Below are 57671 nucleotides of genomic sequence, written 5' to 3' on the forward strand. Positions count from 1 at the left end.
CCGGGGTCGGCGGCGACGGCGGCATGAAACAGGCAGCCGTGAGAGGTTTCCGTTTCCATCCACTGCCCGACACGCGCCAAGATCGCCTCCAGCGCGTCGGCGGGTGCCTGCGGTAGATCGTCGAAGACCAGCGCGAGGTACCGCTGTTGGCGATTTTCCAATGCCGCCAGCACCATTTCAGCGCGGGAAGGGGTGTATTTATAAAGGGTCCGCAGGCTTACCCCGGCGGCATCGCGCAGGTCTTCGACGCTGGGTTCGGCGAAGCCGCGGGCGGCAAAGGCACGCTCAAGCCCGGCGGCGATTTTGCTTTGGGTATCTGTCATGCTTGACGATGTAGAGGGCTCCCTCTACCTACGCAAGTAGAGTAATCATTCTACACCCGAAGGAGCCGAAGCGATGCCCCTACCAGAAACGATGAAAGCCATGCTGCTGACCGGCCACGGCGGCTTGGACAAGCTGGAGTGGCGCGAAGACGTTGCGGTGCCAAAGCCCGCAGCCGGAGAGGTTTTGGTCCGCGTCGGCGCGGCGGCGGTGAACAACACGGATGTGAACACGCGCACGGGCTGGTATTCGAAAGCGGTGCGAGGCGACACCGGGTCGGCGGCGAGCGAGGGCTACGACGGCGCGTCAGACGCCGATGGCGGATGGTCCGGCGCCTTGAGCTTTCCGCGCATCCAAGGCGCCGATTGCTGCGGAGAGATCGTGGCCGTCGGCGAGGGCGTCGATCAAGGGCGGATTGGCGAGCGGGTTCTGATCCGTCCCATGTATAGCCCTGCAGGGGCGGGGCCGGATGATCTGGTCACCTTCGGATCGGAACGGGATGGCGGTTTTGCTGAATATGCCACCGCCGAGGCCAGCAATGCGCTGCGGATCGACAGCACCCTCACGGACGTTGAGCTCGCTTCTTTTCCCTGCGCCTTTTCGACTGCCGAAGGGATGATCCAGCGCGCGGCTTTGGGGGCGGAGCGTGTGTTGATCACCGGCGCCTCTGGCGGCGTCGGCTCGGCTGCGGTGCAACTGGCCAAACGGCGCGGGGCACATGTGACGGCGGTGACCAGTCCCGGCAAGATGGAGGCGCTGAATGCGCTCGGCGCGGATGAGACGCTCGACCGGGAGGCGGCGCTGCCGGAGGATGCCTTTGATGTGGTGCTCGACCTTGTTGGCGGGGCGCGCTGGCCCAAGCTGCTTGATGCGCTGGTGACGCGCGGGCGCTATGTGACCTCGGGCGCGATTGCCGGGCCGATCGTCGAGTTGGACCTGCGCACGCTCTACCTCAAGGACCTGACCTTGATGGGCAGCACGCGGCAGGCGCCTAGCGTTTTTGCCGATCTGGTGGGGTATATCGAACGCGGAGAAATTCGCCCTGTCGTCGCGGAAAGCTATGCGCTGCAAGACCTTAAACAGGCGCAAGAAGCCTTTCTTGAGAAATCCCACATGGGAAAGATCGGCATCACGGTGGCCGGTTGAACGCGAAAATGGGCCGCTTGCCCCAGGGGCAAGCGGCTCTTCCTCGCCAATAAGTAAATTAGATTGATTTAATCGTTGACTCACCCCCTCCCATTTGGGATTTGTCCTTCGAAACGCCGCATGAACCGGAGGGGAGGCCAGTTTGCAGCAGCTACAGACATTCGCCGACCGGACTGCGCGCGGCTCGAACCAGAGCGGGATGCGGGCCTATAACGAACGGCTCGTCCTGTCGCTTATCCGGCGCAGCGGCCCTACGTCCAAGGCTGAGATTGCCCGGCTCACCGGCCTGTCGGCGCAGACTGTATCCGTCATTATGCGCGCCCTCGAAGCGGATGGACTGCTGAAAAAAGGCGCGCGGGTGCGGGGCCGGGTGGGGCAGCCTTCGGTGCCGATCAGCCTGAACGCGGAGGGGGCCTTCTTTCTGGGGCTAAAGGTTGGCCGGCGCAGTGTCGCGTTGATCCTGACCGACTTCGAAGGCCAGGTGACGCGCCGCAGCAGCGAGGTCTATGCCCATCCCACCCCCGCTGCGGTCATGGAATTTGCGCGGCGCGCTTTTCAAGATACGCTCGCCTCTTTGACCGCCGACCAGCAGGCGCGGGTGGCGGGGCTGGGCGTCGCCCTGCCGTTTGGCATGTGGGAATGGGAGGTTGCGGGCGGCGATCTGAGCGCGTGGCAGGACTTTGATATCGAAACCGCTTTGGCGGAGGTGGTCGATCTGCCGATCTCCATTTGCAATGACACTTCCGCCGCCTGCGGGGCCGAACTGGTTTTTGGCGCGCAGGACAAGCCGCGCGATTTCCTGTATTTCTACATCGGCTATTTCGTGGGTGGTGGGCTGGTGCTGGATAGCAAACTCTACACCGGCAAAAGCGGCAATGCGGGGGCGCTCGGCTCCATGCCGCTGATTGGGGACGCGCCTCGGCAACTGGTCGATGTGGCATCTTTGGCGGTCTTGGAAGCGGCGTTGCAGGAGGCCGGAGAGACCCGCCGCGCCCCATGGAGCAATCTGGCGGCTTGGGAACTTCCCGCCGACATTCTGGAGCCATGGCTCGACAGCACCGCCGAGGCGCTGGCGCAGGCGATCCGTGCCGCAACATGCCTGATTGATTTTGATACGGTGATGATCGATGGATCATTTCCTGAGACAATTCGCGCGGATGTGGTGGCACGCACCCGCCGCCACCTTGCCGCCCAGCCCCTGCCGGGCGTTACCCTTCCCGAGTTGCGCGAAGGGACCGTCGGCAGCGACGCCCGCGCGCTTGGCGCGGCAAGCCTGCCGCTTTCGGACCGTTTCCTCGTCGACCGCGACGCATTTTTGAAAGGCTGACAGATGATCCTTTGCTGCGGAGAAGCCCTGATCGATATGATCCCAACCCCAACCACCGCAGGCCCCGACGGCTTTGTGCCCCATGCGGGCGGGGCGGTCTTTAACACGGCCATCGCCTTGGGGCGGCTCGGGGCGCAGGTGGGGATGCTGTCGGGCCTGTCGTCTGACATGTTCGGGCGGCAGTTGGTCGATGGGCTGAAGGCCAGCCATGTGGATGTTTCGCATCTGGTGGTGTCCGACCGTCCGACGACGCTGGCCTTTGTTCGGCTGGTCGGCGGCCATGCAACCTATGATTTCTATGACGAAAACTCGGCCGGGCGCATGATCACGCCGGGGGATATGCCTGCGCTCTCGGCTGAGGTCTCGGCGCTGTATTTCGGCGGGATCAGTTTGGCTTGCGAGCCGGGCGCGGATGCCTATGCAGACCTGCTGGCGCGCAACGCCGAAGGCCGTGCGGTGATGATCGACCCCAATATCCGCCCCGGTTTCATCAAGGATATCGAGCGTTACCGTCAAAGGCTCGACCGGATGCTGGCGCTGTCGGACATCGTGAAAGTCTCGGATGAGGATCTGAACTGGATCAACCCCGCGCCCCTGTCGCTGCGCGATAAGGTGGCCGAGTTGTTGGCCAAGGGGCCATCGGTTGTGATCCTGACACGTGGGGGCGAGGGGGCAACGGGCTATCTGGCCAATGGTGAAGAGGTGCAAGTCCCTGCCGTGAAAGCCGAAATCGTCGATACGGTCGGCGCGGGCGATACGTTCAATGCAGGCGTTTTGGCAAAGATGTCTGAGCTGGGGCAGCTCCATAAATCCGCGCTCGCCACCCTTTCGCCCGAGGTGTTGACCGAGGCGCTGGCCTATGGCGCGCGCGTCGCCGCCGTAACCGTTTCGCGCGCCGGGGCGAACCCACCTTGGGTAGAGGAAATATGAAATGTTGAAGAACCGCCTATCTTTTTCGCTCAGATATGTTAGCGCTACCAGTGGCCGCCCGGAGGAGGGCGTAGGAGGGATGGCGATGGCTTTGAGCAATCGAAAACATGGTGCCGCCGCGCATCAACGCAGGCAGGAGGGCTGACCCCATGGTATCGCGCGTAATCCCCGTTGATCCTTTCGACCTCGTCATTTTCGGCGCGACCGGCGACCTTGCTCGGCGCAAGATCCTGCCCGGTCTGTTCCACCGTTTCACCGTCGGCCAGATGCCCGAAGGCGCACGGATCGTCGGTGCGGCCCGCTCCGAGCTTGATGCTGATGCCTTTCGCAAGATGATCCGCGACAGCCTTGTGGAGTTTGCCCCGAAGCTGGCGCAAGAGAGCGCCGCCTTGGAGCAGTTCCTTGCCATGGTGCACTACATGCGCGTGGATGCGGCGGGCGATGCGGGCTGGTCGGGGCTGAAAGACCTGATGCGCGATGATGTCGTGCGGGCCTTTTACCTCTCGGTCTCGCCATCGCTCTTCGGGACGATCGGCGGCAAGCTGCATGACCATGGCATTGCCACATCCGACAGCCGCATCGTTGTCGAAAAGCCCTTTGGTCATGATCTGGAAACCGCGCAGGCGCTGAACGCCGATCTGCGCGCCAATTTCGATGAGAGCCAGATTTACCGCATCGACCATTACCTCGGCAAAGAGACGGTGCAGAACCTCATGGCGCTGCGTTTCGCCAATGCCCTGTGGGAGCCTCTGTGGAATTCCACCCATATCGACCATGTTCAGATTACCGTGTCCGAGAGCCTCGGCGTCGAAGGGCGGGGGGAGTATTACGATAAATCCGGTGCCATGCGCGACATGGTGCAGAACCACCTGATGCAGCTTCTGTGTCTGACGGCGATGGAGCCGCCCTCGCGTTTTGACCCCAATGCGGTGCGCGATGAGAAGGTGAAGGTGATCGAGGCGTTGGAGCCGGTCGTTCAGAAGGACATCGCCCGCGGCCAATACCGCGCCGCGCAGGGCGAGGGCAGCTACTGCGATCATGCGGGCGACCCCGACAGCCGCACCGAAAGCTTCGTCGCCATGAAGGTCAAGATCGCCAATTGGCGATGGGCGGGCACGCCGTTTTACCTGCGCACGGGCAAGAAACTGCGCGGGCGTAGCTCCGAGATCGCGGTGATCTTCCGCGACCCGCCGCATATGATCTTCCCGGCGATGGAGGGCCATAAGGGCAACGCGCTGATCATCCGCCTGCAGCCGGATGAGGGCATCACCCTGCGCAACACGATCAAAGACCCCGGCCCCGGCGGCATGCGTCTGGCCGAAGTGTCGCTGGATATGACCTTTGCCGACGCTTTGGGCGAACAGGCCACTCCGCAAGACGCCTATGAACGGCTAATCATGGACGTGATCCGTGGCGATCAGACCCTGTTCATGCGCGGGGACGAGGTCGAAGCCGCCTGGGCTTGGGCCGATCCGATCATTCACGGCTGGGAAGAGACCCGGCAACCCCCGTACCCCTATGACCCCGGCAGCTCAGGCCCCGAAGAGGCGCTGATGCTGATGCACCGCGACGGCCGCCGCTGGCGCGAGATCACACGAAAGGACGACCAATGACCCTGCATTCCACGATTGACCGCGTCACCGACCGTATCATCGCCCGCAGCGAGGCGACCCGGCGCCCCTACCTCGACCGAATGGAAGCCGCCCGCGCCAAGGGACCGGCCCGCGCGCATCTGTCTTGTAGTGGGCAGGCCCATGCCTATGCCGCCTCTGGCGCAGACAAGGACCGGCTGGCGACCACCAGTGCAGGCAACCTCGGGATCGTGACCACCTATAACGACATGCTCTCGGCGCATCAGCCGTTTGAGCGTTACCCCGAACTGATCCGCGACGCGGTACGTGCAGCAGGCGGCACCGCACAGGTCGCGGGCGGTGTGCCGGCGATGTGCGACGGGGTGACCCAAGGCGAGGCGGGGATGGAACTGTCGCTTTTCTCCCGCGACGTGATCGCCCTGGCGGCGTCGGTGGCACTCAGCCACAACACATTCGACGCGGCTGTCTTCCTTGGGGTCTGCGACAAGATCGTGCCGGGGCTGGTCATTGCGGCGCAGGCCTTTGGCCATCTGCCAGCCGTCTTCTTGCCCGCCGGGCCGATGGAAAGCGGCCTTTCGAATGATGAGAAGGCCAAGGTGCGCCAGCAGTTCGCCGCGGGCGAAGTCGGGCGCGACGCCCTGATGGCCGCCGAGATGGCCGCCTATCACGGGCCGGGCACCTGCACATTCTACGGCACCGCCAACACCAATCAGATGTTGATGGAGTTCATGGGGCTGCACCTGCCGGGGGCCAGTTTCGTGCCACCGAACGGATTGCTGCGCGATGCGCTGACCCAAGAGGGCGCGAAACGGGCGCTGGCGCTGAGCGCTCTGGGCAATGATTATACCCCCGTCGCCTCGGTTCTGGATGAAAAGGCCTTTGTGAATGGCATCGTCGGGCTCAACGCCACGGGCGGGTCGACCAATCTGCTGATCCACCTGATCGCCATGGCGCGGGCCGGGGGGATCATTCTGGATTGGGAGGATTTCTCGGACATCTCCGACATCACGCCGCTGCTGGCGCGGGTCTATCCCAACGGTCTGGCTGATGTGAACCATTTTCACGCCGCCGGGGGCTTGGGCTATATGATCGGTGAATTGCTGAAGTCCGGCCATCTGCACCCCGACACCCATACCGTCGCCGGGCAGGGGTTGGAGCATTACACCGCCGAGCCAAAGCTAAAGACCGATGGCTTGGTTTGGGAAAAGGGCGCGGGCGAAAGCCTGAACGAGAAGATCCTCCGCCCCGCCAGCGACCCCTTCCAGCCCACCGGCGGGCTGCGCCGCATGGCCGGATCGCTTGGCACCGCTTGCATGAAAGTCTCTGCCGTCGCGCCCGAACACCACATCATCGAAGCCCCCGCGCGGGTCTTTGCGGATCAGAATGAGGTGAAGGCAGCGTTTAAGGCGGGCGAGTTGACCGACGATGTGATCGTTGTCGTCCGTTTCCAAGGGCCAAAGGCCAATGGCATGCCTGAGTTGCACAGCCTGACGCCGCTACTGTCGATCCTTCAGGGGCGCGGTCAGAAGGTCGCGCTGGTCACCGATGGGCGCATGTCGGGGGCGTCGGGCAAGGTGCCCGCAGCGATCCACGTCAGCCCCGAGGCGGTCGACGGCGGCCCCATTGCGCGGGTGCAGGATGGCGATATGTTGCGGGTTGACGCAGTTGCAGGGACGCTTGACGTGCTGGCCGAAGGGTTTGATGACCGTCCCAACGTCACCGCTGATCTTTCTGCTTACCATGCCGGGACGGGGCGCGAGTTGTTCGCTATGTTCCGCGACACAGTCGGTTCTGCTACCACCGGCGCAACCATTTTTGGAGGCTGATTCATGACCCTTACCGCAAAAGACGCCAGCCGTCGCACCCGCGACATCTGCGCGCTCGCCCCGATCGTGCCTGTTCTGGTGATCGAAGACGTCGCACATGCCCGGCCATTGGCTGAGGCGCTGGTTGCCGGGGGGCTGCCCGCGTTGGAAGTGACCCTGCGCACGCCTGCCGCACTCGACGCGATTGCGGCCATGGCCGAAGTCACGGGCGGCCATGTGGGGGCGGGCACGTTGATCACCCCCGAAGACGTGCGCGCGGCGAAACGGGCGGGGGCGACTTTTGGCGTCTCGCCCGGTGCCACCGAGGCGTTGATCGCGGCCTGCGAGGAAGAAGACTTGCCGCTGCTGCCCGGCGCTGCCACTGCGAGCGAAGCGATGCGCCTGTTGGAACGTGGCTATGACATGCTCAAGTTTTTCCCCGCCGAAGCCTCTGGCGGGGCACCCGCACTCAAAGCCATCGGCGCACCGCTGCCGCAGATCACCTTCTGCCCGACCGGCGGCGTCAGCCCAGAGAATGTGGAAAGCTACCTGAGCCTGCCCAATGTGCTTTGCGCGGGCGGCAGTTGGGTGGCCCCGAAAAAGCTGATCGACGCGCAGGATTGGGCAGGGATCGAAGCGCTGGCACGTGCAGCAGCGCAATCGGGAAAGGCGGGCTAATCCCCTAAAGGCTGGTGGCAGTTTGGCATTTGCGACGGCCATGGGAAGCCTGCTGCCATTAGTACCCTTGCTGGCCGAGCGAACTTATCTCTATATTGACTTTAGTTTACGCGCGCAGCGTTACGTCAAGGGGGGGTTAAGATGGGGCAGCGAAAAATCCGCAATATGGAGGAGTTTGCCGCTGTAAGTGGCATTTCCCGGCCCACGCTGTCGAAATACTTTAACGATCCCGACAGCGTGCGGCGCTCGACCCGCGAGAAGATTGAAGCGGCGCTGAGCCAGCATGACTATCGTCCCAATGTCTATGCGGTGAACCAAAACCGCCGCAAAACCCGCAACATTGGCGTTGTCGTGCCCAACCTCGCCGACCCGTTCTTTTCCGAGATTGGCCGCGAGGTGGAACTGGCCTGTCTTGCGGCGGGGTATAGTCCGATCTTGCTCAGCTCGCACGGTAACCCGGCGCAGGAGCGGGCCAATCTCGACTCGCTTCGGGCGCTGAAACCTGCGGGCGTGCTTTTGGCGCCCTTCGGCAAAGCCTCGGACCGGGAGGCGATCGCGCGCTTTTGCCGGGACGTGCCCGTCGTGACCTTTGACGCCAACGTCGAAGGGGTCTGTGAAGCTTTCGTGGGTACCGACAATTTTCAAAGCGTCGAGTTGATTGTCGAATATCTGTGCCGCAGCGGTGAGCCGCCATGCTTTTTCGAAATGAAGACACCCAGCAACCCGAACGCCAACAAGCGCCGCCAAGCTTATCTTGAGGCGATGGAGCGGCACGGCTTTGCCCCGCATATCCATCAGGTGCCGGGCGAGGGGTGGAACTTTGAAGAGATCGGCGCGACCGAGGGCGGGCGGCTGATTTCGGCAGGGGTATTCGAGACGGATACGGTGCTCTGCTCGAATGACCGTCTGGCCATCGGGATGCTGTCAGCGGCCTATGAGTTGGGGCTGCGGGTGGGCCATGGTAAGGACTGCGTCATGCGGATCGCGGGGCAGGATGACCACCCGTTTTCGCGATATACCTGCCCGCCGCTGACCACCATCGCGCAGGATTACGGCGCCATCGCGAATCGCGCGGCCAGCACGCTGTTCCGTATTATCGAAAGCGAAACCCGCCTTACCGAGCGCGAAGAGACGCTGTTTGACGGCAAATTAGTGATGCGCGCCTCGGCCTAAGCTATTGAGTTCGCAAGTTGCTCAGAAAATAGTTATCGCGCGTAAAATTTAATTTGACTGCGCGTTATGTAGACCGTTAGTCTCGTTCCATCATCTATAGAGGGAGGAACTATTGATGTTCTCGAATAAATCATTGCACGCTGCGACGGCCCTGTCCCTGATCATGGGCGGCGGCGCTTTTGCTGAGACGATCACCATCGCCACCGTGAACAACGGCGACATGATCCGCATGCAAGGCTACACCGACAAATTTACCGAAGAGACCGGCCACGAAGTGGAGTGGGTCACGTTGGAAGAGAACGTGCTGCGCCAGCGCGTCACCACCGACATCTCGACCAAGGGCGGTTCTTTCGACATCATGACCATCGGCATGTACGAGACGCCGATCTGGGGCGCGAACGGCTGGCTGGTGCCGCTGGACAACCTCAGCGAAGAATATGACGCGGACGATATCCTGCCCGCGATGGCCGGTGGTCTGAGCCACGAAGGCACGCTCTACGCCGCACCTTTCTATGGCGAAAGCTCCATGATCATGTACCGCACTGATCTGATGGAAAAAGCCGGCATGGAAATGCCGAAAGACCCGACATGGGAATTCATCCGCGAAGCCGCCGCCGCCATGACCGATCGTGAGAACGACATCAACGGCATCTGCCTGCGCGGCAAGGCCGGTTGGGGCGAAGGCGGCGCGCTGATCACGGCGATGTCCAACTCCTTTGGCGCACGCTGGTTTGATGAGGACTGGAACGCCCAGTTCGACACCGAGGCTTGGGCCAACACCATCAACTTCTACAAAGACCTGATGGATGAAAGCGGCCCGGCGGGCTATGCCTCCAACGGCTTCAACGAGAACCTCTCGCTGTTCCAGCAGGGCAAATGCGGCATGTGGATCGACGCCACCGTGGCGGCGTCCTTCGTGACCAACCCCGATGATTCCACCGTGGCCGACAAGGTTGGTTTTGCGCTGGCACCTGACACGGGTCTCGGCAAACGCTCCAACTGGCTCTGGGCATGGGCGCTGGCAATCCCGGCGGGCACTCAGAAAGAAGATGCCGCGAAAGAGTTCATCGAATGGGCCACCTCGAAAGACTACATCGAGATGGTTGCCGAGAACGAAGGTTGGGCCAACGTTCCTCCCGGCGCGCGTAAGTCGCTCTATGAGAACCCCGAGTACCAGAAAGTGCCCTTCGCACAGATGACGCTCGACTCGATCCTGTCGGCTGATCCTGAGAACTCCACCGTCGATCCGACGCCTTACGTCGGTGTTCAGTTCGCCGCGATCCCAGAGTTTGCAGGCATCGCGACCGACGTGAGCCAAGAGTTCTCTGCCGCCTATGCCGGTCAGCAGACCGTCGAAGAGGCACTTGAGAAGGCACAGGACCTGACCAACGACGCAATGGAAGCTGCTGGCTACCGCTAAGCCGCCGCTTCTCCGGCACAAAGGGCGGCGGACACCGCCGCCCTTTTCCGCCCCACCACCTGATATGATACCCTTCACCTAAACGCGGCATCCGCCGCCTGCAGAGGAGATGTGCCCGATGGCTACCCAACATTCCCGATCAGCGGCACGCCTGATGATGGCCCCTGCGGTGGTCTTGCTCCTAGGATGGATGCTCATCCCGCTGACCATGACGCTCTATTTTTCCTTCAAGAAATACCTGCCGATGCGCGGCGGTGATCTGGGCTGGGTGGGGTTTGACAACTACGTGCGTTTCGTCACCTCGAGCGCCTTCTGGCCCTCGGTGATGACCACGCTGATCATCGTCGGCGGAGTGCTGGCGATCACGGTGGGCTTGGGCATCTTGCTCGCCATCCTTCTGAACCAGCCGATGTGGGGGCAGGGCTTTGTCCGCATCCTCGTCATCGCGCCCTTCTTTGTTATGCCCACCGTTTCGGCGCTGGTGTGGAAGAACATGTTCATGGACCCGAACTATGGTCTTTTCGCGCATCTGTGGGAGTTTTTCGGCGCGACCCCGGTGCAATGGATGAGCCAAGCCTCGCTGTCGTCAATCGTAATCATCGTGTCATGGCAGTGGCTGCCCTTTGCGACGCTGATCCTTCTGACCGCGATCCAGTCGCTTGACCGCGAGCAGCTTGACGCCGCCGAGATGGACGGCGCCCCCGCCACCAAACGTTTCGCCTATATCACCCTGCCGCATCTGGGCCGCGCGATCACCGTGGTGATCTTGATCCAGACGATCTTTCTGCTGTCGATCTTTGCGGAGATTTTCGTGACCACGGGCGGTGCCTTTGGGACCAAAACACTGACCTATCTCATCTTCCAGCGGGTGCTGGAAAGCCAGAACATCGGCCTCGGATCGGCAGGCGGTGTCTATGCAATCATTCTCGCCAATATCGTTGCCATCTTCCTGATGCGCATCGTCGGCAAGAACCTGGACGCCTGAGGAGGAGACATCATGGCACGCGCAGTCACCAGACAACGCAAGATCGTCAACACGGCCCTCGCATGGGGCATCGGTTTCCTGATCTTCTTCCCCATCCTTTGGACCATCCTCACCAGCTTCAAGACCGAGGCACAGGCCATCGCCGATCCGCCGATCTTCCTCGGCTTTGATTGGACGCTGGCCAACTACGAGGCGGTTCTGGAGCGGTCCAACTACGGGCGGTTCTTGTGGAACTCGATCATCATCGCCGGGGGCTCGACCGTCCTTGGCATCCTGATCGCAGTGCCCGCCGCATGGTCGATGGCCTTTGTGCCCGGCAAACGGACCAAGGACATCCTGCTCTGGATGCTCTCGACCAAGATGCTGCCCGCGGTCGGGGTGCTCTACCCGATCTATCTGCTTTGCATCCAGTTCGGGGTGCTCGACAGCAAGATCGCTTTGGTCATCATCCTGATGCTCATCAACTTGCCGATCATCGTCTGGATGCTTTACACCTACTTCCGCGAAATCCCCGGCGAGATCTTGGAAGCGGCACGGATGGATGGGGCAAGCCTGCGTGAAGAGGTGCTCTATGTCCTCACGCCCATGGCGATCCCCGGCATTGCCTCCACCTTGCTGCTGAACTTCATCCTCGCATGGAACGAAGCCTTCTGGACACTCAACCTCACCGCGGCCAAAGCGGCACCGCTCACGGCCTTCATCGCGAGCTATTCCAGCCCCGAAGGCCTTTTCTACGCCAAGCTCAGCGCGGCCTCCACCATGGCCATCGCGCCAATCCTCATCCTCGGCTGGTTCAGCCAGAAACAACTCGTCAGCGGCCTGACTTTCGGCGCAGTCAAGTAAGCAAGGGACAGTCACATGGGACAAATTAAACTCAATCAGGTTTCCAAAAGCTTCGGCGATGTGGAAGTCATTCCGCCCCTTGATCTGACCATCGAAGATGGCGAGTTCACGGTCTTCGTCGGCCCCTCGGGCTGCGGGAAATCCACACTGCTGCGGCTGATCGCGGGGCTAGAGGATATCACCTCGGGCCATATCGACATCGACGGCACGGATGCGACCCATGTGCCGCCCGCGAAACGCGGTCTGGCGATGGTCTTCCAATCCTACGCGCTTTATCCGCATATGTCGGTGCGCAAGAACATCGCCTTTCCGATGAAGATGGCGGGCGTTCCGGCGGAGGAACAGCAGCGCCGGATCGAAGCGGCTGCCAAAGCGCTGAACCTCACCGACTACCTTGACCGCCGTCCGGGCCAACTGTCTGGTGGTCAGCGCCAGCGGGTCGCTATTGGCCGTGCCATCGTGCGGGAGCCTTCGGCGTTCCTGTTCGATGAGCCGCTGTCGAACCTCGACGCCGCGCTGCGGGTGGGGATGCGTCTCGAAATCAGCGAGCTTCACAAGCGGCTGGCCACGACGATGATCTACGTCACCCATGATCAGGTCGAAGCGATGACCATGGCCGACAAGATCGTCGTGCTGCGTGCGGGCTATATCGAACAGGTCGGCACCCCGCTTGAGCTTTACTACAAGCCGCGCAACGAATTCGTCGCGGGGTTCATCGGGTCGCCCAAGATGAACCTGATCAAGGGGGCCGAAGCCGAAGCCCGCGGCGCGCCGACGATCGGCATCCGCCCCGAGCATTTCGACGTCTCCACCACCGAGGGCGCTTGGGAAGGCACCATCGGCGTGGCCGAGCATCTGGGCTCTGACACCTTCTTGCACATCCACGGTGTCGCGGGCTGTGACCCGATGACCGTGCGTGTAGATGGGGAGTTGTCGGTCAAACATGGCGACCGAATTTTCCTCACCCCGCAGGCGGACAAGCTGCACCGGTTCGATGCGCAGGGCCTTCGGGTCGAGTGATGCAAGCGACAGGAATGACAGGCCGACCCTCGCACCCTCTCCCCGGTGCGCGGCCCTACAAGGATGTGGATCATGGATAAACTGGTAGACCTCTCGAACGCGACGCTTGGCGATCTTGATATCGCGCGGCCCACCTATGACCGCAGCGCCCTGACCCCCGGTATTGTGCATATCGGCGTCGGCAATTTCCACCGCGCGCATCAGGCGTGGTATCTGCACCGTTTGATGCAGAACGGCCATGCGCATGACTGGGCGATCCTGGGTGCGGGGGTGCGCCCCTATGATGCGGCCATGCGTGAGAAGCTCTTGGCGCAGGACTGCTTGACGACGCTGATCGAGCTTGACCCCGCGCAGACCTCGGCCGAGGTTGTGGGCTCTATGATCGACTACCTGCCGATCGAGGAAGGCAACGGCGCTCTGATCCGCGCCATGGCCGATCCGGCCATCCGCATCGTCGGGCTGACGGTAACCGAAAGCGGCTACTACATCGACCCCGTCAGCAAGGGTTTTGACGCGGCTCACGCCGATATCGTCCATGACGCGGCGAACCCTGACACACCGCGCACCGCCTTTGGGGCCATGGTCGCGGCCCTGCGGCTGCGCCGCGATGCGGGGCGGGGGCCGTTCACGGGGCTCAGCTGTGACAACCTGCAAGGCAATGGCGATATCCTGCGCCAAGCGGTCGTTTCGCTGACGCGCATGTCCGACCCGGCGCTAGCCGATTGGATCGAGGCAAACGCCAGTTTCCCTAACTCCATGGTCGATTGCATCGCCCCGGCTACTGGCCCTGCCGAGATCGCGCAGGCGCGGGAGTTCGGCGTGAACGACGCCGCCCCGGTGACGCATGAAGCCTTTCGCCAATGGGTGATCGAAGACGACTTCTGTGCAGGCCGCCCGGATTGGGATCAGGTGGGGGCGACCTTCTCGGATGAGGTGCACGCCTATGAGAAAATGAAGATCCGCATCCTCAACGCGGGCCATCAGGTCTTGGCGAACGTCGGTGAGGTGCTGGGGATCGAGACGATTTCGGCCACCATGGCGCATCCGGCGATCCGCGCGATGTTCCACCGCGTGCAGGCTGAAGAGATCACTCAGACGGTCGCCCCGGTGCCCGGCATGACGCCGCTGGCCTATCTTGAGCTGATCGAACAGCGTTTCTCGAACCCGCGCATCGTCGACACCACGCGCCGCGTCGCCTTTGATGGCTCGGCGCGGCACACCGGGTTTGTTCTGCCGATCTTGCGGGATCAACTGGCGGCGGGGCGCTCAGTCTCTGGCTTGGCCTTGGTCGAGGCGCTTTGGGCGCGGATGTGTGCGGGCACGCGGGAAGATGGTAGCGAGATCGTGGCGAATGATCCGATCTGGGAGGCTTTGAAAGCCGTGGCGCAGGCCGCCCGGACGCGGCCCGAGGCATGGTTGGCGCAAGAGCGCCTCTACGGTGATCTGGCGCAGGCAGAAGCGTTCCGCGACGCTTTTGTTGCTTGGCTCTCGCTCATTTGGGATGAGGGGGCCGTCGCGGCGATGAATGCCTATACGCAGGTCGATCAAAGCAACGGTCGCGCCAGCAAAGCAGGGTGACCCCCGATTAGCCCTGGTCGGGTTTCAAGAACCCGACCAGCAGCGCCGACAGGGCCACCATGATCGCCGCCGCCCCCAGCATCAGGGGCAGGCCGCCGATCTGATAGCTAAGACCCGACATCAACGTGCCCAAGAGCCGCCCGGCGGCATTGGCCATGTAGTAGAACCCCACATCCATCGTCACCCGCTCGGCCTTGGTGAAGGACAGGATGAGGTAGGAGTGCAGGGACGAGTTCACCGCAAAGACCGCGCCAAAGGCCAACAGGCCGATCACAAGGGTCACGGTGAGCCATGTCTGCGGTCCGTCGCTGAACAGGGCGGCCAGCGTCAGCGCCGCAGGCACGGCGGCGAGCGACCATGCCCATCCCTTCGCGGCTGAGATCAGGTCTTCCGCCGGGCGGGATTTGGCGCGGAGCAAGCGTGGGGCGTAGATCTGCACCAGCCCGTAGAGGATCACCCAGACCGCCATGAAGGTGCCGATCATGAAAAAGGCCGCGCGGTTGCTTTCCTCCGTGCCGTCCGAGAGGACCGCGTAGAAGTAGATCGGGATGCCCACCACGAACCACACGTCCCGCGCGCCGAACAGAAACACCCGCGCCGCGCTCAGCCAGTTCACGTTGGGGGATTTAGAGAAGACTTCGGAGAACTTCGCCCCCTTGCGGCCCTTAGGCAGGCCGGGCGGCATGGCGGTCAGCACGGCGAGCAGGATCAGCGCAAGGATCGCGGCCATGCCGAGCACCGCCCAAACGAAGCCGAGCGTCGCCAGCAACGCCGCGCCGAACAGAAAGCCCAAGCCTTTGACCATGTTCTTGGAGCCGGTCAGCAGCGCGACCCAGCGGAACAACCCGCCATCCTCAGCCGGCGCCAGCAGCTTGACGGCGGATTTCGACGACATCTTGGCCAGATCCTTGGCCACGCCGCTGGCCCCCTGCACCAGCATGACGAACACGACCGAGGCGCCAACCGCCCACGTAGGATCAAGCTGCGCCAGCGCCAGCAGCGCCACGATCTGCAACCCCAGCCCCGCATAGAGCGTCGAGGCCAGCCCGAACCGCGCCGCGATCCAGCCCGCGCAGAGGTTGGTGACAACGCCCGCGATCTCATACAGCACAAAGAGATAGGCCAGTTGCACGGGCGAGAAGCCCAGCCGGTGGAAATGCAGCAACACCAACATGCGCAACGCGCCATCGGTCAGCATGAAGGCCCAATAGGCCGCCGTGACCGCGATATAGGCCGAGAGCCCCTCAGGGCGGGTCGCGCTCTTGCTCACAGGCTTGCCCCGACCATCAACGCCACATCGACCAAACGGTGCGCATAGCCCATCTCATTGTCGTACCACGCATAGATTTTCACCTGCGTCCCGTTCACCACCATGGTGGAGGGCGCGTCGATGATGCTTGAGCGCGTGTCGTTGGTGTAATCGGTCGAGACCAGCGGGCGTTCCTCATAGCCGAGGATGTCTTTCAAATCGCCTTCGGCAGCGGATTTGAACAGGGCGTTTACCTCTTCGACGGTCGTTTCGCGCTCTACCTCAAACACGCAATCGGTCAGCGAAGCGTTGAGCAGTGGCACCCGCACCGCATGGCCGTTCAACCGGCCTTTGAGTTCGGGGTAGATCAGGGTGATCGCCGTGGCGCTGCCGGTGGTCGTCGGGATCAGGGAGTTCAGGGCCGAACGCGCGCGGCGCAGGTCTTTGGCGGGGCGGTCGACAATGGTCTGCGTGTTGGTGACATCATGGATCGTGGTGATGGAGCCATGTTTGATCTGCAGCGCCTCATGGATCACCTTCACCACTGGGGCGAGGCAATTGGTCGTGCAGCTTGCCGCTGTGACGATGCGGTGACGGGCGGGGTCATAGACGCCTTCGTTGACGCCATAGACGATATTTGCCGCATCGCCGTCTTTCACCGGGGCCGAGATCACCACCTTCTTCACCCCTGCATCGAAATAGGGGGCGAGCTTGGCCTCGGTCTTGAAGACCCCAGTGCAGTCGATCACCACATCCACCGTATCGAGCGGCAGCGCGCTGAGGTCGCGGGTGCCGATGAAGGGCAGGCGGGTGCCGTTGATCGTCACGCTGTCGGCATCATGGGCGAAATCTGCCTGCCAACGCCCATGCACCGTGTCGAACTCCAGCAAATGGGCGTGCATCTCTGGGTCGCCTACCGCGTCGTTGATCCATGCGATATCTGCGCCCTGATCCAAAAGGGGTTTCAAGGCGAGCTTGCCGATACGGCCAAGGCCGTTGATGGCGTAGGTGGCGTAGGTGGTCATGCGGAGAATCCTTCTTTGTCGGTTTGGCCCGCGTCATCGAGCGCTTTTTGCAGCGAAATACGGTCGAGCGAGGTCAGCGGTAGGCTGGTAAAGCCCAACATTCGGTTGCGCAGGGTGCCATAGGCCTGCTGGAAGGCGAGGCTCTTTTCGGCGTCAGAGCCTTCGACCTTGACCGGATCGGGCAGGCCCCAATGCGCGGTGATCGGTTGGCCCGGCCATGTGGGGCATTCTTCGTTGGCTACTTGGTTGCAAACGGTAAAAACGAAATCAAAACCGGGGGCGTCTTCGCTCTGAAACTCGGATATGTGTTTCGACCGAAGCTGCGTCACGTCATGGCCCTTCTGCTTGAGCACCTCTACCGCGAAGGGGTTCAATGCGGATTGCGGCCGCGTGCCTGCGGAGTAGACGTTGAAACGGTCCCCCGCGAGGTCGCGCAGGATGCTTTCGGCAAAGATCGACCGGGCGGAGTTGCCGGTGCAGATGAACAGGACGTTGAACTTGTCGTCGGTCATGAGAGCGTTTCCATCTGAAGAGGTGAGGGGGAGGCAAATCTCGGGCCGGCCACGGCAGCAGTCGTTCAGCAGGTAGCCGATGGTGTCACGGGCGGCCGCAAGATCGATCGCATAGCGCAGCGAGGTGCCTTGCCGTTCCTGGGTCACTAGCCCGGCCTGCATCAGCGCGCCGATATAGCTCGAGAGGGTGTTGGGCTTGAGACCAAGCGCCTGTGCCAGTTCGGTCGCTGGCACCCGGTCTGGGTAGCGGCGCATAAGAAGCCGAAAAAGCGCGAGGCGCTGCGGATGGCCGAGTGTGGCAAGGCGATTGGGGATTATTTGTTCCATAATTCGTGAATTACAGAATTACTTGTCAGATTGCCAATGAAAATTTTGTAACAGCGCAATCTTGCAGGCGTATGAAGGCGATGCTTGGCTTTCACGATTCACTCGCGACTATAAATTTTACTAGGTTTACAGGCGCACTTAGGTTCAATCAGTCAAGAACTGCCGGAAATTTAATCAAACTATAACAAATGCTTGGGGATCGAGCGCACGAATCTTGTTATCGGGGTTTGCGGCTGCATTGAATGGTAGCCAAACAAGAGATGCGCGCTCAGATTGACGCGATCTTTTGACAGGGCCTGCCATTTGGCTCTGTTCCGGCCCCTGCTTCGGGACGCCGCGCCCTTGTCCGCTGAGTTGGACGTTTTTGTTGTTGTAGGGGGCGCATAGGTTTTCGGGCAGGGGCCGCTTTATGCCCTGTACGGCCTCGAGCGTGGGGGCGAATGTTCCGATCTTTGGTCGGGCGGTCCTTTGCCTTGTCCCTTGGTCATAGGGGCAAAAATGCAACGTCTTTGCCTATTTCCCTCATCCCGGGAAATCATTCGCGGCGGCGATGTTCCCTCAGGGGTTGAGGCGTTCTATCAAGGTGCTCAGTTTTTAAACAAATGAGCATTTGAACGCCGCCCTATGGTGACCCCGCTTTCCGACCGCTACCTCCTCCTGAAAGAGCAACGACCAGACATCAAGCCGACCGAGATGCTGCAGGTCTTGGCGCAGGAGATGGGGCTGAACAACCTGTCATATCTGGGGTTTCACAAGACCAACCCTGGCAACAGCGATCCGGTCATTCACACGACCTATGACCCCGCTTGGCTGACGCGCTACCAAGAGGAAAGCTATCATTTGATCGACCCGGTGGTCGACCAATCCCTTGAGGGCACCTTGCCCGTGGATTGGAGCGAATTGCCCAAGGTCGACCGGACCACCCGCAATTTTTTCGGGGAGGCGATGGAGTTTGGCGTGCGTCAAAACGGTGTTTCGATCCCTATTCGGGACCACCTGCACGGAAAGGCGGTGCTGACGCTGAACTCTGACCTGCGCATTCATGAATGGCGCAAATACAAGCGTGGCATCATCGCCGATGCGATCTATCTGGGCTGTTTGATCCAAAGTGACATCGTGGCGAATCTTGCCAGCGCCCCGCCGGGGCCGCGGTTAAGTACCCGCGAGAAGGAAGTGCTAAAATGGGCCGCCGTGGGCAAAACCGCGTGGGAAACGGGGCAGATCATGACGGTGGCGGCGAGCACGGTGAACCACCACCTCTATAATGCCTGCGCAAAGCTGCAGGTGACCAACAAGACCCATGCGGTGGCTAAGGCAATCCGGGCGCAAATCATCACGATCTGACCGACCGCGTGGGCAGGGCTTGGCGGTGGCTTCGCCGCGCGGTAAGCCGCCGTCAAGCATAGGAGAACGACATGGAACTGCGCGACAAACGTATTTTGGTTACCGGCGGCAGCGACGGGATCGGGCGGCACATCTGCCTGAAACTGGCAGAGACAGGCGCGCGGCTGGCCATTCTGGGCCGCGATGAGACGCGGTTGCAGGCGGTGGCCGAAGCCTGCACAGCCGCAGGCGCAGCAGAGGCCGTGGGGCTGACCTGCGATCTGCAAGACCCATCGGCGATCGACCATACCGCGGCGCAGGTATTGGCGCGCTTTGGCGGGCTCGATATCCTGATCAACAACGCCGGGATTTGGCACAAGGCTGGGCCGCTCGACACAATCGCGCCTGAGATGCTGCAGGCCACGGTGCAGACCAATCTGACCGGTCTGATGCAGATGACACAGGCCACTCTGCCCGCGCTGCGCGACAATGACGAGGCGATCATCCTCAATGTCGTGTCAAAATCCGGTGTCGTGGCGCAGGCGGGGCAGTCGGTTTATACGGCCACGAAATACGGCGTGCGCGGCTTTACCGAGGTGCTGAAGGCGGATGAGGAAAACACCGGCGTGCGGGTTGGCGGGCTGTATCAGTCGGGGACCAATACCGCCATGTTCGCCAAGGCCGGAGAGGATGTGCCGAACCACATTTTCACCGAACCGGATGATCTGGCCGATGTGGTAGTCTTTGTCCTCTCACGTCCGCCGAAACTGTGGATCCACGACATCCGCATCGAACTTTAACCGCGAAGGGCGCGCTTAGTCGGTGCCTTGCAGCGCGCCTTGGGCCGCTTGCGGGGCGGGCTCTGCCTCGGCCCCGATGCCGAATTCGACATGGAAGGTCGATCCGACACCTGCCTCGCTTTCGTAAAACAGATCACCCGCCATCTGCCGCGCCAGTTGGCGGGAGATATGCAGGCCGAGGCCAGAGCCTTGGGTCGATTTCTGACCGTCGTCGTCAAGTTGTCCGAAGCGGCCAAAGACCCGCTCCTCCATCCCCTCAGGGATGCCGCGCCCATGATCGCGGATAGAGATCCGCACCCGGCCTTGGTGCGCCGTCAGCCGGCCCTCCACGGTGTCGCCAACATGGGAGAATTTCACTGCGTTCGAGATCAGATTGTCGACCACCTGCCGGATCGCAAAGGCATCGCCCAAGACCACGGCAGGCTGCGTGATCTTGCCGATATCCAGCCTGATGCCGCGCTCATGCGCGTACATGCGGTTTTCTTCGATGCTTTCGCGCAGCAGGGCGGGCAGGTCGACGGGCAGCCACTCAAGAGCCAGCGCCTGTACCTCAAGCTTTTGCACCAGCAGGATATTATCAACCAGACGGGACAGGCGGACCCCATTGCGATGGGCAATGTCGAGCGAGGAACGCAGCGGGCCTTTGACCTCGCCCAGTTTGCCACTGAGCGCCAATGCCAAGCCGCCCTTCAGTGAGGTCAGCGGCGTGCGCAACTCATGGCTGACGACCGAGATGAATTCATCCTTGGCCCGGTTGGCCTCATCGGCCTCTTTCAGCGCTTGCTCAAGGGCCGTGGTGGTGGCGATCTGGTCGGTGACATCGACGAAGGTGACGCTCCAACCGATGGCGGGGCCGGCGGGGGAGAGCGGGTTTTCGATGGGGTGAATGCGCGGCTCATAGAGGCGTTCATCGCAGGTGATATGGGCAGAGGCGGTCTGCGCCGTTTGCGCCTTTATCCCCGCGATCAGATCATTGCCCAAGGTCGGATCCGTCAAAAGCCCGCTGCGCTTGGCCGCGGCGTTCGAGCGAATGACGCGCCGCCGCGCGTCCAATAGGATGAGTGGTTCGCTCATCGTGTCGAACAGGGTCGATTGCCCGACAGAGGGCATGTCCATTGTTTTGTTGGTCACCAGCAGCCATGAAAAGGCGAAGATGCCCAAGGTGAACATGAAGGCCGTCGGATCAAGGCCAAGGACCGTGAAGCCGAACAGCGCATAGGCCGCGTTCGCGCCCAGTGGGATCAGGGTGATCACCACCAGCATCGTCAGCAGCGGCCAAGCGGCCCGTTTCGCCCGCAAAAATGCGCGCCCTAGCCAAATGAGCGTCGCCATCACAAAGCAATAGAGCACCGCAAGGACAAGGAAATATACCGCGCCATGCTCAAAGGTGATTTGATCCTCGCCGGGCTGAATCGCGGTCTCGACGGTATAGATCAGGTGGTGCCAGCCGTTCGTCGCGGCGAGGACAACGGCCATCAGCGGCACAGCGATCAGGGCCAAAAGGCTGGCCCGGCCACGCGCATGGTTCGAGGGGCCGACATACTCGAAAATAAAGAACGACCACGCGACGGGAACCAGAGCATGACCCAGCCACGCCAATTGCGCCTGTTGCATCTGGCAGGCGTAGCCGGGCGTTGCGGCTTCGGCTCCGACCATCATCAGGGTCCAGATCATCCCGGCGAAGGTTAGTGCATAGTAAACCTTGCCATGGAACTCTTGAAACTTGAGCGTCCATAGGGCGACAGCCGCAGCGATCACGCTGACGGCAAGCACGGCCCAATAGACCGGGTCAAGCATTAGCCCTTGAAAACACGTTAGCATTGCGGAGTTACCTATGAACCAAATTGAATATGCGCAGATCAGCATTGGAATGCGGCGCAAGTTTGGCGTTCTAGTGGCGTATTAAGGCAGGGCGGCGCAACCCTTGGATGTGAAGGGCGTCATTTAGTAGCGTCACTGTCACCCATGGGGCGATGCGATCTGATCTCTTAACAGGGGCGAAGAGGCGTTCAGAATGGGCCACGCGGTGGGGTAAGCGTGCAGCGGCGGGCCGCAGAAACCGTCACATGTGCCGAAGGAAGGGCTTCCCCGGCGGCTCAGCACGTATCAGGGTTTTACTATATGAAATTACCGCCAAAAAGAACCCACTCGAACACGGTTTCGACGCATTCCTCGCGCAACACTGGCTGCATTATCTTGAGGTTTAAAAAATGCTGACAGTGGCTCATTCTATGCACTCTGACCACGATATGACGCTGGTCTTGCTTGCCGCGCTTTTGTGCGCATTCGGCAGCTGGGTGATCGCAAATCTCTACCGACACGGGCTCAAGCAGACACCGCGTCAGGCGTTGTTGTGGTATTTTCTGACCGCCGTGACCTCTGGCATCGCCATTTGGTGCACGCATTTCATCGCCATGTTGGCCTATCAGCCCGATGCGCCGGTAAGCTTCGACTTCGGCCTTACCTTCGCCTCGTTGGTGATCGCAATTACCGGATCTACGGTGGGCATTCTCATTGCGGGGATGTTTCGCAGGTGGGTCACGACCGTGATCGGTGGGGTGATCTTGGGGCTGTCGATCTCGGCCATGCATTACACCGGGATGATCGCCTATCGGATTGAGGGGATCATTCACTGGGATAAGAGCTATCTTGTCGCCTCGGTTCTGCTGGCCATGGTGCTGTCGACCGTGGCTTTGTTCTTTGGCGCGCAGGGCGACAAATACGCTCGGTCGAAAATGACGGCGAGCTTTGCCTTGGCGATCGTCGGTCTGCACTTTACCGGGATGGCTGCATTTCATGTGACACCGACAACCTTGATCGGCGGCCATAGCAACCCTGATGAGTACAGACTGCTGGCGCTGGTCATCGCGGGGACGGCTGCGATGATCGTGATGGGCGGGCTGTTCACCTATTTCATCGAAAACCGCACACGGTTGGAGAACATCGTCGAATTGCGCCAAGCCCGGGATGAGGCCCGCGATGCCAGCCGCGCCAAGTCAGAGTTCATGAGTGTTCTGAGCCACGAGTTGCGCACGCCGCTAACGATCATCAACGGCTACGCCAGCTTTCTGACGGGGCTCAAGGGCCATACCATCGCCAAGCTGAAGCCGAACGAGCAAATCTCGAAGGTGCATTTTGAAGAACTGGGGGACCAGACAGAGCGTTATGGCGGCCGTATCAAATCTGCGGGCGACCATTTGTTAACCATCATCAATGAACTCCTCGACTATACCAGTATCGAGCTTAACTCGATCAAGCTTAACAAAACCTCTTTTCAGGCTGGCGAACTGCTGGCCGAGTTGGAGGAGCAGTTTCAGGGCCTGGCCAAGGAAAAGCAGGCGGTGCTGGAGATCGAATGTGATGACTTCGACGTTTTCGCCGACCGTGGGCGCTGCAAACAGATCCTGATCAACCTTTTAGGCAACGCGCTGAAGTTTTCATCGGCCTCAAGCATTCGCATGCGAGCCACTAGGGTCGGCGATACCTGCCGACTTGAGGTCGAAGACAACGGCTGCGGGATGCCGGAAGAGGATTTGCAGCGGATCTTCCAAGCCTTCATCCAAGCGGAAACGGCTGCCAAAAGCGCCGATGGCGGCACGGGGCTTGGCCTTGCGATTAGCAAGAAGCTCGCCGCGGCGCATGAGGGGGATATTCAAGTGGAAAGTGCTGTCGGCGTCGGGACGAAATTCACCGTGGACCTGCCCAATTGCGCTTCGGAGATTAGAGTGGAGAATGCGCTCGCCGCGGCGTAGCGGGGGCTATGGCAGGGCAGGCGCGATTTGACGTGGTTGCGCTTGCTTTATACGCGGAAAGCCCAAGGCTCTCCGGGTGCGCTATGGTTTGAATCGCACTGTCGAGGTCTTAATCGCTAATGGCAGCCCCCTTTGTTCGCCGGGGCAACGGAAGCCGGGCGCAACTTTCCCCGCGCATGCGTTGCCCACATATTTCTGAAGCTGCTTGCGGTCCCCCACATCAACGCAGTTTGGTGCAACTTAACTTAAATTAGTATCTCTTTGCTTTTATGTTCTAAATTGAAGGGCTACGATCAATAGTGAAGATGGTAAGTACCGGGGGAGCGGGCCTGTGAGCGGTGGTGAATCGGCGAATGCGCGCGTGCCGAGATCTGCGATTTTTGCAGCGTCGCCCCACGGCTATCTCGTTTTAGATACTGATCTTATGATCATCGACGTGAATGACCGGTATCTTTGCATCACCGGGTCAAAAGCCGATGATCTTATTGGGAAATTGCTGTTCGATGCATTTCCGGATGATCCTTCTGACGCAACGGCGGATGGCACCAACAATCTGCGCAAGTCGCTTGAGATTGTCACCGCCACTGGCAAGCCGCATCGGATGGCCGTTCAGAAATACAATATCCCCATTCGCGACAGCGTCGACGGGGCCTTTGAAGAGAAGTATTGGCAGCCGTTCAACGTGCCTGTTTTCCTAGACGGCCAGCTGATCGCGCTTATTCACCATGTCGAAGATGTTACCTCGGAATTCATTGGTCGCCGCGACCAAGCGATACGGCTCAATCTGGCAAAACAGGTGTCGGGTGTCGGCTATGGAGAACTGGACCTTCAGACCGGCACCGCGAATGTATCGCATGAGTTGGCCGATCTTTTCGGCTATCCCGATACTGAGGGAACCTTTCCGATCACCAAGCTTTTTGAGCGTATCCATCCCGATGATCTGGAGTATGTGAAGAAGAGCCTAGAAGGGGTCACGGCCAATGATGCTACGGTAAACGCCGACTATCGGATCGTCTTGCCCCAAGGGGATATTCAATGGCTGAACACACGCGGCGAAGTGCTTTTTGAGCATGGCAAACCCGCGCGGTTCATCGGTGCGTCCCTCGATCTGACCCATTCCAAAAAGCGCGAAGAGGTCTTGCAGAAAACACTGACCGAGAGGGACAAACTTCTTGAGCAGAAAGAAACGCTGCTGGGGGATGTAAACCACCGGATCAAGAACAGCCTGCATCTGGTGTCGAGCATCCTGCGCCTTGAAGCCGCATCGGTGGAAGACGACCACGTCAAACACAGCCTCCAGCAGGCCTCTTTGCGGGTGCATGCCGTAAGCTCGGTTCATGAACTTATCTATAAATCGCAAAACGTTACCCATTTGGATGTCGGTGAATACATCCCGCAACTCGTCGACTTTCTTTCAACCAGCACAGAGACCGACAGCAGGCGGATTGAGAATGTTGTCGACGCGCAGGCGGTCGTTCTTTCGACGGATCTGGCGATCAACCTTGCGCTGCTGACTAATGAGCTTGTGACCAACGCGCATAAACATGCCTTCATCGCGCGGGAACAGGGCAGGGTTGATGTTCGTTTGTATCAAGAGGGCGCCCTTTTGACGTTGACGGTATCGGACGATGGGATCGGCAGCGCGAAAGGTTTAGAGAGGGTCGGTCTCGGTTCGAAGATAGTGGCGGGCATTGTTAGCCAGCTTGGAGCGACGATGGAGAAAAGGGCGACAGAGCATGGGTATTGCGTCGAGATTGAGATCCCCATGCCTGCCGGGTAATGCCCGGTGAATATCCTGATTGTCGAAGATGAATTTCTGATTGCCTTGGATCTTCAGATGCAGATCGAACAGCTTCAGCATTCCGTTCTTGGCCCGGTCAAGGATTTCGCGGGTTGCCGGGAGGTGGTGGCGCAGTCTCGTCCGGACTTGGCGTTCATGGACCTTCGACTGGCGAATGGAGAATCCGGCGAGGACCTCGCGCAGTGGCTGCTGAACGAATACACTATTCGCTGCATCTTCATGAGCGGCAATCTGGACGAACCGACCCAAACACGGCTGAGAGGCTTGAGCCGATTGCCATGCTCGGCAAGCCCACTTTCCCGCATCTGATCGCAGCAGCGATCGACGATCTCGCGCGCGGGTAAGTGGGCGCAGGTATACGTGGCGGAAATTGGCGCTCCCTGAAGGATTCGAACCCTCGACCTGCCGATTAGAAGTCGGCTGCTCTATCCAGCTGAGCTAAGGGAGCACTCGGCCGCTTATAGGGGCAAGCCTTGCCCTGCATCAAGAGGAACCCGACGCGGGCCGGGTGGGTTGAGCCGTCATTGACATATAACCCAACGGAGGAAGCCATGTATCTGCGCAATATCCTACTCGGGGCCGCTTTGGCCGCAACGGGCGCCGTAGCGGCGCAGGCCGAAGGCCATATGCAAACGGCAGCATCCGCTCAGGTGGCGGGCAATTCGGATGATATCTCAGGCACTGTTACCCTGAACACGACCGCCTCGGGCCGGACCCTGGTCAAGATCGACGTGGCGGGCGTGCCCGCGGGCACCCATGGCGTGCACTTGCATGAAACCGGCGATTGTTCTGCGGATGATTTCAAATCTGCAGGGGGCCATATCGCGGGGGACCACAAGCATGGTGTGCTCGTCGAAGGCGGGCCGCATCCGGGTGACATGCCCAATATGGAAGTGGGAGAAGATGGCGTGCTTCAGGCCGAAGTCTTTCTCGATCTACTCGATATCGAGACCATGATCAAAGATGAGGACGGCGCGGCTTTCATTATTCACAGCGGTGCGGACGACTACGAATCGCAGCCCTCCGGCGATGCGGGCTCGCGCATTGCCTGCGGGGCCTTTGAGGCTTCGTAAAGGGAACTGAGACTTGGCACCCCGGTCTCGTGTAATCGGGGGTGGGGTGTCGAATCGGCGTGGTTGCCGCTGATCCGCGCGGGAAGACATGAAGCGGACGGCATGTCAGTGGGGTGCTGGAAAGAACCGGACTCTCGCACTCAGACTACCGCGCAGCGACGGGCGTAAGTCGAGAGACCAGCGCCCATGCGAGGGGTGTCATATCTAGCGGAGTGAGGGTTAAATAGTGCTGCTGGAGAGAATTGAACTCTCGCACTCAGACTGCCGCGCAGCGGCGGGCGTAAGTCGAGAGACCAGCGCCTAAGCTAGGCAAGGCATATCTAGCGGAATGACAAGTAAATGGTGCTGCTGGAGAGAATTGAACTCTCGACCTCTCCCTTACCAAGGGAGTGCTCTACCTCTGAGCTACAGCAGCGCCGTGGGCGGGTGATTAGCCGCAATCGAAAGGGGGTGCAACCCCTGATCTGGACCCTTCTTGCACCCTGCGCTAGATAGGCGGCATGGCAAAGCAAAACGCCCCGGAAAAGAACGCGAAAACACCCTCTGCGCGGGAGGCGCGGCTGAAGGCTGCGCTCAAGGCGAATATGGCCCGGCGCAAGGCGCAGGCCCGTGCGCGGGCCGAGGATGTGGCGCAGGATACAGGCAATGGCCCCAACGGGTCGGAAAAGGACAGCTGAACGATGGATTCCATTCTGGTCAAAGGCGGCGGTGCGCTGAACGGGCAAATTCCCATCGCGGGGGCCAAGAACGCCTGTCTGGCGTTGATGCCCGCAACATTGCTGAGCGAAGAGCCACTGACGTTGACCAACGCGCCGCGGCTGAGCGACATCCGCACCATGACTGAACTGCTGCGCTCTCTGGGGGCGGAAGTCACCTCAATGCAAGACGGCAAGGTCATCACGATGGCCAGCCATGGGCCGATCAATACCCGTGCGGAATATGACATCGTGCGCAAAATGCGCGCCTCTAACCTCGTGCTTGGGCCGTTGTTGGCGCGGGAAGGCCATGCCGAAGTCTCGCTGCCCGGCGGCTGCGCGATTGGCGCGCGTCCGATGGATATCCATACCGATGGGCTGGCCAAGATGGGCGCGGAAATCGATCTGCGCGATGGCTATCTCTACGCCAAGGCCGAAGGCGGCAAGCTTAAGGGCGCCGTGATCGATTTCCCCTTTGCCTCTGTCGGGGCGACCGAGAATATCCTGATGGCCGCGACGCTGGCCAAGGGGACCACCGTTATCAACAACGCCGCGCGGGAGCCTGAGATCGTCGATCTGGCAGACTGCCTGCGGGCCATGGGCGCGCAGATTGAGGGTGACGGCACACCGAGCATCACCATTCAGGGCGTCGACAGCCTGCATGGCGCGACCCACAAGGTGGTAACCGACCGAATCGAGCTTGGCACCTATATGTTGGCGCCCGCCTTTTGCGGCGGCGAGGTCGAACTGCTGGGTGGGCGGATCGACTTGCTGCAAGCCTTCTGTGAAAAGCTCGACGCGGCAGGGATTGAAGTGACTGAGACCGAAGCAGGCCTCAAGGTCGCGCGGCGCAACGGGCGCATCTCGGCGGTGGATGTCACGACAGAGCCTTTCCCCGGCTTCCCGACAGACCTTCAGGCGCAAATGATGGCGCTACTCTGCACGGCGGAAGGGACCTCCGTGTTGGAGGAAAAGATTTTCGAAAACCGCTTCATGCATGCGCCAGAACTGATCCGCATGGGCGCGCGGATTGACGTGCACGGCGGCACGGCCAAGGTCACCGGGGTTGAAAAGCTCAAAGGTGCGCCGGTTATGGCGACCGATCTGCGGGCGTCGATCTCACTCATCCTGGCCGGGTTGGCCGCCACCGGAGAGACCACGGTCAGCCGGGTCTATCACCTTGATCGCGGCTATGAGCATGTGGTGTCCAAGCTGCGCGGCGTGGGTGCGGATATCGAAAGGATCAGCAGCAAATGACCGAAGATGCACGTTTCGAAGACGGCCGCGAAGCGCCGTTGAACCTCGGCGCATTGGATGCCGAGGATCTCACGGTGATCGCCTCGCTGACCCAAGACGCGGTCTTTCCCGCCTCTGAAATGCGCTGGCACCGCACCGGGGCGCGCTTTGCCTTGCTGCTGAACCGCTTGCGGCACGAAGACACGGGTGCTGCACGGCATGCGCCTGAACGTGTGCAATCAATACTGATGTTCAACAATGTGCAGCGTGTGGCGAGCCAAGGCGTGCCCAAGGGCGATGCCGATACGATCCTATCGCTGCTCGACATCACCTTTGAGGAAAGCGACGCACCTTCAGGCCATGTCACCCTGACATTGGCCGGGGATGGCGCGATCCGATTGGAAGTCGAAGCGCTTGAAGGGACACTTAAGGACGTGACCCGTCCCTATGTCGCCCCCTCCAAAAAACGGCCCGTTCACCCCGAGTGACATCCCGTCACGGTGGCAAGGATCGCGAGATGCCTGAACTCAAACAGAATAGATTTACCCGGGGGCGCGTTGCGGCCCTCATGACCGAAGCCACCGGCTGGGCGCTTTTGCTGCTTGGGGTGGCGCTGGCGGTGCGGCATCTGTTGGGCACGGTCACATTACCGGGGCTTTTGGCTCCTGCGGCGGCGATTGCGGGCGGGCTGTTTGCCATTCTGGCAGCCCATGTCGCCCGCGCCGTTTTTGACAACGCCCAAGATACCCGCGCCATGCGTTTGGCGCAGCGCTCCGCCCCCAGTGCCGCTGTCAAGACATCGGGCCTGCGGGCCGAACCCAGCCTGCGCCGTCCTTCCGCGCCTTGATACCTTTGGGCCAGCCCGCTGCGGTGGCCCCCTTTCCGAAAGCCTGCACCCATGCCCGTCACCCTTGATGCCTCCGCCCCCGATTTCGAAGCGGCCTTTGACAAACTGCTGAATGCCAAGCGCGAGGACAGCCCCGATGTCGATGCCGTGGTGGCGGATATCATCGCCGATGTGCGCGCGCGTGGTGACGCCGCCGTGATCGAACTATCGCAAAAATTCGACCGCGTGACCCTCACGCCTGCTACCCTGCGCATCACTGCCGCAGAAGTCGACGCCGCCGTGGCCGAAGTCTCTCCCGAAGACCGCAGGGCACTGGAACTCGCCGCCGACCGCATCCGCGCCTACCACGCACGGCAGCTGCCCGACGACGCCGAGTGGACGGATCCCGATGGCGCCACGCTGGGTTGGCGCTGGACACCGGTTTCCGCCGCCGGCCTCTATGTGCCGGGCGGGCTGGCGAGCTATCCGTCTTCTGTCCTGATGAACGCCATCCCCGCCAAGGTCGCAGGCGTCGAGCGCCTTGCCATGGTCGTGCCCACGCCCGATGGCGTGTTGAACCCGCTTGTGTTGCTCGCCGCTCGCATCGCCGGGGTGGATGAGATTTACCGCATCGGCGGCGCGCAGGCCGTGGCGGCGCTGGCTTACGGCACCGATACGATCCCCCCGGTGGACAAGATCACCGGCCCCGGCAACGCCTTTGTCGCCGCCGCCAAACGGCGTGTCTTTGGCAAGGTCGGCATCGACATGATCGCCGGCCCCTCGGAAATCCTCGTCATCGCCGATGGGGGCAACGACCCCGATTTCATCGCCCTTGATCTGCTGAGCCAAGCCGAGCACGATGAGAGCGCCCAGAGCATCCTCATCACCACGGATGCAGGCTTTGCCCGTGCCGTGGAAGAAGCCGTCGAAAAGCGTCTTCTGACCTTGGAGCGTCGCGCAATCGCGGGTGCCAGCTGGCGTGACAACGGGGCGATCATCACCGTGCCGGACCTCGACGCCGCCGCAGCCCTAAGCAACCGTATCGCGCCCGAACACCTCGAGCTGTGCGTGGCGGACCCAAAGGCGCTGTCGGAAAAGATCACCCATGCGGGCGCGATCTTCCTTGGCCAATGGACGCCGGAGGCGATTGGCGATTACGTCGGCGGGCCGAACCACGTTCTGCCCACGGCGCGGTCGGCGCGCTTCTCTTCGGGGCTGTCGGTGTTGGATTTCATGAAGCGCACCACATTGGCTCAGATGTCGCCCGAAGCCCTTAAAGCCATCGGCCCGGCGGCAGAGCGGTTGGCCCAGTCAGAGAGCCTTGAGGCGCATGGCCTCTCGGTCACCGCGCGCCTGCGCAAGCTGAACGACTAGGGCAGGGGGGGCAGGGGGCGCAGAGACCGCCTGCGCAGGAGGCAGGGCGCTGCCCGCTATGCCCGCCGGGCGCGACATTTGCCACCGGGCATGCGCTCGCGCATTGCCCCCTTCCCACCGCTGCGCTATCCACGAAAGGGTATCGCCAGCAAAAAGGATGCGCCATGACCCGCATCATCCATATCGCGCTTGATGACGCGAACATGCCGCCCCCCACGCCTGAGATCGATCAGGAGCGTAAGGTGGCCATGTTCGACCTGCTGGAAGAGAACAGCTTTGTCCTGCCCGAACGAGAGAAGGGCCCGGTGCCCGAAGGGCCCTATCATCTATCCCTGTCCATACGTGACAAGCGGCTGGTCTTTGATGTGGAGACAGAAGCGGCTGAAAAAGCAGCAGAATTCCACCTTTCCCTCGGCCCGTTCCGGCAGGTGGTGAAGGATTACTTCCAAATCTGCGAAAGCTATTTCGAGGCGGTCAAAAAGCTGCCCCCCAGCCAGATCGAGACGATCGACATGGCCCGGCGCGGCATCCACAACGAAGGCTCCCGCGTGCTGCAAGAGCGCCTGTCGGGCAAGGCCGAGATCGACACCGACACCGCGCGGCGGCTCTTTACCCTGATCTGCGTTTTGCATTTCGGCGGATAAATGAAGCAGCTGCTGCCTCAGTCCGTTCTCTTTTGCTGCGACCATAACGCCGTCCGTTCGCCCATGGCCGAAGGCTTGATGAAGAAATTCTACGGCACCGGCACCTATGTGCAGTCCGTGGGCGTCAAGAACGACATGGAGATCGACGGCTTTTCCATCGCCGTGTGCAGTGAATTGGATGTGGAGTTGGACCGGCATCGCAGCCGCAGTTTCGATGAGATGGAGGAATGGGGCGACGATCTGGGGTCATTCGACCTTGTGATCGCGCTCAGCCCCGCGAGCCAGCGCCGGGCGCTGGAACTGACGCGGTTTTACCATCTCGACGTGGAATATTGGCCGATCCTTGATCCCACGGGACTGGGCGAGAGCCGCGAGGCCAAACTCACCCAGTTTCGCGCCGCCCGCGATCAGATCGTCGGACGGCTGATTGACCGGTTCGGACCGCCGCTGAACGAAAGCTGAGCGATCAGGTGTTGGAGCAGGCCGCCGCGGCGCTCTGGCCATAGGCTTTCCACGTGCTCCAGAAGGCGTTGTCGCTTTTGTTGTCGGACTGACGCATTTCCTGCAAACGGTGCGGGTCGCGGAAAATCTTGGCGCCTTGGCGCTGATCCGAGCGCGACAATGTCTGATCCGCCACTGCCTGCACGCAGCCACAACGCGCATGGCTGGAGCCGCGGCGCCCATCGGCCAAGCAGGCCTTTTGAATTGGTCCCGTGGCGAAAAGCACCGGCGTCGGGGAGAAACGTCCTACGGCGGCATCGCTGGAATAACGTGATCCGCCACAACCCGCCAAGACGACGAGCGCCATCAAACTTGCAACTGTCCGCATTGATTTGCCCTATTGTTTTGGACCATGGGGTTTTCCCCTTGTCGGCCCGGTCTGCTCTGCCCATCACTATGCCGCAAAATGGGGCTTCGCGCAATTCTCCTTTGGGGGCAAAGCACCTTGGCCTGCGATAAAGCGCCGCGAAGGGCGCGAAGCGGGCTCTGGCACGCTCAAGGCCAATTGACGCAGGCGCGGCACTGCGCCATATCCCCTTGCATGACACCGCTTGAAAACATCCGCAATTTCTCCATCGTGGCGCATATCGACCACGGCAAATCCACGCTGGCCGACCGGTTGATCCAACTCACCGGTACGGTCGCCGAACGCGACATGCAAAGCCAGCTTCTGGACAACATGGATATCGAGCGGGAGCGGGGCATCACCATCAAGGCCAACACCGTCCGCATCGAATACCCTGCCAAGGACGGCAAAACCTATGTGCTGAACCTGATCGACACGCCCGGACACGTCGACTTCGCCTATGAGGTCGCGCGCTCCATGCATGCGGTCGAAGGTTCGCTGCTGGTCGTCGACGCCACCCAGGGCGTCGAGGCGCAGACGCTGGCCAATGTTTATACCGCCATCGATGCGGATCATGAGATTGTGCCGGTGCTGAATAAGGTCGACTTGCCCGCCTCTGACCCCGACCGCGTGCGCGAACAGATCGAGGACGTGATCGGCATCGACGCCTCCGAGGCCTGTCTGATCTCAGCCAAAACCGGCGTCGGCATCCCCGACGTGCTGGAAGCGATCGTCAATAAACTGCCCGCGCCCAAGGGCGGCGACCCCGATGCGCCGCTCAAAGCGATGCTGGTGGACAGTAAATATGACCAATACCTCGGCGTCATCTGTATCGTCCGGATCATCGACGGCACCCTGAAAAAGGGCGACCGCATTCGCATGATGAAGACCGGCGGCACCTATGACGTGGACGATGTGGGCGTTTACCGGCCCAAGATGACCGGCGTCGAAAGCCTCGGCCCCGGCGAGATCGGTTATCTCAACGCCTCGATCAAACAGGTCCGCGACACCCGCGTCGGCGATACGATCACCCATGAAAAGCGCAAGTGTGAAACCCCGCTGCCGGGCTTTAAGCCCTCGGTGCCGGTGGTTTTCTGCGGTCTCTTCCCGGTCGACGCCAATGATTTCGAAGACATGCGCGATGCGATCGAAAAGCTTGCCCTGAACGATGCCTCCTTCACCTATGAGATGGAAACCTCTGCCGCGCTTGGCTTTGGCTTCCGCTGCGGCTTCCTTGGCCTGCTGCACCTCGAAGTGATCCGCGACCGGCTTGAGCGTGAGTATGACATCGACCTGATCACCACCGCCCCTTCGGTGATCTATCACGTCCACATGAAGGACGGCACGATGCAGGAGCTGCACAACCCCGCCGACATGCCCGACATGACGTTGGTGGGCCACATGCAAGAGCCGCGGATCAAAGCGACGATCCTCGTGCCCGATGAATACCTCGGCGACGTGCTGAAGCTCTGCCAAGACCGCCGCGGCATTCAGGAAGACCTGACCTATGCCGGTTCGCGGGCGATGGTCGTCTATGACCTGCCGCTGAACGAGGTGGTGTTTGATTTCTACGACCGGCTGAAGTCGGTCACCAAGGGCTACGCCAGCTTCGACTACCAGATGATCGGCTACCGGCAGGACAATCTGGTCAAGATGCAGATCCTCGTGAACGACGAGCCGGTCGATGCGCTCTCGACCATGGTGCACCGCGACCGCGCCGAGATGCGCGGCCGGGCGATGGTGGAAAAGCTCAAAGACCTGATCCCGCGCCACATGTTCAAGATCCCGATCCAAGCGGCCATTGGCGGCAAGGTCATCGCGCGCGAGACGCTATCCGCGATGCGCAAGGACGTGACGGCGAAGTGCTATGGTGGTGACGCCACGCGGAAGAAGAAGCTGCTGGAGAAGCAGAAGGCCGGTAAGAAGAAGATGCGGCAGTTCGGGAAGGTCGACATCCCGCAGGAGGCGTTTATTTCCGCACTGAAAATGGACAGCTAAGAGCTGGCTATTTTCAGTGCGCGCGGGAGGCAGCGTATTGCGCAGCAATGCGCGTTCCCGCTCGGTTGTGTTTGGGGGCCGTTGGCCGATCCTGGGCCTGAGCCCGGCAAAGGCTTTCATGAAGCGTTTGAAATATAGTTGGGCGGTGCCCACGAATTGCGCCTTGGCGCTCGGGTGCCGTAGCCGATTGCTGACCTATCGGCACAGTCGTCGTACGAATGTGGTCTCTTTCAATGTATTCGAAAGGTGCATTTCACTGCGTGCAGAGCCATCGCAGCTATCCCCCCTAGTGCTTTGATCCGCAATACCTTACGTTTCACTGGATCAGAAGCAAATTGGTTCAATATGAGAAAGTCGTTTACTGAGGTTCAGAAGATTGGCTTGGCTGTTGCCGTTTTGTTGTCAGTCTCGACTGCTCATCTAGCAGGATTCGTGTATGCTGGCCCGCGTGATTTAGTCTTATTTCTCGATTCAACGTTCCTGTTTTTGTTTGCGACTACCTTCACAATTAGTGTTTTCACTTCCTCCTTTCTTTCGACGGTACTATCTTGGGGCCTCGTAGCTATTGTTTCGGAAATGGCCGCTCAGTTTTCTAGGCGGTCAAAGAAGCGAAAACAAAAGTTTAGGACTCTCGCGCGAAATGCTTCTAGCGCGCGTATCACGGTGTTTGCTGCGCTATTTATTTTCGTCTTTAGCGAAGTGTACTATGGAAGTTCCTTCTTCCTTTTCGGATCAAGGAGTTTTGCTTGGGTTCTCTTGGGGCTAATGTTTGCGGCCATTACCGGCTTCGTGCTGCAGCAACGTCAAACCGTTTCTACAAAGCGCTGGCTCTTACGGCTCCCTTTTTCGGAATTTGTGAGGTCGTTGCTCAGGTCCGAAAATAGATATACATCCGTAGGTCTTGGTCTGATGGTGATCGGATGGGCGGTTCTCGCTATCAGCTTTATGCTCGGACAAGAAAAGCTGTATTCGAGGTTAATTAACTCGAGGGCACATATTGAAAGTACCGATCGTAGCCTGTTTTATATTCTGTTTTCGTCAGGCGATGGTTTCTTGGTCTTTAATGCCAACCAAGGAAAATGTCATTCGGATGCAATGTATGCTTTTCTACCTTTGCCAAATGTTCAGCGGGTCAATCTGATCGCTGAGCGTCCTGAGGTCCACTATTGTCGGTAAGTTATACGAGATTTGGAGCGCCAAACCTGATCTGGGTTCGGGCACGGTGGCAGCCGCTGACCTCTCATCCTCGCTCCAAACCAATGTACACCGCCACCACCATATGCGACCTTCCTCCCCAACCACCCCGCCACAGGACCCCCACCCATGACCACCCCCTGCATCCTCTGCGTCGCCATCACCGGCTCCGTGCCCACCAAAGCCGCGAACCCCGCCGTGCCGATCTCGATCTCCGAACAGGTCGAATCCACCCACGAAGCCTATGAAGCAGGGGCCAGCATCTGCCACGCCCATGTGCGCAACGACGACGAGACCCCGTCCTCCGACCCCGATAAATTTGCGCAGCTGATGGAGGGCGTGCAAAAGCATTGCCCCGGCATGATCATCCAGTTCTCCACCGGCGGGCGCTCGGGCGCGGGGCGGGAGCGGGGCGGGATGCTCTCGCTTAGGCCCGACATGGCCTCGCTCTCGGTCGGGTCCAACAACTTCCCGACGCGGGTTTATGAGAACCCGCCGGAACTGGTCGAATGGCTGGCCTCGGAGATGCGGACCTATGAGGTGAAGCCCGAGATCGAAGCTTTTGACCTCAGCCACATCCACAAGGCCGCCGAAATGAACCGCGACGGGCGCATTCCCGACCAGCTTTATGTGCAATTCGTCATGGGCGTGAAAAACGCCATGCCGGTGGACCGTGAGACCTTTGATTTCTACATCCAGACGCTCAACCGCTTCGCGCCCGATGCGCAGTGGTGTGCCGCCGGGATCGGGCCGAACCAGATTGTGCTGAACGAATGGGCCATCGCCGCGGGCGGTCATACGCGGGCGGGGTTGGAGGACAACGTGCGGCTGGACCGCGACAGGCTGGCGCCCTCCAACGCCGCGCTGATCCAGCGGGCGGCTGATTTATGTGCGAAATACGACCGCCCTGTCGCCACGCCTGCACAAGCGCGTGAGATTCTGGGTCTGCGCCCGGCATAGGCTTGCCGTCTGAGAGGCGCTGCGTTGAAATGCGGGGCGGGGCAGCTATGTCCCGTTCCAGTAACCAACAGGAGCCTGAAATGTCCCAGACCCGCCGCCATTTCCTTGCCACCTCCGCCGCCGCTGGCATCGTAACCCTGCTGCCCTTCGCCGCCCGTGCCGCCGCGCATAGTGGTGACACATTCGACACCAGCGCAGGGCCGATCACGGTGCATCCCGTCGACCACGCCTCTATCGTGTTGGAGACGCCCGCGGGCGTGATCTATGTCGATCCGGTGGGCGAGCCCGCGCAGTACAGCGACTTCCCCGCCGCCGATCTGATCCTTATCACCCATGAGCATGGCGACCACTATAATGCCGATACGCTGGCCGCGCTGGCCGGGGATGAGGTGCAGATCATCACCAACCCCGCCGTTTTCGACATGCTGCCCGAGGCGCTTGCCGCCAAGGCCAGTAAGATCGCCAATGGCGAAAGCACCGAGTTTAACGGCCTGCCGATCGACGCGATCCCGGCCTATAACATCACCGAAGAGCGCAAGAAGTTTCACCCCGAGGGGCGCGACAACGGCTATATCCTCGGGTTTGAAGGGTTCCGCGTCTACATCTCGGGGGACACCGAAGACACGCCCGAGATGCGCGGGCTGACCGATATCTCGCTGGCATTCGTGTGCATGAATCTGCCGTTCACTATGGATTCAAACGCTGCCGCCTCTGCCGTGGCTGAGTTCAAACCGACTTACGTCTACCCCTATCACTTCCGGGGCAAAGACGGCGGCACGCAAGACCCCGAAGAGTTCGCCAAGCGGGTCGGCACCGATGTCGAAGTCAAATTCGGTGACTGGTATTAATCTCGAACCCTTTCGGTCACGCCCCAGCGGCGTGACCGTTTTTCCGGGCAGGGCCGATCCATCAGATCAGCCGATTCCGAGGTGCAGAGCGGGGCGTTTGTCTCGCAACCGCCGCCCGCGCTCATTTTTCGCTTAACGAATTCAAGAGCCTAACCGCTCCCTCTTCAGATGGCCGAAGTTTCGCTTGATCGCTTTCGGTCCGCGGACTAGCGTGGCCTGCGACAAATGCGAAACTATATTTTGCATTGCGAAACAAGTCTCTGGGAGGAGCCTACATGACAATCTTTAAACACCTGAGCTGCGCCGCAGCTCTGGCGCTGGCTGGTGGCGCGGTAAGTGCTGAAACCGTATTGATTCACGGTGAAGCCGGGCCCAACCGCGGTGCACGCGCCGACGCTTTGCAGTGGTTCGCCGATCAGGTCGCCGAACGTTCGGACGGCGACATGCGATTCGATATCCAGTGGGGTGGGGCGCTGTTCAAAGCCAATGCCGCTGTGCAATCCATCGCCGATGGCGTGGCTGACACCGGTTCGGTCATCGCGGTCTATTACCCGCAAGAGATGGCCGGTTACGGCATTGCTGACCTGCCGGTGAACAACCCAGACGCTTGGGTTGGCATGCGCGCCACGGATGAGCTGATGCGCTCCAGCCAAGCGATCCAAGACGACCTCGCCGACAAGAACCTCGTCTACATCGGCACTTGGACCACCAGCCAGGTAAACATCGGCTGCAAGGGCGGCGCGATCAAATCCGTGGCGGATATCTCGGGCAAGAAGGTCCGTGGCGTGGGCGCCTACGGTAAGGTTTTCGGCGAGCAGGGCGCGAACATGGTCAACATGTCGATCTATGACGCCTACCAAGGGCTCGACACCGGGCTGATCGACTGTTCGCAGGGCTACAGCTATGCCGTGGCGGCGCTGAAGCAGGCCGAGGTGATGGACAGCTACACGATCCTCGACTGGGGTCAGGTCGGCGGTCTGGGCATCTTCATGAACAAGGACATGCACGACAGCCTGACGCCTGAGCAGCAGGAAACGCTGGCCTCCGTCGGGTCCGACATGGCGGATGAGTTTGGCCGCATGATCACAGAGGCCAACGACAACGCCATCGCTTCGATGAAAGAGCAGGGCGTCGAAGTCATCACCCTTCCCGAAGAAGATCGCGCGCAGCTCGTCGAAGCTGGCAAGAAGTTCCTGGACGAATGGGTGCAAACTGCCAGCTCTGCCGGTCTGCCGGGCGACGAACTGCTGGAAGAGTATAAGGGCCTTATCGCCAAATACACCGAGCAGCGCGATGCCGATGGCTATCCTTGGGAAGCCAAAAGCAACTGATCGCTAACCTAGGGAGGGGCAGCATATGTTGGTAAATCTGGAGAAAATCTTGTTGGGGTTGGGCGCTTTGGCGGTGATCGCCTTGGGGGTGTTGATCACCTCCAATGTGATCGCCCGCGCGCTCTTTGCCAGTCAGGTGCCCGATAGCGTGACCATGGTGCGAGAGCTCATGGTCGCCGCCATCCTGCTGCCCCTCGCCGCCGCCACCGCTGCCCGCGCGCATGTCTCGGTCGCTTTTGTGACCGACCGATTTCCCGACCGCGCGCGTTCGGTGCTGATCGTTGCAGGCTCTGCCATCGGAATGCTGGCGCTGGCGCCGCTGATCTATTCCGGCGGGCGCGAGTTCTTTGCCGTGGTCGAGAAGGGCAGCTTTTTCTATGGCGACCTCAATCTGCCGAAATGGCCCGGGCGGCTTTTGTTCCTGATCGGGATGATCGCGACCTTCCTGCGACTGGCCGAACTGACGTGGCGCGATGGGCGCACCGTGCTGACGGGCGGCGTGGTGTCGGACGAACAACAACACGCTGCTGACCTGATGGTTGAAAAGGACGTGCTGTAATGGATGCTTCGACCATCGGAATGATCGCCTTTGCCGCGGTGCTGATCCTGCTCGCCCTGCGCGTGCCAATTGCCTTCACGCTGGCGGCAGTGGCAACCGTCGCTACCTTCTTTATCTTCGCCTTCCGCACCGGCACCTTCATGCCCGAACGTGCGATCAAGGCGACGACTTCGATGGTGTTTTCCAACTCCTTCGACCTCATTCACTCCTACGACCTGTCGATGATCCCGCTTTTCGTGGCGCTTGGACATATCGCCTATCGTGCCGACATCACGACCAAGATTTATCACGCCGCCAAAGTCTGGCTGACCCGCCTGCCGGGTGGTGTCGCCATGGCAAGTGTTATGGGCTGCGGCGGGTTTTCCGCGATCACCGGTTCATCCATCGCCTGCGCCTCGACCATGGGTAAGATCTGCACACCCGAGATGCTGCGCATGGGCTATGACCCGCGTTTGGCCACGGCCTCGGTCGCGGCGGGGGGCACATTGGGCTCGCTCATTCCCCCGTCGGTTCTGTTCATCATCTACGGCATCTTCACCGAGACTTCGATCTCGTCGCTATTCCTCGCGGGTGTTCTGCCGGGGCTGCTGACGCTGGCGGGCTTTGTGCTGGTCATCGCCGTCTGGGTCTGGCGCGATCCGGCGGTAGCACCCTCGACCGACCAACGCTACACCGCGCGTGAGCGTTGGCAGGCGGCCCTTGATAGCTGGCCCGCGATCTTGCTGTTCGTGCTTATCATCGGCGGCATCTACGGCGGTATCTTCACCGCGACCGAGGCTGCCGCCGTCTGCGTCGTCTCCGCTACGCTGATCGGTTTCGTGCAGCGCAAACTGGATTGGGCTGGCCTCTGGGCCGCGGTCAAGGAGACCTGCGTGCAGACCTCCGCGATCTTCCTCATCGCCGCCAGTGCCAAGATCTTTGTGGCCTTCGTCGCGCTGACGGGTGTCGCGGGCACCATCGTTGGGTTCGTCTCAGACGCGCAGATGTCGCTGGTTGTGCTGATGCTCTGCATCGCGCTCATCTATCTGCTCTTGGGCATGTTCCTTGATCCCATCGGCATCATGGTGCTGACCCTGCCGCTGATGATCCCACTGGTGGAAAGCTATGACCTCAACCTCATTTGGTTCGGCGTCGTGGTCATCAAACTGCTGGAGATCGGCCTGATTACACCGCCCGTCGGCTTGAACGTCTTTGTCATCGCCAATGTGGTGGGCCGCGAAGCGCCGATTGACAAGATCTTTGCGGGCATCACCCGGTTCCTCAGCGTCGATTTCATCGTGCTGATCCTGATCATGTCCTTCCCGATGATCTCGCTTTTGATTCCGATGGCGGCAAGATGAACAAGGCGGCGTCTGATACCGTCACGGACCGTAAGTTCGCCAATACGCTGGCGCGGGGTCTTGGCATTTTGCGTGCCTTCCGCGCCAGCGACAGCGGGCTGAGCCACGCGCAAATCGCCGAGCGGACGGGCCTGCCGAAACCTACCGTTTCGCGGCTGACCTATACGCTGTGCGAACTGGGCTATCTGGCACACGGCGGGCGCAACGATAAGTTCCGGCTCGGGCCTGCGGCGATTGCGCTTGGCTCGGTCGCCTCTGTCGCGGTCAGCTTTGTTGATATGGCGTCAGATGCGATGCAGCAACTGGCCGATGAGACCCGCACGCTGGCGCTGATTGCCGTGCGCGATGGCGACCGGATGATGCTGGTGCGCACATGGCGTCCGCATACCGCCTCGACCATCTGGTTGGAGCCGGGCCATCGCATCCCGGTCTATGGCTCTTCTTCCGGTCTCGCCACGCTGGCCAGTCTGGACGAGAACCGTTTTGACGCGCTGGAGCCGGATGACCGGCTGCGCAATTTCCGCCGCGAGGGGTATGAGCAGCTTTTGGCGCAGGGCTTTGTCCTCGCCCCGCCCGAGACGCGTTATGCCCGCAGCATCAACGCTGTGAGCGTGCCTTATTACGCAGGGGAATTCGGCGAACCCGTCGCCTTCACCTGCGGCGCTTTGCCGGGTGACTTGCCCGACAGCCGCATTCTGTCACAAGTGGGGCCAGCGCTGCGTGACGTGGTCAGCGGCATCGAACAACGCACCGGACGGGCACCGGCCCTATCCCGGCGCGGATAGATCAAGGAGTTACTGATATGACTGACAAGATTGCCTATTCCCGCCATGACGACATCGTCGTGCTGCGCATTCAAAACCCGCCCGTCAACGCGCTGAGCCAAGCCGTGCGGCAGGGGCTGGCCGACGGCATGGACCGTGCCGAGGCTGAAGACGGCGTGCGCGCCGTGATGATCGTGGGCGAGGGCCGCGCCTTTATCGCGGGCGCCGACATCACCGAATTCGGCAAGCCGCCGATGGAGCCGTTCCTGCCTGACCTGTGCAACCGGATCGAAGCCTCGCCGCTTCTGGTCGTGGCGTCCATGCATGGCGTGAGCCTTGGCGGCGGTCTCGAAGTGGCGCTTTCGGCGCATTACCGCATCGCCCAGCCCTCGGCCCGTGTCGGCCTGCCCGAAGTTCACCTTGGCCTGATCCCCGGCGCAGGCGGAACCCAGCGTCTGCCGCGCCTTATCGGCGTGGAACCCGCGCTCGACGCGATCACCACGGGCCGCCATATTAAGGCACCGCAGGCGCTGGAGATGGGCATCGTCGACCGCGTGGAGGAGGGCGATCCGCAGGAGGTCGGTCTCGCCTACGTCCGCGAATTGCTCGACAGCGGTGCCGAGCGTCGCCCGATCTGCGAGATGCCCGCGCCTGCGCCGATCGACTGGGATGCCGCCTATGAAGTGACGCTGAAGAAAGGCCGCGGCCAGATTTCCCCCGCTGAGGCCGTCCGCGCCGTGCAGGCGGGTGTCGAGAAACCCTTCGAAGAAGGCATGAAAGCCGAGCGCCGCATCTTCTCGGAACTGATGAACACCGACCAGCGGCAGGGCATGATCCACGCCTTCTTCTCCGAGCGCGCGGTGAGCAACCTGCCCGAACTTAAGGGCGTCGAGCCGCGCGAGCTGAAAGCCATTGGCGTGATCGGCGGCGGCACCATGGGGGCAGGCATCGCCACGGCGGCGCTCTTGTCGGGCTTCTCGGTCGTGCTGATCGAGATGAAGGACGAAGCCGCCAAGGCCGCGCACGACCGCATTTCGGGCAACCTGCAGGGCGCGCTGAAACGCGGTAAAATCGATCAGGCGAAGTTCGATCACCTGACTGGTGACGCCCTCAAAGTCTCGACCGACTACGACAGCCTGTCGGACGTCGATCTGGTGGTCGAAGCGGTCTTCGAGGATATGGACGTGAAAAAGCAGGTCTTCGGCAAGCTCGACGCCGTCTGCAAACCGGGCTGCGTGCTGGCCTCCAACACCTCCTATCTCGACGTGAACGAGATCGCCGCCTCCACCAAGCGCCCCGAGGACGTGATCGGGCTGCACTTCTTCTCGCCCGCGCATGTGATGAAACTGCTTGAAGTCGTGGTCGCCGACAATACCGCGAAAGATGTTGTCGCCACGGGCTTTGCCCTTGGCAAGGCGCTCGGCAAGATCAGCGTGCGCGCGGGCGTCTGCGATGGCTTCATTGGCAACCGCATCCTCGCCACCTACCGCACCGCGGCGGACCACATGGTGCTGGACGGCGCCAGCCCCTACAAGATCGACGCGGCACTTGAGAAATTCGGCTTTGCCATGGGCCCCTTCGCCGTGGCCGATCTCGCTGGGCTCGACATCGGCTGGGCCACGCGCAAGCGCAAGGCCGCCACGCGCCACCCCGAGGAGCGTGTACCGACCTATATCGACCGGCTCTGCGAACAGGGGCACTTCGGCCAGAAGACCGGCCAAGGCTACTACATCTACGAAAAGGGCAAACGCGGCGGCACGCCGAACCCTGAGATCACCCGCCTGATCGAGGAAGAGCAAAAGGAACGCGGCATCACCCCGCGCGAGTTCACCGACGCCGAAATCGTGCGCCGCTACATGTGCGCCATGGTCAACGAGGCCGCCAAGGTGCTGGAAGAGGGCATCGCCAAACGCCCGCTCGACATCGATATGACGCTGCTCTTTGGCTACGGCTTCCCGCGTTACTGGGGCGGTCCGATGAAATGGGCCGACATTCAGGGCCTGCCCAACGTCCTCGCCGCGATCGAAGGCTTTGCCGAGAAAGACCCTTGGTTCTGGAAACCAGCGCGGCTGCTGGTCGAACTGGTCAAGACCAACCGCACTTTTGATGATCTGAACAAGGAAGCTGCCAAATGAAACAGGCTGTCATCGTCTCCGCCGTCCGCACCGGGCTGGCCAAATCCTTCCGCGGGTCATTCAACATGACCCACGGTGCCACCATGGGCGGCCATGTCGTCGCCGAGGCCGTCAAACGCTCGGGTGTCGATCCGTCGGCCATCGAAGACGTCATGATCGGCTGCGGCTACCCCGAAGGCGCCACCGGCTCGAACATCGCGCGGCAGATCGCCCTGCGCGCGGGCCTGCCGGTCACCGCCTCGGGCGTCACCGTGAACCGCTTTTGCTCGTCGGGTCTGCAAACCGTCGCCATGGCCGCCAATGCGATCTGCATGGAGGGCGCAGGCCCGATGGTCGCGGGCGGGGTCGAAAGCATCTCGATGATCCAGCCGGATGTGAAATCGGTCAAGGAAGCCTGGCTTCTGGAGCATAAGCCCGAGGTCTACATGGCGATGATCGACACCGCCGACATCGTGGCCAAACGCTACAACATCAGCCGTGAGGATCAGGACGCCTACGCTCTGCGCAGCCAGCAGCTCATCGCCAAAGCGCAGGAGGCCGGCCTCTTTGACGACGAGATCGTGCCGATGCAGACCACCATGGGCGTGCAGGACAAGGAGACCAAGGAGATCTCCACCCGCGAGGTCACCGTGGACCGCGACGAGTGCAACCGCCCCACCACCACGCTCGAAGGGCTTGCGGGCCTGACGCCCGTGCGCGGCGAGGGGGCCTTCATCACCGCAGGCAACGCCAGCCAGCTTTCTGATGGTGCCGCGGCCCTCGTGCTGATGGACAGCAAAGAGGCCGAGCAGCAGGGCCTGCAAGCCATGGGCGCGTTCCGTGGCTTCGCCGTCGCGGGCTGCGAACCTGACGAGATGGGCATCGGCCCGGTCTTTGCCGTGCCACGTCTCTTGGAACGTCATGGGTTGACCGTCGACGACATCGACATCTGGGAGTTGAACGAAGCCTTCGCCAGCCAAGCGCTTTACTGCCGCGACAAACTCGGCATCGACCCCGACAAATGCAACGTGAACGGGGGATCCATCGCCATCGGCCACCCCTTCGGCATGACCGGGGCGCGGATGACCGGGCACATCCTGCGCGAAGGCCACCGCCGCGGCGCGAAACTCGGCGTCGTGACGATGTGCATCGGCGGCGGCATGGGGGCGGCTGGCCTCTTCGAAATCTACTAAAGGGGGCCGAGATGGACCTGAGCTATACAGACGAAGAACGCGCCTTCCGTGAGGAGGTGCGTCAATTCCTCGCCGAGAAACTGCCCAAGGAGCTTTCTGAAAAGGTGCGCCGCGGGCAGGAGCTTTCGAAGGATGACCACGAGCGCTGGCACGCGATCTTGAACGACCAAGGCTGGCTGGCGACCAACTGGCCCAAGGAGTTCGGCGGGGCGGCGTGGAACGCCGTCCAGCGCCACATCTTCGAGGAAGAAGCCGCCGCCCATCACGCCCCGCGCATCGTGCCCTTTGGCCTGTCGATGCTGGCCCCCGTGCTGCAGAAATTTGGCTCGAAAGAGCAGCAGGACTACTGGCTGCCGCGCATCCTATCGGGCGAAGACTGGTGGTGTCAGGGTTATTCCGAGCCGGGCGCCGGGTCGGACCTCGCCTCGCTCAAGACCACCGCGGTGAAGGACGGCGACCATTACATCGTCAACGGCCAGAAGACATGGACCACGCTGGGCCAGCACGCCAACATGATCTTCTGCCTCGTGCGCACAGACAAGGACGTGAAACAGCAAGAGGGCATCTCCTTCCTGCTGATCGACATGGAAACGCCCGGTATCACCGTGCGCCCGATCATCCTGCTGGATGGCGGCGCCGAGGTGAACGAGGTCTTCTTTGACAACGTGAAAGTGCCCGCCGAGAACCTTGTGGGCGAAGAGAACAAGGGCTGGACCTACGCCAAGTACCTGCTGACCCATGAGCGCACCAATATCGCCGGTGTCGGCTTCTCCCAAGCGGGCCTGTCGGCCGTCAAACGCATTGCCAAATCCGAAATGGCCGGGGGCCGCCCGCTGATCGAGAACCCGCATTTCGCCGCCCGTGTGGCGCAGGCGGAGATTGATCTGATGGCGATGGCCACGACCAACCTGCGCATCATCTCCAAGGCCGCCGCAGGGCAGGCACCGGGTGTGGAAAGCTCCATGCTCAAGGTCAAAGGCACGATTATCCGTCAGGAAATCAACGATCTGGCGCGCCGTGCGGCTGGCGTCTATGCGATGCCCTTCGCCTCGGAAGCGGTGGCAGGCAGCAACGACGCGCTGCCCGATCCGAACGAGGCCGGCCCGGTGGCCGCGCAGTATTTCAACAACCGTAAGCTGTCGATCTTTGGCGGCTCTAACGAAATCCAACGGCAGATCATCGCCAAGACAACGCTGGGAGGTGCAAAATGAATTTCGACCTGACCGAAGAACGCCAGATGCTGCAAGACAGCCTGCGCCGTTTCCTGCGGGATAAGTACGACACCGCCACGCGCAACGGCATTCTGGAAAGCGAAGCAGGCTTTTCTGCTGATATCTGGAACGGCTTGGCCGAATTGGGCGTCATCGGCGCGCTGTTCACCGAAGAGCAGGGCGGCTTTGGTGGCGCGGGTTTCGACGTGACCACCGTGTTCGAAGAACTGGGCCGCGCCGGTGTGGTCGAGCCGCTGCTCGACAGCGCCGTTCTGGCTGGCGGCTTGATTGCCGATCTTGGCAGTGAAACGCAGCAGGAGCATATTGAGGCGCTGATCGGCGGCATGTTGCAACTGGCCTTTGCCCATGGCGAGCCGACCAGCCGCTATGACCTTGAGCGCGTCACCACCACCGCGTCGCAAAACGGCGGGGACATCGTGTTGAATGGTCGCAAAGCCGTCGTCGCCAATGCGGAGGCTGCCGACATGCTCGTCGTCTCTGCCCGCGAAAGCGGAGAGGCTGGCGATCAGGCGGGCATTTCGCTGTTCCTTGTGCCAGCGGATACCAAAGGGCTCACCGTCACGGGCTACGCCCTGCTGGCCGGTGGCCGCGCCGCCGAAGTCACGCTGGACGATGTGACTCTGCCCGAAAGCGCCCGCTTGGGCGAGGCTGGCAAGGCGTTTGACGCCATCGAGGCCCGTGTGGCCGTGGCGACAACTGCACTCTGCGCGGAAACGCTGGGCGCGATGGAAACCGCCTGCGATCTGACCCGCGAATACCTCGGCACGCGCAAGCAGTTCGGCCGCCCGATTGGCAGCTTCCAAGCGCTGGCGCACCGCATGTCGGACCTGCTGATTGACCTCGAACAGGCGCGCTCTGCCGTGATTAATGCCGCAGGCCATCTGGCCGACGACCGCGCCAGCCGCGAGCGTCACGTCTCAGCCGCAAAGAACCTGATGGGCCGCGTGGGCCGTCTGGTGGCCGAAGACACGATCCAAATGCATGGTGGCATCGCCATGACGCAGGAGTATGAACTCGCGCATATCGCCAAACGCATCACCATGGCGGACCACCGCTTTGGCGACACTGACCATCATTTGGAGCGGTTCATTGCACTATCCGCCGCATGAGGCACCGACCAGCGGGGTTCAACAGCTGATCGGGTTTCAACCCGACCTGTCGAACCCCGATGGCAGCACCCGCGTGACGCTCGATATCGGCCCACAGCACCTGAATGTCTCGGGCGTGCTGCACGGCGGCTTGCATACGCTGCTATTGGATGTGGCCACGGGCTTTGCCTGTGCGCGGCACTGCGCGATGAGCGGGCCTTTCGTGCCGATGCTGACCCTGTCGCTGACCACCGATTACATCTTGGCGGTGCGCGAGGGCAAAGTCGTTGCCACGGGGCGTGTCACGGGCGGGGGGTACAAAATCCTCTATGCCGAGGCGCAGTTGCATGATGCCGAGGGCAAGCTGCTGTCGCGTGCGACGGGCGTTTTCAAAAGGGCTAAAACATGAGCGCACGGATTGAAGACCGCGGCGATCGGTTGATCGTCTGGAACGGCAATGCCGAGAAACGCGGGGCGCTGACGCCAGAGCTTTATGAAGCGATTGCAGAGGCGATGCGCATGGCCGAAGACCCGCGCATCCGCGCGGTGATCCTCACTTCTGAGGGGCGCTTTTTCTGTGCGGGGGGCGACCTTAACGTGCTGATCGAACGCCGCAAATTGACCGAGGCCGAACGCCGCGAGCGGGTGGACGGTCTGCATAATCTGGTCCGCGCCATGCGTGCTTGCCCGGTGCCTGTCATCGCCGCCATCGAAGGTGGCGCTGCCGGGGCGGGCCTGTCTCTGGCGCTGGTCTGCGACATGATCGTGGCTTGCGAAGAGGCGCAGTTTACTGCCGCCTATGTGAAGGCCGGGTTGGTGCCTGACGCGGGGCTTACCGCGTCGCTTGCCCGGCTGTTGCCGCGGCCCTTGGCGATGGAGATGTGCCTTCTGGGCCGTCCCGTCATGGCGATGCGCTTTGCTGAACTCGGCGCGGTGAACCGCATCTGCGCCAATGGCAAAGCCTTGGACGAGGCGCTGATGCTGGCCGATACGCTCGCCGCCGGGCCGCGTGCCGCCCAAGGCGCGATCCGGCAGTTGGTGGCGCAGGCCTATGAGGCCGAAGAGGCCGATCAACTTGATGCCGAACGCAACGCCATGGCCCACGCCGCTGGCGGGGATGAGGCCGCCGAAGGGATCGCGGCCTTTTTAGAAAAACGAAAGCCCCGGTTTTAGCCGGGCGGCGGCACTCGGAGGAGGGGGTCGCAGATAGGCAGGAGGAGACACCCATGAATGCCAGGGTACAGGATTTTCTAGCTGAGCAATTGGCGACCCGACCAGAGGCACCCGCGCTGAGCGATGCCAGCGGTGCCGCGTGGAGCTACGCCGATCTGGACCGTGCGCGCGTGGCTTTGGCCGCTGAGTTGCGCAGCGCGGGTGTGCAGGCGGGCGACCGCGTGCTTTTGATGGTGGAAAACTGTGTTGCGGCGGTGGCCTCGCTCTATGCCGCGTGGGAGTTGGACGCGGTGGCGATCCCCGTCAATGCCCGCCAGACCGAAGCCGAAGTCACCCGCATCATCGATCACGCCACCCCGGCGGCGGTGCTGCTGACCTGCGATGTCTCGCCCGAAGCGGCGGCCCACGCGGCGCGGCTGAACGCACGTGAGGTCTCGGGCGCTTTCGGCAGCCTGCACCTTGCCACACCGCTCCCCAGCAGTCCCGATGCTGATCTGCATGACGTGGCCGTGCTGCTCTATACCACCGGCACCACGGGCGACCCCAAGGGCGTGATGCTGACCCATTCCAACCTGCGCTTTGGCGCGCGGGCCTCGGCGGACCTGCGACAGATGGTGCCGGGTGATGTGGTCTATGGCGTCTTGCCGATGACCCATGTTTTCGGTCTGGTGTCTGTCTTGATGGCGGCAGTGAGCGCGGGGGCAAAGGTGCGGCAGGAGTCGCGTTTCTCGGCGGCGAAGCTCCACGCGGCGACCCACGAAGACGTGACGATCCTTCCCGCTGTGCCGCAGATGCACGCGCTGGTGATGCAGTACTCGCGCGAGCGCGGGATGCCCAAACTGGAAAGCCCCAAGCTGCGCTATGTTTCATCAGGCGGCGCACCGCTGGACCCGGCGTGGAAACGCAAGGCCGAGGCGTTTTATGAACTGCCGCTGCAAAACGGCTTTGGCATGACCGAGACATGCTCGGGCGCCTCGGCCACCACCAACGCGCTTGGCTCGCCCGATACGTCGGTCGGACCGGTCACGCCGGGCACCGAATGCAAGATCGACGACCAAGCCCCCGGCGGCAATGGCGCGGGCGAGGGTGAAGTGCTGGTGCGCGGCCCGCATGTGATGAAAGGCTACTACCGCAACCCGACCGAGACCGACAAAGCCATCGACGCCGAGGGCTGGCTGCACACCGGCGATCTGGGCAAGCTCGATGAGAATGGGCGGTTGCACATCCTCGGGCGCAGCAAGGAATTGATCATTCACGGCGGTTTCAACGTTTATCCGCCCGAGGTCGAAGCCGCGTTGAACGATCACCCGCGCGTGGTGCAATCGGCCGTGGTCGGACGGCGGCGCGAAGGCGACGAAGAGGTGCTGGCCTTCGTGCAGGTGGCACCGGGGGACGAGGTGACCGCAGAGGAGTTGCGCAGTTTCGTCAAAGAGCGGTTGACCGGCTACAAGCGGCCCGCGCAGATCATTGTGGCCACGGACCTGCCCGCTGCACCCACGGGCAAGATCCTGAAACATCGTCTGCTGACGACCTTTGCCGACCGGCTGGAGGGCTAGGCGCGACTTGAACCGCGCCCGGCCAGATCAAACATAGGTGCCTTCGGCGGCGGCGCGGATCGCGCGGATGTTCTCGCCGTAGGGCGCAGGGTCGCTGACCGATCCGCCCTTGAAGACGGCGGAGCCCGCCACCAGCACATCTGCTCCGGCCTGCGCCACCAGCGGCGCGGTCTTGGGGTCGACGCCGCCGTCGATCTCAATATGCACGGGCCGGTCGCCGATCATCGCGCGCAGCTCGCGGATTTTGGCTGTCATGTCGATGAACTTCTGCCCGCCGAAGCCGGGGTTCACGGTCATCACACAGATCAGGTCGACCATGTCGAGCAGTTCGGCCACCGCGCTGGCTGGCGTGCCGGGGTTGAGTGCCACTCCCGCCTTCGCGCCCGCGCCGCGGATCGCCTGAAGCGTGCGATGGATATGGGGGGTAGCCTCGACATGGGCGGTGATCACATCGGCGCCCGCCTTGGCGAAGGCTTCGATATAGGGATCGACCGGGGCGATCATCAGATGCACGTCCATCACGCCCTTGATGTGGGGCCGGATCGCCGCGCAGGTGGCGGGGCCGAAGGTGATGTTGGGCACGAAATGCCCGTCCATCACATCCACATGCACCCAGTCCGCGCCTTGCGCCTCGATGGCTTCGCATTCGGCGCCGAAGTTGGCGAAATCGGCGGCAAGGATGGAGGGGGCGATCTTGATCGAACGGTCGAATGTCATGGGGCAGCCCTTTGTTGCAGAGGTTGGCTTCTCTTAACGGCTGCGCGCTTTTTGCGAAAGGGGTTAGAGGTCGAGTTCCAGCACACCGCCTGCCTCTGCCGCGCGGGACTGGCAGAGGATGATCGCGCCTTCGCGCTGCTTGGCCGAGAGCACGAAGTCGCGGTGTTCGACCGCGCCGCCGCGCAGGCCGCATTTACAGACGCCGCAGATACCATCGCTGCATTTCAGATCCACCGGCACCCCCGCCGCGATCAGCGCGTCGGCGGCTGTTTCCTCGGCAGAGACGGCGATTTCACGGCCAGAGCTGAGTTTCAGCGTGAAGGGGTGATTGACGTAATCCGGCACCTCGGGGGTTGAGAAATATTCCAGATGCCGCGCGTCTTCGGGGATGCCAGCGGCCTCGGCGGCGGCCATGACCGATTGCATGTAGGCGTCCGCGCCGCAGGTGTAGACATGGGCGCCCGGTGCGCTGCGTTCCATGATGGCGGGTAGGTCGGCGCGGGTGCTCTCAGCCGAGATATGCAGGTGCACCCGGTCGGCCCAAGGAGCCTGCGCGAGTTCCTCGGCAAAGGCGGCGGCTTCGCGGTTGGAAGCAGAATAATGCAGATCAAAGGGCCGCCCAAGGGCGTGCAGCCGGTGCGCAAAAGCGATCATCGGCGTGATGCCGATGCCGCCGCCCATGAGCAGGCTATGCGGCGCGTCCTCGACCAGTTCAAAATGGTTCACCGGCTTTCCGACAAAGATCCGCCGCCCCTTGGTGAAGACCCGGTGGAGCAGGGCTGATCCGCCCCGGCCCGCGTCCTCGCGCAGTACCGCGATGCGATAGCGTTTGCGATCACTCGGATCACCCAGCAGGGAATAGGGGCGCAGGAATTCGGGGGCGACGACCAGATCGAGATGCGCGCCAGCGGTCCATGCGGGCAGGTCGTGGCCTTCGGGGTGGGCGATGTCATAAAGCGCTGTGGTCGCGTTCAGGTGGGTGACTTGTGTGATGCGCAGGTCAAGCACGGGGGTGTCGCTGCCGACTTTATAAAGATGCAAGTGATCGGTCTCGCCCGCTGCAGTCTTGCGGCGGTGCTCATCGGCGCTCAGCAGGGCCGCATGGGCAGCGATCCCGGCCTCGCGGTTCATCGGATCGGGGTAGGGCCAAGGGTGCGGGGCCAGCGGGGCGGGGTAGACGGCAAGCGTTTGGTCCTCGAACTTGAGATCGAGATCGGGTTGCAGGTCACGGGCGTTCACCGGCTGGGCAGGCGTGTCGAACTGGCCCGAGGGTTTGCGTTCGATGTCCCACCACCACTTTTTGACCGGGTTCAGACGGCCCTTGCCGACCTTGTCATCCAGCTTGGCCAAGAGCGGTGCGGCGGCGGGGATGTTGGAGGCGGCCCAGCGGAAGGGCGCTTCGGCGAACAGCCCCTCGAGGTTCCACGGGCAGGTCTTCATGCAGCGCCCGCACATTGCGCCGCCTTGGTTGGTGATCCGGTAGGTAGCGCATTTCTGGCTGTCAGATTTCCAGATTTCATAGCCGTTGAACATTTTTTTCGGCCCGGCGGTGATCGCCCCCGAGGGGCACTCGCGGGCGCATTTATTGCAGGCTTCGCAGAACTTTTGCAGGCCAAAGTCGATGGGCTTTTCATGGGCAACGGGCAGGGTGGTAGTGACCACGCCAGATTTCAGGCGCGGGCCGAGGAAGGGATTAAGGATCACTTCGCCGATGCGAGAGACTTCGCCCAAGCCCGCGAGCAACAAAAGCGGCGGCTGCAGCACGTCGCCATCCATCACCGTATGCGCTTTGGCCGCGTGGCCCAAGTTGCGCAGGTGCTGGGCCATCACGCCGCCCAACATTGAAAACCGCAGATAGGCCCGCATGGATTGCGACACGGCGATCCAATCGTCGCCCGAAGACCCCTCCATCGTGTCAAAGCCTTGGTCGATGATGAGGCTCAGCGCTTGGTTATGCGGCGGGGTGATCGGGGTGCCGGTGGCATCATGGCTGTACCATGTCCAATCGGGGCAGGCCGAGAGGCCCGCAGCATCGGACCCCAGAAAATAGCTCGCTGCCTTGAGGTTCGCGGCATTGCGGGCGCTGTCTGTCATCGCAGGGGCGGCATCGTTCACTGGCCCATCTTGCAGCAGGATTAACGCGCCCAGCAGGCGGCGCTGCGCGGCGGAGGGGGCGGATTTCACCACATGGTGCCCGCCTTTCATGGCGTTCTGCACCTTTGGCCCCATGTCGCCGAACTGCCCGCGTGCGAAAAGATCGCCGCGTTTCGGCACGCGCGGCACGTTCGGCTCGTCGATATAGGTGGTCGGCTCGTCCACCCGTTTTAGCGTCTCAAACGGATGCGGCCCTGCGGCATAGTCGCGTCGGGCATAAGGATCGACATCGCGGGCGCTGACCCCGCCGTGGGTGCCAAGCTGCCAATGCGGGCCTTTGAGCACCGACCACGGTTGTTCGGAGAGCGGAGCGAGCGGCATATCAGCCGCAAGCTCCATATCAGTCGTCACCACGGCGAGCCCGAAGCGTGGACCGATCCACGGCGCTTGCAGCCTACCGTCTTCCCAAACCGCCAGGCCCGCCGCCACGGCCAGTTGGCCGAGGTTCACATCGGCGGTGGTGGCGGAGTGCACCTTGGCCGCGAAGCCCAACTGCCGGATGTATTCGGCCAGCACCGTGGCGTTCTCGGTCCCGCGTAGGCAGGCGCGCTCGGCTTGGGCGTCGATGATCCAATCACTGCCCGGCTCATCCTTGCGCGGATCGCGGGGATAGGCGGTGAGAACCACCAGCGCGTGGCTGTGACTGTCGATCAAGGTTTCGGGCGCGTCTACCGCGTCGCGCAGGTTCGCCATGATGACATCGACCCCGGCAGCGAGCGTCTTGGTCTGGCGGTTGCGCAGGTCATCGGCCAGCTGCGCGGTGCCCTCGCTTCGGCGCGGGGTGGGCAGCCGTACCTCTTGCGGAAGGGCGCAGATGCCCATCATCGAGGCATCGTTGTAATAACCGAAAGATTTGAGGTGGTTGGCGCGTTCCACCGGGCTGGCGGGGATCACCGCGCCTGCGGTGTTGATCGGCCCATCCCGAAGCACGTCCATCATCGCCTGAAAGGGCGCCATGGCGTTGCAGATGCTCTGCGGCGTCTCGGGCCGCTCAAACCGTAACACCGGCATGGGCGCGTCCGGCAGTTGGTCATGGGGGGCATGCAACCGGCGCAGCCGCTCCAACGGGAAGGGGCCGAGGTGCATGGGGCGGGACTTGGATGAAAAGAGCTTCATGGCAAATCGATGCCACGCTTTGAAATGATATGCCAGTCCCGGTTGTGGCCACTGAGGGCGCTCTCGCTTGACTTTCGGTCTGGCCGCCGACCATGCTGCGGCAAAATTGGAGGAGTGAGATTATGACCCTGTTCAACCGCCGTCAGGCCATCGCAACCTTGGGCGCCGCAACCGCTGTGGGGCTGGCAGCTCCGGCACTGGCGCAGAACCGCAAGATCACCGTAGGCGCGCTGCGTTTCACCAGCCACGCGGGCAGCTTTGTCGGCTTTGAGCGGGGCTATTTTAAAGAGGCCGGGCTGGACGTCGAACTGCGCTTTTTCGAGGCCGCGCAGCCGATGGCCGTGGCGATTGCCAGCGGCGATGTGGACTATGCGATCACCGCGATTTCCGGCGGCTTGGTGTCGCTGGCGCAAAAGGGCGCGGTCAAGGTTATCGGTGGCGGTCTGCAAGAAGAGCCGGGCATCGATGGACAGAAGTTCCTCGTCTCCGACGCGGCTTATCAAGCGGGCATCACAGCGCCGGGCATGTTGGATGGCAAAAGCTTTGGCATGACGCAGGCGGGATCGTCCTTCCACTACATGGGCTCCAAAATGGCCGAGGCGGAGGGGATTGAGCTGAAGTTCAAGCCGCTGCAAAAGGTCGGCGCGGTGATCGGCGCGCTGAAGTCAGGCCAGATTGATGCGTGGTCTATCGTGCCGCATATCGCCAAGCCGTTGGCCGGGTCGGGTGCCGTGCATATCATCGGCGATGTGGCGACCTATCTGCCGGATTATCAGGTGACCACGGTTTTTACCTCGACCAAGAATGCCAGTGATGAGCAGGAAATGACTCAGAATTTCCTCGCCGGTTATTCCAAGGGCGTGGCCGATTACAACGCCGCGATGATCGCCAAGGAGGACGGCGATGCGGGCGTGGATGAGATGGTCGACCTGATCCATAAATATGTCTACACCGACCGCCCGCGCGACAAGGCTGCTCCGTCGATCATCAACGGCACCATGCGCCTGAACGAAGGTGCCAAGTTGAACGTCGCCTCCGTGCGCGACCAGTTGGAGTGGTTCCAGTCCGAAGGGCTGGTCGATGCCGACATCACGCTGGAGACGCTGATCGACACTTCTTATGTCGAGACGATGGGCAGCTAAGCGCGTTGCTTGCGTGATATGATTGCTTTGTAAAGGCGCGTTCCCCTCGGGCGCGCCTTTACCTTTTGCTCCCGCAGGTTGGGATTTCCGGCAGGCATCACTGGCAATGCAGCCGCACCAAGATACCTTTGGTGTTGATACGGGGCCAAGCCCCTGACCATAAAACGGGAATATGCAGTGAGCGACGGCAGTTTTTTCGCCCTGAACGGCTATCATTTCGCCTTGGGGGCCGTCGGCGCCGTGGTTATCCTTGCCCATTGGCTGCCCCGCTTTTTCAGTCGGCGAGAGCCTGCGGCCTCGGGACTGCTGATCCTTTTGGGCATGGCCGTTTTCGCCCTTGTTCCCGGCATGCCGAGTTTTCCTGACCCGCGCGCCACCCCCTTTCCATGGGAGATCGTGTCGGAGCTTTGCGTGATCGTCGCGCTCTTCGCGACGGGGCTGCGGATCGATAGGCTTTCTGATTGGTCCCGCTGGGGGCCAACGGCGCGGTTGTTGGCACTGACCATGCCGCTGACGATCCTGTCGGTCGCCGTGATGGGCTGGGCCTTTGCCGGGATGACCGCAGCCGGGGCGATTTTGCTGGGCGCGGTGATGGCTCCGACCGATCCGGTTCTCGCGGCCGATGTGCAGGTCGGCCCGCCGCATGAGGGCGGAGAGCATCCGGTGCGTTTTGCGCTGACGACCGAGGCGGCGCTGAATGATGGATTGGCCTTTCCCTTTGTCTATCTTGGGATTTTGGTCGCAGCCGAGGGCTTGGCCCCGGCGGCTTGGGGTGTGGAGTGGCTGGCGCGCGATGTCTTTTGGCGCATCGCTGTGGGCACCGCGATGGGCGCGGCGGGCGGTTGGGCCTTGGGGCAGGTCTTGTTCGTCGTCCCGCGCAAGGCGGTTCTGGCCGAGACCTCCTCGGGCGTGGTGGCCTTGGCCGGTGTGCTCTTGTGCTATGGCACCACGGAATTGGTCGAAGGCTATGGTTTCATCGCCGTGGCAGTGGCCGGTCTGGTGATCCGGCGGGTTGAGGCAGACCACGAATTCCACCGCCGCTTGCATGACTTTACCGCCGCCGTTGAACACGCGCTGACGGCGCTTTTGCTGGTGGCGATTGGGGCGGTGCTGCCTGCCTTGCTGAGTGATCTGACCCTCGCCGGTGCGGTGATCGTGCTGGCATTGATCTTTGTCGTACGCCCTTTGGCGGCGTGGGTGGCGCTTTTGGGATCGCCGCTTGAAGCCCGCCCCCGCTGGGTCGTGGCGCTTTATGGCATCCGGGGGATCGGGTCGATCTACTACCTTGCCTATGCGGCGGGGAAGGTGGAGTTTCTGGACGAAGAGCCGCTTTGGGCGATGGTGGGTTTTGCGATCCTCGTGTCGACCTTGGTGCATGGGTTTACCGCCGGGATCGCGGTGGACGGGCTGAGCCGTAAAGAGGGTGAGCAGCCTTAAGCGCGCCTCTGGCGCAGAGCGGCTGTCCTGGTATGCGGATCGCACATTGCACGCGCGGCGTTTTTGCTGAAAAAGGGCGGCATGGACCTCAAGCTTTCCTCCGTCAGCCATTACTATGGCGATACCCAAGTGCTGCGTGATATCACGCTCGACATTCCCTCTGGCCAGATCGTTTGCATCGTTGGCCCCTCTGGCTGTGGCAAGTCTACCCTGCTGCGCATGCTCGGCGGGTTGGAGCGGCCCAGCGAAGGCCGCGTGTTGCAAATGGGCGAAGTGCCTGAGGGATGTCTGAACCCGCTCACCTATATTTTTCAGGATTTCGCCCTGCTGCCGTGGCGCACGGTGCGCGGCAATGTGGCGCTGGTGCTTGAGGATCACGGGCTGGGCAAAGCGCAGCGTGAGGCGATCATCGCTGATGTGCTGGCGCGGACCAAGTTGACCGATTTTGCAGATGCGCTGCCCAAACAGCTTTCGGGCGGCATGAAGCAGCGCGTGGCGATTGCCCGGGCGCTGGCGGTGAATCCGGCGGTGATGCTGATGGACGAGCCGCTGAGCGCGCTCGACAGTCAGACCCGCGAATTGCTGATGGACGACCTTGTGGCGCTCTGGACGCGGCAGCCGTTTACGGCGGTATATGTAACCCACAACCTCGCCGAAGCGGTGCGGCTGGGGCATAAGATCGTGGTGCTCTCGCGCCGTCCGGGCGAGCTGCGCGAGGTGGTGAACCTAGACATGCCCTTGGCCGAGCGGCGCCACGGCGACCCGGTATTGGAGGCGCAGCAACAGCACCTTTGGGGCTTGATGCGAGATGAGGCCGCGGCGGCGGATGCGGAGTTGATCGATGGCTGAGATGACAGATGCAAATGCCCGCGAAGTCACCTTTCGCGGCGGTGGTTTCCAGCCCGGCACGCGGCGGGGCGTGGGGCTTGCGGTCTTCGTGGTGCTGATCCTGCTTGCGGAATGGGGCAGGCGCAGCGGCTTTATCTCGGCCCTGACGCTGCCGCGGCCCAGCGATGTGCTGCTGACATTTCAAGAGCTTTACCAGTCGGGGATGCTGTTCAAACACCTCGGCCCCTCGCTGACCCGACTGGCCGTAGGCGCGCTGATCGGTGCCTCGCTGGGCATCGGGATTGGGGTGCTGATCGGGCTATTTTCCTTGGCACGCGCGGGGCTGGTGCCGCTGGTGGCGGCGATTTTCCCCATCCCCAAGATCGCGCTGTTGCCGCTGTTTGTGATTTGGTTTGGCATTGATGAGGCGAGTAAATACGCGCTGATCGCCTTTGGCACTTTCACGCCCACCGTTGTCGCCACCTATGCGGCGGTGGACAACGTGGACCGGGTGTTGATCCGCATGGGGCAGAGCTTTGGTTTGGGGTGGTGGTCGATTGTCTCGAAAATTGTGGTGCCGGGGGCGATGCCGGGGATCCTGTCGGGGCTGCGGATTTCGCTGACG

At 61.7% G+C, this 57671-nt stretch carries 52 protein-coding genes and 2 tRNA genes (2 of these 54 cut by a window edge); 44 read left to right on the forward strand and 10 right to left on the reverse strand.

Translation table 11 applies throughout. From position 1 onward, the window contains the following. Positions 1-323 carry the 5' portion of a TetR/AcrR family transcriptional regulator gene (locus O4H31_RS15830; protein ID WP_269347332.1) on the reverse strand. The gene continues 217 nt to the left of window position 1, outside the view, so only the first 323 of its 540 coding nucleotides appear in the window; the start codon lies at positions 321-323; its stop codon lies off the left edge, out of view. Between the two features lie 73 nt (positions 324-396). On the opposite strand from O4H31_RS15830, the gene O4H31_RS15835 reads away from it, so the two are divergent. The 12 genes from O4H31_RS15835 (at position 397) to O4H31_RS15890 (ending at position 14818) form a co-directional block, all read left to right on the forward strand. Beyond that, positions 397-1467, forward strand: coding sequence for an alcohol dehydrogenase family protein (locus tag O4H31_RS15835; RefSeq protein ID WP_269347334.1), 1071 nt, complete (start codon positions 397-399; stop codon positions 1465-1467). Between the two features lie 199 nt (positions 1468-1666). Beyond that, positions 1667-2794, forward strand: coding sequence for an ROK family transcriptional regulator (locus O4H31_RS15840; RefSeq protein WP_269347492.1), 1128 nt, complete (start codon positions 1667-1669; stop codon positions 2792-2794). Between the two features lie 3 nt (positions 2795-2797). After that, a complete protein-coding gene (locus O4H31_RS15845; RefSeq protein WP_269347336.1) occupies positions 2798-3724 on the forward strand; it encodes a carbohydrate kinase family protein in 927 nt (308 codons plus the stop codon). 149 nt (positions 3725-3873) lie between these two features. Then, positions 3874-5337: a glucose-6-phosphate dehydrogenase gene (gene zwf, locus O4H31_RS15850; RefSeq protein WP_269347337.1), complete on the forward strand. Its 1464-nt coding sequence runs from the start codon at positions 3874-3876 to the stop codon at positions 5335-5337. Beyond that, on the forward strand, positions 5334-7142 hold the full coding sequence (gene edd / locus O4H31_RS15855) for a phosphogluconate dehydratase (protein WP_269347340.1): 1809 nt from the start codon (positions 5334-5336) through the stop codon (positions 7140-7142). Before zwf ends, edd begins: the two co-directional genes overlap by 4 nt. A gap of 3 nt (positions 7143-7145) precedes the next feature. After that, the gene (gene eda / locus O4H31_RS15860; protein WP_269347342.1) at positions 7146-7799 is read left to right on the forward strand and encodes a bifunctional 4-hydroxy-2-oxoglutarate aldolase/2-dehydro-3-deoxy-phosphogluconate aldolase; all 654 of its coding nucleotides are present in this window, start codon (positions 7146-7148) and stop codon (positions 7797-7799) included. A gap of 141 nt (positions 7800-7940) precedes the next feature. After that, the gene (locus O4H31_RS15865; RefSeq protein ID WP_269347344.1) at positions 7941-8972 is read left to right on the forward strand and encodes a LacI family DNA-binding transcriptional regulator; all 1032 of its coding nucleotides are present in this window, start codon (positions 7941-7943) and stop codon (positions 8970-8972) included. Positions 8973-9087: 115 nt separating this feature from the next. Continuing rightward, a complete protein-coding gene (locus O4H31_RS15870) occupies positions 9088-10392 on the forward strand; it encodes an ABC transporter substrate-binding protein (RefSeq protein WP_269347346.1) in 1305 nt (434 codons plus the stop codon). A 118-nt stretch (positions 10393-10510) separates the two neighbouring features. Continuing rightward, the gene (locus O4H31_RS15875) at positions 10511-11377 is read left to right on the forward strand and encodes a carbohydrate ABC transporter permease (protein WP_093928110.1); all 867 of its coding nucleotides are present in this window, start codon (positions 10511-10513) and stop codon (positions 11375-11377) included. Between the two features lie 12 nt (positions 11378-11389). Next, complete coding sequence (locus O4H31_RS15880; RefSeq protein WP_067625898.1) at positions 11390-12220, forward strand: carbohydrate ABC transporter permease; 831 nt, start codon at positions 11390-11392, stop codon at positions 12218-12220. A 15-nt stretch (positions 12221-12235) separates the two neighbouring features. After that, the gene (locus O4H31_RS15885; RefSeq protein ID WP_269347349.1) at positions 12236-13240 is read left to right on the forward strand and encodes an ABC transporter ATP-binding protein; all 1005 of its coding nucleotides are present in this window, start codon (positions 12236-12238) and stop codon (positions 13238-13240) included. Positions 13241-13312: 72 nt separating this feature from the next. Further along, the gene (locus O4H31_RS15890) at positions 13313-14818 is read left to right on the forward strand and encodes a mannitol dehydrogenase family protein (RefSeq protein ID WP_269347351.1); all 1506 of its coding nucleotides are present in this window, start codon (positions 13313-13315) and stop codon (positions 14816-14818) included. Between the two features lie 7 nt (positions 14819-14825). On the opposite strand, the gene arsJ is transcribed toward O4H31_RS15890, so the two are convergent. The 3 genes from arsJ to O4H31_RS15905 are packed head-to-tail and all read right to left on the reverse strand — an operon-like array spanning position 14826 to position 17931. Continuing rightward, positions 14826-16088: an organoarsenical effux MFS transporter ArsJ gene (gene arsJ / locus O4H31_RS15895; protein ID WP_269347353.1), complete on the reverse strand. Its 1263-nt coding sequence runs from the start codon at positions 16086-16088 to the stop codon at positions 14826-14828. Beyond that, positions 16085-17092: an ArsJ-associated glyceraldehyde-3-phosphate dehydrogenase gene (locus O4H31_RS15900; protein WP_269347355.1), complete on the reverse strand. Its 1008-nt coding sequence runs from the start codon at positions 17090-17092 to the stop codon at positions 16085-16087. Before O4H31_RS15900 ends, arsJ begins: the two co-directional genes overlap by 4 nt. Beyond that, on the reverse strand, positions 17089-17931 hold the full coding sequence (locus tag O4H31_RS15905) for a helix-turn-helix domain-containing protein (protein WP_269347357.1): 843 nt from the start codon (positions 17929-17931) through the stop codon (positions 17089-17091). Before O4H31_RS15905 ends, O4H31_RS15900 begins: the two co-directional genes overlap by 4 nt. 624 nt (positions 17932-18555) lie before the next feature. Here O4H31_RS15905 and O4H31_RS15910 point away from each other — a divergent pair. Continuing rightward, complete coding sequence (locus O4H31_RS15910; protein WP_269347358.1) at positions 18556-19275, forward strand: helix-turn-helix transcriptional regulator; 720 nt, start codon at positions 18556-18558, stop codon at positions 19273-19275. 71 nt (positions 19276-19346) lie between these two features. Beyond that, positions 19347-20054 carry an SDR family oxidoreductase gene (locus O4H31_RS15915; RefSeq protein ID WP_269347360.1) on the forward strand — a complete coding sequence of 236 codons (708 nt, stop codon included), beginning with the start codon at positions 19347-19349 and terminating at the stop codon, positions 20052-20054. Between the two features lie 15 nt (positions 20055-20069). On the opposite strand, the gene O4H31_RS15920 is transcribed toward O4H31_RS15915, so the two are convergent. Then, positions 20070-21851: a histidine kinase N-terminal 7TM domain-containing protein gene (locus O4H31_RS15920; RefSeq protein WP_269347362.1), complete on the reverse strand. Its 1782-nt coding sequence runs from the start codon at positions 21849-21851 to the stop codon at positions 20070-20072. A 434-nt stretch (positions 21852-22285) separates the two neighbouring features. Between O4H31_RS15920 and O4H31_RS15925 the strand changes: the two genes are divergently transcribed. The 3 genes from O4H31_RS15925 (at position 22286) to O4H31_RS15935 (ending at position 25916) form a co-directional block, all read left to right on the forward strand. Beyond that, positions 22286-23806 (forward strand): MHYT domain-containing protein, encoded by a 1521-nt coding sequence (locus O4H31_RS15925; protein ID WP_269347364.1) that lies wholly within the window; start codon positions 22286-22288, stop codon positions 23804-23806. Positions 23807-24137: 331 nt separating this feature from the next. Next, complete coding sequence (locus tag O4H31_RS15930) at positions 24138-25586, forward strand: histidine kinase dimerization/phosphoacceptor domain -containing protein (protein WP_269347366.1); 1449 nt, start codon at positions 24138-24140, stop codon at positions 25584-25586. Between the two features lie 6 nt (positions 25587-25592). Beyond that, a complete protein-coding gene (locus O4H31_RS15935) occupies positions 25593-25916 on the forward strand; it encodes a response regulator (RefSeq protein ID WP_269347368.1) in 324 nt (107 codons plus the stop codon). A 62-nt stretch (positions 25917-25978) separates the two neighbouring features. Here the strand turns inward: O4H31_RS15935 and O4H31_RS15940 are convergent. Continuing rightward, positions 25979-26055, reverse strand: a tRNA-Arg gene (locus tag O4H31_RS15940). Between the two features lie 103 nt (positions 26056-26158). Here O4H31_RS15940 and O4H31_RS15945 point away from each other — a divergent pair. Beyond that, positions 26159-26680, forward strand: coding sequence for a superoxide dismutase family protein (locus O4H31_RS15945; protein ID WP_269347370.1), 522 nt, complete (start codon positions 26159-26161; stop codon positions 26678-26680). Positions 26681-27020: 340 nt separating this feature from the next. Here the strand turns inward: O4H31_RS15945 and O4H31_RS15950 are convergent. Next, a tRNA-Thr gene (locus O4H31_RS15950) sits at positions 27021-27095 on the reverse strand. A gap of 85 nt (positions 27096-27180) precedes the next feature. On the opposite strand from O4H31_RS15950, the gene O4H31_RS15955 reads away from it, so the two are divergent. The 7 genes from O4H31_RS15955 to O4H31_RS15985 all read left to right on the forward strand — a co-directional run bounded on the left by O4H31_RS15955 (position 27181) and on the right by O4H31_RS15985 (position 31917). After that, positions 27181-27357, forward strand: a complete 177-nt coding sequence (locus O4H31_RS15955; protein WP_269347372.1) for a hypothetical protein — start codon at positions 27181-27183, stop codon at positions 27355-27357. Between the two features lie 3 nt (positions 27358-27360). Continuing rightward, entirely contained in the window at positions 27361-28632 is a 1272-nt protein-coding gene (murA, locus tag O4H31_RS15960) for a UDP-N-acetylglucosamine 1-carboxyvinyltransferase (protein WP_269347374.1), read from the forward strand. Continuing rightward, positions 28629-29099, forward strand: a complete 471-nt coding sequence (locus tag O4H31_RS15965; RefSeq protein ID WP_269347376.1) for a DUF2948 family protein — start codon at positions 28629-28631, stop codon at positions 29097-29099. Before murA ends, O4H31_RS15965 begins: the two co-directional genes overlap by 4 nt. A gap of 29 nt (positions 29100-29128) precedes the next feature. Further along, complete coding sequence (locus tag O4H31_RS15970) at positions 29129-29458, forward strand: hypothetical protein (RefSeq protein WP_243261423.1); 330 nt, start codon at positions 29129-29131, stop codon at positions 29456-29458. A gap of 51 nt (positions 29459-29509) precedes the next feature. Beyond that, on the forward strand, positions 29510-30811 hold the full coding sequence (gene hisD / locus O4H31_RS15975; protein WP_269347378.1) for a histidinol dehydrogenase: 1302 nt from the start codon (positions 29510-29512) through the stop codon (positions 30809-30811). Positions 30812-30975: 164 nt separating this feature from the next. Further along, the gene (locus O4H31_RS15980; protein ID WP_269347380.1) at positions 30976-31455 is read left to right on the forward strand and encodes a UPF0262 family protein; all 480 of its coding nucleotides are present in this window, start codon (positions 30976-30978) and stop codon (positions 31453-31455) included. Beyond that, positions 31456-31917, forward strand: a complete 462-nt coding sequence (locus O4H31_RS15985; protein ID WP_269347382.1) for a low molecular weight phosphatase family protein — start codon at positions 31456-31458, stop codon at positions 31915-31917. It abuts the gene before it with no gap. 4 nt (positions 31918-31921) lie between these two features. On the opposite strand, the gene O4H31_RS15990 is transcribed toward O4H31_RS15985, so the two are convergent. Continuing rightward, positions 31922-32284 carry a hypothetical protein gene (locus O4H31_RS15990; protein ID WP_067623915.1) on the reverse strand — a complete coding sequence of 121 codons (363 nt, stop codon included), beginning with the start codon at positions 32282-32284 and terminating at the stop codon, positions 31922-31924. Positions 32285-32497: 213 nt separating this feature from the next. Here O4H31_RS15990 and lepA point away from each other — a divergent pair, with 213 nt between their 5' ends. The 15 genes from lepA to O4H31_RS16065 all read left to right on the forward strand — a co-directional run bounded on the left by lepA (position 32498) and on the right by O4H31_RS16065 (position 49652). Then, on the forward strand, positions 32498-34300 hold the full coding sequence (gene lepA / locus O4H31_RS15995) for a translation elongation factor 4 (protein WP_269347384.1): 1803 nt from the start codon (positions 32498-32500) through the stop codon (positions 34298-34300). Positions 34301-34546: 246 nt separating this feature from the next. Next, the gene (locus tag O4H31_RS16000; RefSeq protein ID WP_269347386.1) at positions 34547-35476 is read left to right on the forward strand and encodes a hypothetical protein; all 930 of its coding nucleotides are present in this window, start codon (positions 34547-34549) and stop codon (positions 35474-35476) included. 147 nt (positions 35477-35623) lie between these two features. Beyond that, positions 35624-36454 (forward strand): 3-keto-5-aminohexanoate cleavage protein, encoded by an 831-nt coding sequence (locus tag O4H31_RS16005; protein WP_269347388.1) that lies wholly within the window; start codon positions 35624-35626, stop codon positions 36452-36454. A gap of 80 nt (positions 36455-36534) precedes the next feature. Beyond that, complete coding sequence (locus O4H31_RS16010; protein WP_269347390.1) at positions 36535-37302, forward strand: MBL fold metallo-hydrolase; 768 nt, start codon at positions 36535-36537, stop codon at positions 37300-37302. Positions 37303-37577: 275 nt separating this feature from the next. After that, positions 37578-38633 carry a C4-dicarboxylate TRAP transporter substrate-binding protein gene (locus O4H31_RS16015; protein ID WP_269347392.1) on the forward strand — a complete coding sequence of 352 codons (1056 nt, stop codon included), beginning with the start codon at positions 37578-37580 and terminating at the stop codon, positions 38631-38633. Between the two features lie 25 nt (positions 38634-38658). Then, complete coding sequence (locus tag O4H31_RS16020) at positions 38659-39192, forward strand: TRAP transporter small permease (protein ID WP_269347394.1); 534 nt, start codon at positions 38659-38661, stop codon at positions 39190-39192. Further along, the gene (locus O4H31_RS16025) at positions 39192-40532 is read left to right on the forward strand and encodes a TRAP transporter large permease (protein ID WP_067940100.1); all 1341 of its coding nucleotides are present in this window, start codon (positions 39192-39194) and stop codon (positions 40530-40532) included. Before O4H31_RS16020 ends, O4H31_RS16025 begins: the two co-directional genes overlap by 1 nt. Then, on the forward strand, positions 40529-41317 hold the full coding sequence (locus tag O4H31_RS16030; RefSeq protein ID WP_269347397.1) for an IclR family transcriptional regulator: 789 nt from the start codon (positions 40529-40531) through the stop codon (positions 41315-41317). Before O4H31_RS16025 ends, O4H31_RS16030 begins: the two co-directional genes overlap by 4 nt. Before the next feature lie 17 nt (positions 41318-41334). Then, positions 41335-43431, forward strand: coding sequence for a 3-hydroxyacyl-CoA dehydrogenase NAD-binding domain-containing protein (locus tag O4H31_RS16035; protein ID WP_269347399.1), 2097 nt, complete (start codon positions 41335-41337; stop codon positions 43429-43431). Continuing rightward, positions 43428-44603 (forward strand): acetyl-CoA C-acyltransferase, encoded by a 1176-nt coding sequence (locus O4H31_RS16040; protein WP_269347401.1) that lies wholly within the window; start codon positions 43428-43430, stop codon positions 44601-44603. Before O4H31_RS16035 ends, O4H31_RS16040 begins: the two co-directional genes overlap by 4 nt. An 11-nt stretch (positions 44604-44614) precedes the next feature. Continuing rightward, positions 44615-45814, forward strand: a complete 1200-nt coding sequence (locus tag O4H31_RS16045) for an acyl-CoA dehydrogenase family protein (protein WP_269347404.1) — start codon at positions 44615-44617, stop codon at positions 45812-45814. Continuing rightward, complete coding sequence (locus O4H31_RS16050; RefSeq protein WP_269347406.1) at positions 45811-46944, forward strand: acyl-CoA dehydrogenase family protein; 1134 nt, start codon at positions 45811-45813, stop codon at positions 46942-46944. Before O4H31_RS16045 ends, O4H31_RS16050 begins: the two co-directional genes overlap by 4 nt. Next, positions 46925-47332 (forward strand): PaaI family thioesterase, encoded by a 408-nt coding sequence (locus O4H31_RS16055; RefSeq protein WP_269347408.1) that lies wholly within the window; start codon positions 46925-46927, stop codon positions 47330-47332. The genes O4H31_RS16050 and O4H31_RS16055 overlap by 20 nt, the downstream gene beginning before the upstream one ends. Further along, positions 47329-48096 carry an oxepin-CoA hydrolase, alternative type gene (locus tag O4H31_RS16060; RefSeq protein WP_269347410.1) on the forward strand — a complete coding sequence of 256 codons (768 nt, stop codon included), beginning with the start codon at positions 47329-47331 and terminating at the stop codon, positions 48094-48096. The genes O4H31_RS16055 and O4H31_RS16060 overlap by 4 nt, the downstream gene beginning before the upstream one ends. Positions 48097-48149: 53 nt before the next feature. Beyond that, a complete protein-coding gene (locus tag O4H31_RS16065; RefSeq protein ID WP_269347412.1) occupies positions 48150-49652 on the forward strand; it encodes a class I adenylate-forming enzyme family protein in 1503 nt (500 codons plus the stop codon). A gap of 27 nt (positions 49653-49679) precedes the next feature. Here the strand turns inward: O4H31_RS16065 and rpe are convergent, their stop codons facing one another. Together rpe and O4H31_RS16075 are read right to left on the reverse strand one after the other, a co-directional pair. Beyond that, positions 49680-50369, reverse strand: a complete 690-nt coding sequence (rpe, locus tag O4H31_RS16070) for a ribulose-phosphate 3-epimerase (RefSeq protein WP_259982738.1) — start codon at positions 50367-50369, stop codon at positions 49680-49682. 63 nt (positions 50370-50432) lie between these two features. Then, positions 50433-53639, reverse strand: a complete 3207-nt coding sequence (locus tag O4H31_RS16075; protein WP_269347417.1) for a 4Fe-4S double cluster binding domain-containing protein — start codon at positions 53637-53639, stop codon at positions 50433-50435. A gap of 122 nt (positions 53640-53761) precedes the next feature. Between O4H31_RS16075 and O4H31_RS16080 the strand changes: the two genes are divergently transcribed. From O4H31_RS16080 to O4H31_RS16095, 4 genes are all read left to right on the forward strand, one after another. Further along, entirely contained in the window at positions 53762-54781 is a 1020-nt protein-coding gene (locus O4H31_RS16080) for an ABC transporter substrate-binding protein (RefSeq protein WP_269347419.1), read from the forward strand. Positions 54782-54958: 177 nt separating this feature from the next. Continuing rightward, positions 54959-56218, forward strand: coding sequence for a cation:proton antiporter (locus O4H31_RS16085; protein WP_269347421.1), 1260 nt, complete (start codon positions 54959-54961; stop codon positions 56216-56218). An 81-nt stretch (positions 56219-56299) separates the two neighbouring features. Continuing rightward, positions 56300-57067, forward strand: coding sequence for an ABC transporter ATP-binding protein (locus O4H31_RS16090; RefSeq protein ID WP_269347423.1), 768 nt, complete (start codon positions 56300-56302; stop codon positions 57065-57067). After that, positions 57060-57671: the 5' portion of an ABC transporter permease gene (locus O4H31_RS16095; protein WP_269347425.1), read on the forward strand. It continues 195 nt past the right edge of the window; the window shows 612 of its 807 coding nt (coding positions 1-612); it begins with the start codon at positions 57060-57062; its stop codon lies beyond the right edge, outside the window. The genes O4H31_RS16090 and O4H31_RS16095 overlap by 8 nt, the downstream gene beginning before the upstream one ends.

The organism is Sulfitobacter dubius (assembly GCF_027214245.1).
Taxonomy (GTDB): domain Bacteria; phylum Pseudomonadota; class Alphaproteobacteria; order Rhodobacterales; family Rhodobacteraceae; genus Sulfitobacter; species Sulfitobacter dubius_A.

Excerpts from the sequence above, each read along its gene's own strand:
- O4H31_RS15835 (WP_269347334.1), top strand. The coding sequence starts at position 397 with ATGCCCCTACCAGAAACGATGAAAGCCATGCTGCTGACCGGCCACGGC.
- O4H31_RS15840 (WP_269347492.1), top strand. The coding sequence starts at position 1,667 with ATGCGGGCCTATAACGAACGGCTCGTCCTGTCGCTTATCCGGCGCAGC.
- O4H31_RS15845 (WP_269347336.1), top strand. The coding sequence starts at position 2,798 with ATGATCCTTTGCTGCGGAGAAGCCCTGATCGATATGATCCCAACCCCA.
- zwf (WP_269347337.1), top strand. The coding sequence starts at position 3,874 with ATGGTATCGCGCGTAATCCCCGTTGATCCTTTCGACCTCGTCATTTTC.
- edd (WP_269347340.1), top strand. The coding sequence starts at position 5,334 with ATGACCCTGCATTCCACGATTGACCGCGTCACCGACCGTATCATCGCC.
- eda (WP_269347342.1), top strand. The coding sequence starts at position 7,146 with ATGACCCTTACCGCAAAAGACGCCAGCCGTCGCACCCGCGACATCTGC.
- O4H31_RS15865 (WP_269347344.1), top strand. The coding sequence starts at position 7,941 with ATGGGGCAGCGAAAAATCCGCAATATGGAGGAGTTTGCCGCTGTAAGT.
- O4H31_RS15870 (WP_269347346.1), top strand. The coding sequence starts at position 9,088 with ATGTTCTCGAATAAATCATTGCACGCTGCGACGGCCCTGTCCCTGATC.
- O4H31_RS15875 (WP_093928110.1), top strand. The coding sequence starts at position 10,511 with ATGGCTACCCAACATTCCCGATCAGCGGCACGCCTGATGATGGCCCCT.
- O4H31_RS15880 (WP_067625898.1), top strand. The coding sequence starts at position 11,390 with ATGGCACGCGCAGTCACCAGACAACGCAAGATCGTCAACACGGCCCTC.
- O4H31_RS15885 (WP_269347349.1), top strand. The coding sequence starts at position 12,236 with ATGGGACAAATTAAACTCAATCAGGTTTCCAAAAGCTTCGGCGATGTG.
- O4H31_RS15890 (WP_269347351.1), top strand. The coding sequence starts at position 13,313 with ATGGATAAACTGGTAGACCTCTCGAACGCGACGCTTGGCGATCTTGAT.
- O4H31_RS15900 (WP_269347355.1), bottom strand. The coding sequence starts at position 17,092 with ATGACCACCTACGCCACCTACGCCATCAACGGCCTTGGCCGTATCGGC.
- O4H31_RS15905 (WP_269347357.1), bottom strand. The coding sequence starts at position 17,931 with ATGGAACAAATAATCCCCAATCGCCTTGCCACACTCGGCCATCCGCAG.
- O4H31_RS15910 (WP_269347358.1), top strand. The coding sequence starts at position 18,556 with ATGGTGACCCCGCTTTCCGACCGCTACCTCCTCCTGAAAGAGCAACGA.
- O4H31_RS15915 (WP_269347360.1), top strand. The coding sequence starts at position 19,347 with ATGGAACTGCGCGACAAACGTATTTTGGTTACCGGCGGCAGCGACGGG.
- O4H31_RS15920 (WP_269347362.1), bottom strand. The coding sequence starts at position 21,851 with ATGCTTGACCCGGTCTATTGGGCCGTGCTTGCCGTCAGCGTGATCGCT.
- O4H31_RS15925 (WP_269347364.1), top strand. The coding sequence starts at position 22,286 with ATGCACTCTGACCACGATATGACGCTGGTCTTGCTTGCCGCGCTTTTG.
- O4H31_RS15945 (WP_269347370.1), top strand. The coding sequence starts at position 26,159 with ATGTATCTGCGCAATATCCTACTCGGGGCCGCTTTGGCCGCAACGGGC.
- O4H31_RS15955 (WP_269347372.1), top strand. The coding sequence starts at position 27,181 with ATGGCAAAGCAAAACGCCCCGGAAAAGAACGCGAAAACACCCTCTGCG.
- murA (WP_269347374.1), top strand. The coding sequence starts at position 27,361 with ATGGATTCCATTCTGGTCAAAGGCGGCGGTGCGCTGAACGGGCAAATT.
- O4H31_RS15965 (WP_269347376.1), top strand. The coding sequence starts at position 28,629 with ATGACCGAAGATGCACGTTTCGAAGACGGCCGCGAAGCGCCGTTGAAC.
- O4H31_RS15970 (WP_243261423.1), top strand. The coding sequence starts at position 29,129 with ATGCCTGAACTCAAACAGAATAGATTTACCCGGGGGCGCGTTGCGGCC.
- hisD (WP_269347378.1), top strand. The coding sequence starts at position 29,510 with ATGCCCGTCACCCTTGATGCCTCCGCCCCCGATTTCGAAGCGGCCTTT.
- O4H31_RS15980 (WP_269347380.1), top strand. The coding sequence starts at position 30,976 with ATGACCCGCATCATCCATATCGCGCTTGATGACGCGAACATGCCGCCC.
- O4H31_RS15985 (WP_269347382.1), top strand. The coding sequence starts at position 31,456 with ATGAAGCAGCTGCTGCCTCAGTCCGTTCTCTTTTGCTGCGACCATAAC.
- O4H31_RS15990 (WP_067623915.1), bottom strand. The coding sequence starts at position 32,284 with ATGCGGACAGTTGCAAGTTTGATGGCGCTCGTCGTCTTGGCGGGTTGT.
- lepA (WP_269347384.1), top strand. The coding sequence starts at position 32,498 with ATGACACCGCTTGAAAACATCCGCAATTTCTCCATCGTGGCGCATATC.
- O4H31_RS16005 (WP_269347388.1), top strand. The coding sequence starts at position 35,624 with ATGACCACCCCCTGCATCCTCTGCGTCGCCATCACCGGCTCCGTGCCC.
- O4H31_RS16010 (WP_269347390.1), top strand. The coding sequence starts at position 36,535 with ATGTCCCAGACCCGCCGCCATTTCCTTGCCACCTCCGCCGCCGCTGGC.
- O4H31_RS16015 (WP_269347392.1), top strand. The coding sequence starts at position 37,578 with ATGACAATCTTTAAACACCTGAGCTGCGCCGCAGCTCTGGCGCTGGCT.
- O4H31_RS16020 (WP_269347394.1), top strand. The coding sequence starts at position 38,659 with ATGTTGGTAAATCTGGAGAAAATCTTGTTGGGGTTGGGCGCTTTGGCG.
- O4H31_RS16025 (WP_067940100.1), top strand. The coding sequence starts at position 39,192 with ATGGATGCTTCGACCATCGGAATGATCGCCTTTGCCGCGGTGCTGATC.
- O4H31_RS16030 (WP_269347397.1), top strand. The coding sequence starts at position 40,529 with ATGAACAAGGCGGCGTCTGATACCGTCACGGACCGTAAGTTCGCCAAT.
- O4H31_RS16035 (WP_269347399.1), top strand. The coding sequence starts at position 41,335 with ATGACTGACAAGATTGCCTATTCCCGCCATGACGACATCGTCGTGCTG.
- O4H31_RS16040 (WP_269347401.1), top strand. The coding sequence starts at position 43,428 with ATGAAACAGGCTGTCATCGTCTCCGCCGTCCGCACCGGGCTGGCCAAA.
- O4H31_RS16045 (WP_269347404.1), top strand. The coding sequence starts at position 44,615 with ATGGACCTGAGCTATACAGACGAAGAACGCGCCTTCCGTGAGGAGGTG.
- O4H31_RS16050 (WP_269347406.1), top strand. The coding sequence starts at position 45,811 with ATGAATTTCGACCTGACCGAAGAACGCCAGATGCTGCAAGACAGCCTG.
- O4H31_RS16060 (WP_269347410.1), top strand. The coding sequence starts at position 47,329 with ATGAGCGCACGGATTGAAGACCGCGGCGATCGGTTGATCGTCTGGAAC.
- O4H31_RS16065 (WP_269347412.1), top strand. The coding sequence starts at position 48,150 with ATGAATGCCAGGGTACAGGATTTTCTAGCTGAGCAATTGGCGACCCGA.
- rpe (WP_259982738.1), bottom strand. The coding sequence starts at position 50,369 with ATGACATTCGACCGTTCGATCAAGATCGCCCCCTCCATCCTTGCCGCC.
- O4H31_RS16075 (WP_269347417.1), bottom strand. The coding sequence starts at position 53,639 with ATGAAGCTCTTTTCATCCAAGTCCCGCCCCATGCACCTCGGCCCCTTC.
- O4H31_RS16080 (WP_269347419.1), top strand. The coding sequence starts at position 53,762 with ATGACCCTGTTCAACCGCCGTCAGGCCATCGCAACCTTGGGCGCCGCA.
- O4H31_RS16090 (WP_269347423.1), top strand. The coding sequence starts at position 56,300 with ATGGACCTCAAGCTTTCCTCCGTCAGCCATTACTATGGCGATACCCAA.